This is a genomic window from Deltaproteobacteria bacterium PRO3 (genome assembly GCA_030263375.1).
Lineage (GTDB): Bacteria > UBA10199 > UBA10199 > DSSB01 > DSSB01 > DSSB01.
Genome location: SZOV01000005.1, coordinates 1 through 57671, shown reverse-complemented (window position 1 = coordinate 57671; position 57671 = coordinate 1). Strand labels below are relative to the sequence as shown.

The 57671-nt window shown below is 56.7% G+C and carries 53 protein-coding genes and 3 tRNA genes (1 of these 56 running past the window's edge); 42 read left to right on the top strand and 14 right to left on the bottom strand.

Annotated features, from left to right (window positions below; all coding sequences use genetic code 11):
- From FBR05_01820 to FBR05_01750, 15 genes are all read left to right on the top strand, one after another.
- Positions 1–22 carry the final stretch of a TolC family protein gene (locus FBR05_01820; protein MDL1870924.1) on the top strand. The gene continues 1346 nt to the left of window position 1, outside the view, so only the last 22 of its 1368 coding nucleotides appear in the window; its start codon lies beyond the left edge, outside the window; the stop codon is at positions 20–22.
- On the top strand, positions 19–984 hold the full coding sequence (locus FBR05_01815; protein ID MDL1870923.1) for an HlyD family efflux transporter periplasmic adaptor subunit: 966 nt from the start codon (positions 19–21) through the stop codon (positions 982–984). The genes FBR05_01820 and FBR05_01815 overlap by 4 nt, the downstream gene beginning before the upstream one ends.
- Before the next feature lie 14 nt (positions 985–998).
- Positions 999–2966 carry an ATP-binding cassette domain-containing protein gene (locus FBR05_01810; GenBank protein ID MDL1870922.1) on the top strand — a complete coding sequence of 656 codons (1968 nt, stop codon included), beginning with the start codon at positions 999–1001 and terminating at the stop codon, positions 2964–2966.
- Between the two features lie 64 nt (positions 2967–3030).
- Positions 3031–3116 (top strand) — tRNA-Leu (locus FBR05_01805).
- Positions 3117–3246: 130 nt separating this feature from the next.
- A complete protein-coding gene (tig, locus tag FBR05_01800; GenBank protein ID MDL1870921.1) occupies positions 3247–4578 on the top strand; it encodes a trigger factor in 1332 nt (443 codons plus the stop codon).
- A gap of 14 nt (positions 4579–4592) precedes the next feature.
- Complete coding sequence (clpP, locus tag FBR05_01795) at positions 4593–5204, top strand: ATP-dependent Clp endopeptidase proteolytic subunit ClpP (GenBank protein MDL1870920.1); 612 nt, start codon at positions 4593–4595, stop codon at positions 5202–5204.
- Positions 5205–5333: 129 nt separating this feature from the next.
- Positions 5334–6584 carry an ATP-dependent Clp protease ATP-binding subunit ClpX gene (clpX, locus tag FBR05_01790; protein MDL1870919.1) on the top strand — a complete coding sequence of 417 codons (1251 nt, stop codon included), beginning with the start codon at positions 5334–5336 and terminating at the stop codon, positions 6582–6584.
- A 15-nt stretch (positions 6585–6599) separates the two neighbouring features.
- Positions 6600–9077 carry an endopeptidase La gene (locus FBR05_01785; protein ID MDL1870918.1) on the top strand — a complete coding sequence of 826 codons (2478 nt, stop codon included), beginning with the start codon at positions 6600–6602 and terminating at the stop codon, positions 9075–9077.
- Positions 9078–9193: 116 nt separating this feature from the next.
- Positions 9194–9270 (top strand) — tRNA-Asp (locus tag FBR05_01780).
- Positions 9271–9521: 251 nt separating this feature from the next.
- Complete coding sequence (locus FBR05_01775) at positions 9522–10559, top strand: hypothetical protein (protein ID MDL1870917.1); 1038 nt, start codon at positions 9522–9524, stop codon at positions 10557–10559.
- The gene (locus FBR05_01770; protein ID MDL1870916.1) at positions 10556–11173 is read left to right on the top strand and encodes a hypothetical protein; all 618 of its coding nucleotides are present in this window, start codon (positions 10556–10558) and stop codon (positions 11171–11173) included. Before FBR05_01775 ends, FBR05_01770 begins: the two co-directional genes overlap by 4 nt.
- 222 nt (positions 11174–11395) lie before the next feature.
- The gene (locus FBR05_01765) at positions 11396–11962 is read left to right on the top strand and encodes a hypothetical protein (protein MDL1870915.1); all 567 of its coding nucleotides are present in this window, start codon (positions 11396–11398) and stop codon (positions 11960–11962) included.
- Between the two features lie 595 nt (positions 11963–12557).
- Positions 12558–13325 (top strand): hypothetical protein, encoded by a 768-nt coding sequence (locus FBR05_01760; GenBank protein MDL1870914.1) that lies wholly within the window; start codon positions 12558–12560, stop codon positions 13323–13325.
- Entirely contained in the window at positions 13322–13759 is a 438-nt protein-coding gene (locus FBR05_01755) for a hypothetical protein (GenBank protein MDL1870913.1), read from the top strand. The genes FBR05_01760 and FBR05_01755 overlap by 4 nt, the downstream gene beginning before the upstream one ends.
- Positions 13760–13994: 235 nt before the next feature.
- Positions 13995–14366, top strand: a complete 372-nt coding sequence (locus FBR05_01750; GenBank protein ID MDL1870912.1) for a VOC family protein — start codon at positions 13995–13997, stop codon at positions 14364–14366.
- 19 nt (positions 14367–14385) lie between these two features.
- On the opposite strand, the gene FBR05_01745 is transcribed toward FBR05_01750, so the two are convergent.
- The 5 genes from FBR05_01745 to FBR05_01725 all read right to left on the bottom strand — a co-directional run bounded on the left by FBR05_01745 (position 14386) and on the right by FBR05_01725 (position 20151).
- On the bottom strand, positions 14386–15114 hold the full coding sequence (locus FBR05_01745; GenBank protein ID MDL1870911.1) for a transposase: 729 nt from the start codon (positions 15112–15114) through the stop codon (positions 14386–14388).
- A gap of 114 nt (positions 15115–15228) precedes the next feature.
- The gene (locus FBR05_01740) at positions 15229–16644 is read right to left on the bottom strand and encodes a DUF1254 domain-containing protein (GenBank protein ID MDL1870910.1); all 1416 of its coding nucleotides are present in this window, start codon (positions 16642–16644) and stop codon (positions 15229–15231) included.
- Between the two features lie 346 nt (positions 16645–16990).
- On the bottom strand, positions 16991–18448 hold the full coding sequence (locus FBR05_01735) for a hypothetical protein (protein ID MDL1870909.1): 1458 nt from the start codon (positions 18446–18448) through the stop codon (positions 16991–16993).
- Positions 18449–19102: 654 nt separating this feature from the next.
- Positions 19103–19402, bottom strand: coding sequence for a hypothetical protein (locus FBR05_01730; protein MDL1870908.1), 300 nt, complete (start codon positions 19400–19402; stop codon positions 19103–19105).
- Positions 19403–19743: 341 nt separating this feature from the next.
- The gene (locus tag FBR05_01725; GenBank protein MDL1870907.1) at positions 19744–20151 is read right to left on the bottom strand and encodes a hypothetical protein; all 408 of its coding nucleotides are present in this window, start codon (positions 20149–20151) and stop codon (positions 19744–19746) included.
- 545 nt (positions 20152–20696) lie between these two features.
- Between FBR05_01725 and FBR05_01720 the strand changes: the two genes are divergently transcribed.
- From FBR05_01720 to FBR05_01700, 5 genes are all read left to right on the top strand, one after another.
- Positions 20697–22559, top strand: coding sequence for a hypothetical protein (locus tag FBR05_01720; GenBank protein ID MDL1870906.1), 1863 nt, complete (start codon positions 20697–20699; stop codon positions 22557–22559).
- A gap of 120 nt (positions 22560–22679) precedes the next feature.
- Entirely contained in the window at positions 22680–23072 is a 393-nt protein-coding gene (locus tag FBR05_01715) for a hypothetical protein (GenBank protein MDL1870905.1), read from the top strand.
- Positions 23073–23198: 126 nt separating this feature from the next.
- Positions 23199–24188: a hypothetical protein gene (locus FBR05_01710; protein ID MDL1870904.1), complete on the top strand. Its 990-nt coding sequence runs from the start codon at positions 23199–23201 to the stop codon at positions 24186–24188.
- 46 nt (positions 24189–24234) lie between these two features.
- Positions 24235–25074 carry a hypothetical protein gene (locus FBR05_01705; GenBank protein MDL1870903.1) on the top strand — a complete coding sequence of 280 codons (840 nt, stop codon included), beginning with the start codon at positions 24235–24237 and terminating at the stop codon, positions 25072–25074.
- Positions 25075–25208: 134 nt separating this feature from the next.
- Positions 25209–26162 (top strand): hypothetical protein, encoded by a 954-nt coding sequence (locus tag FBR05_01700; GenBank protein ID MDL1870902.1) that lies wholly within the window; start codon positions 25209–25211, stop codon positions 26160–26162.
- Between the two features lie 57 nt (positions 26163–26219).
- Here FBR05_01700 and FBR05_01695 read toward each other — a convergent pair whose 3' ends face one another.
- Both FBR05_01695 and FBR05_01690 read right to left on the bottom strand, forming a co-directional pair.
- Complete coding sequence (locus FBR05_01695; protein MDL1870901.1) at positions 26220–27062, bottom strand: hypothetical protein; 843 nt, start codon at positions 27060–27062, stop codon at positions 26220–26222.
- Positions 27059–27511, bottom strand: a complete 453-nt coding sequence (locus tag FBR05_01690; protein ID MDL1870900.1) for a hypothetical protein — start codon at positions 27509–27511, stop codon at positions 27059–27061. Before FBR05_01690 ends, FBR05_01695 begins: the two co-directional genes overlap by 4 nt.
- A 337-nt stretch (positions 27512–27848) precedes the next feature.
- Here FBR05_01690 and FBR05_01685 point away from each other — a divergent pair, with 337 nt between their 5' ends.
- From FBR05_01685 to FBR05_01645, 9 genes are all read left to right on the top strand, one after another.
- Positions 27849–28463: a hypothetical protein gene (locus FBR05_01685; protein ID MDL1870899.1), complete on the top strand. Its 615-nt coding sequence runs from the start codon at positions 27849–27851 to the stop codon at positions 28461–28463.
- 148 nt (positions 28464–28611) lie between these two features.
- On the top strand, positions 28612–29970 hold the full coding sequence (locus tag FBR05_01680) for a hypothetical protein (GenBank protein MDL1870898.1): 1359 nt from the start codon (positions 28612–28614) through the stop codon (positions 29968–29970).
- A 67-nt stretch (positions 29971–30037) separates the two neighbouring features.
- A complete protein-coding gene (locus FBR05_01675) occupies positions 30038–30871 on the top strand; it encodes a DUF2306 domain-containing protein (protein MDL1870897.1) in 834 nt (277 codons plus the stop codon).
- Positions 30816–31295 carry a hypothetical protein gene (locus FBR05_01670; GenBank protein MDL1870896.1) on the top strand — a complete coding sequence of 160 codons (480 nt, stop codon included), beginning with the start codon at positions 30816–30818 and terminating at the stop codon, positions 31293–31295. The genes FBR05_01675 and FBR05_01670 overlap by 56 nt, the downstream gene beginning before the upstream one ends.
- Before the next feature lie 73 nt (positions 31296–31368).
- Positions 31369–32196 carry an endo alpha-1,4 polygalactosaminidase gene (locus FBR05_01665; GenBank protein MDL1870895.1) on the top strand — a complete coding sequence of 276 codons (828 nt, stop codon included), beginning with the start codon at positions 31369–31371 and terminating at the stop codon, positions 32194–32196.
- 191 nt (positions 32197–32387) lie between these two features.
- Positions 32388–33626: an HlyD family efflux transporter periplasmic adaptor subunit gene (locus FBR05_01660; GenBank protein MDL1870894.1), complete on the top strand. Its 1239-nt coding sequence runs from the start codon at positions 32388–32390 to the stop codon at positions 33624–33626.
- Positions 33627–33847: 221 nt separating this feature from the next.
- On the top strand, positions 33848–35782 hold the full coding sequence (locus FBR05_01655; GenBank protein MDL1870893.1) for a choice-of-anchor D domain-containing protein: 1935 nt from the start codon (positions 33848–33850) through the stop codon (positions 35780–35782).
- Positions 35783–35843: 61 nt separating this feature from the next.
- Complete coding sequence (locus FBR05_01650; GenBank protein ID MDL1870892.1) at positions 35844–36518, top strand: hypothetical protein; 675 nt, start codon at positions 35844–35846, stop codon at positions 36516–36518.
- Positions 36515–36706 carry a twin-arginine translocation signal domain-containing protein gene (locus FBR05_01645; protein ID MDL1870891.1) on the top strand — a complete coding sequence of 64 codons (192 nt, stop codon included), beginning with the start codon at positions 36515–36517 and terminating at the stop codon, positions 36704–36706. The genes FBR05_01650 and FBR05_01645 overlap by 4 nt, the downstream gene beginning before the upstream one ends.
- A 215-nt stretch (positions 36707–36921) precedes the next feature.
- On the opposite strand, the gene FBR05_01640 is transcribed toward FBR05_01645, so the two are convergent.
- The 3 genes from FBR05_01640 to FBR05_01630 form a co-directional block, all read right to left on the bottom strand.
- Positions 36922–37398 carry a hypothetical protein gene (locus FBR05_01640; protein MDL1870890.1) on the bottom strand — a complete coding sequence of 159 codons (477 nt, stop codon included), beginning with the start codon at positions 37396–37398 and terminating at the stop codon, positions 36922–36924.
- A gap of 207 nt (positions 37399–37605) precedes the next feature.
- Positions 37606–38112, bottom strand: coding sequence for a hypothetical protein (locus tag FBR05_01635; GenBank protein MDL1870889.1), 507 nt, complete (start codon positions 38110–38112; stop codon positions 37606–37608).
- 30 nt (positions 38113–38142) lie between these two features.
- Positions 38143–39876 (bottom strand): phosphoethanolamine transferase, encoded by a 1734-nt coding sequence (locus FBR05_01630; GenBank protein MDL1870888.1) that lies wholly within the window; start codon positions 39874–39876, stop codon positions 38143–38145.
- Between the two features lie 564 nt (positions 39877–40440).
- Between FBR05_01630 and FBR05_01625 the strand changes: the two genes are divergently transcribed.
- Together FBR05_01625 and FBR05_01620 are read left to right on the top strand one after the other, a co-directional pair.
- Entirely contained in the window at positions 40441–44535 is a 4095-nt protein-coding gene (locus tag FBR05_01625) for a hypothetical protein (GenBank protein MDL1870887.1), read from the top strand.
- Between the two features lie 315 nt (positions 44536–44850).
- Positions 44851–45267, top strand: a complete 417-nt coding sequence (locus tag FBR05_01620; GenBank protein ID MDL1870886.1) for a hypothetical protein — start codon at positions 44851–44853, stop codon at positions 45265–45267.
- Between the two features lie 57 nt (positions 45268–45324).
- Here the strand turns inward: FBR05_01620 and FBR05_01615 are convergent, their stop codons facing one another.
- A complete protein-coding gene (locus tag FBR05_01615; protein ID MDL1870885.1) occupies positions 45325–45663 on the bottom strand; it encodes an RNA-binding protein in 339 nt (112 codons plus the stop codon).
- 342 nt (positions 45664–46005) lie between these two features.
- Here FBR05_01615 and FBR05_01610 point away from each other — a divergent pair, with 342 nt between their 5' ends.
- Both FBR05_01610 and FBR05_01605 read left to right on the top strand, forming a co-directional pair.
- Positions 46006–46575, top strand: coding sequence for a hypothetical protein (locus tag FBR05_01610; protein ID MDL1870884.1), 570 nt, complete (start codon positions 46006–46008; stop codon positions 46573–46575).
- Positions 46576–46729: 154 nt separating this feature from the next.
- Complete coding sequence (locus tag FBR05_01605; protein ID MDL1870883.1) at positions 46730–47890, top strand: hypothetical protein; 1161 nt, start codon at positions 46730–46732, stop codon at positions 47888–47890.
- A gap of 46 nt (positions 47891–47936) precedes the next feature.
- On the opposite strand, the gene FBR05_01600 is transcribed toward FBR05_01605, so the two are convergent.
- Positions 47937–48236 (bottom strand): hypothetical protein, encoded by a 300-nt coding sequence (locus tag FBR05_01600; GenBank protein ID MDL1870882.1) that lies wholly within the window; start codon positions 48234–48236, stop codon positions 47937–47939.
- A 103-nt stretch (positions 48237–48339) separates the two neighbouring features.
- Between FBR05_01600 and FBR05_01595 the strand changes: the two genes are divergently transcribed.
- The 4 genes from FBR05_01595 (at position 48340) to FBR05_01580 (ending at position 51325) form a co-directional block, all read left to right on the top strand.
- Entirely contained in the window at positions 48340–48744 is a 405-nt protein-coding gene (locus FBR05_01595) for a CBS domain-containing protein (GenBank protein MDL1870881.1), read from the top strand.
- 60 nt (positions 48745–48804) lie between these two features.
- Positions 48805–49563, top strand: coding sequence for a hypothetical protein (locus tag FBR05_01590; protein MDL1870880.1), 759 nt, complete (start codon positions 48805–48807; stop codon positions 49561–49563).
- Complete coding sequence (locus tag FBR05_01585) at positions 49560–50342, top strand: alpha/beta hydrolase (protein ID MDL1870879.1); 783 nt, start codon at positions 49560–49562, stop codon at positions 50340–50342. The genes FBR05_01590 and FBR05_01585 overlap by 4 nt, the downstream gene beginning before the upstream one ends.
- Positions 50343–50611: 269 nt before the next feature.
- Positions 50612–51325: a hypothetical protein gene (locus FBR05_01580; GenBank protein ID MDL1870878.1), complete on the top strand. Its 714-nt coding sequence runs from the start codon at positions 50612–50614 to the stop codon at positions 51323–51325.
- A 60-nt stretch (positions 51326–51385) separates the two neighbouring features.
- On the opposite strand, the gene FBR05_01575 is transcribed toward FBR05_01580, so the two are convergent.
- On the bottom strand, positions 51386–51973 hold the full coding sequence (locus FBR05_01575; GenBank protein MDL1870877.1) for a hypothetical protein: 588 nt from the start codon (positions 51971–51973) through the stop codon (positions 51386–51388).
- A gap of 133 nt (positions 51974–52106) precedes the next feature.
- Here FBR05_01575 and FBR05_01570 point away from each other — a divergent pair, with 133 nt between their 5' ends.
- Positions 52107–53060: a hypothetical protein gene (locus FBR05_01570; GenBank protein MDL1870876.1), complete on the top strand. Its 954-nt coding sequence runs from the start codon at positions 52107–52109 to the stop codon at positions 53058–53060.
- Here the strand turns inward: FBR05_01570 and FBR05_01565 are convergent.
- Positions 53057–54118: an NAD(P)-dependent alcohol dehydrogenase gene (locus FBR05_01565; protein MDL1870875.1), complete on the bottom strand. Its 1062-nt coding sequence runs from the start codon at positions 54116–54118 to the stop codon at positions 53057–53059. The genes FBR05_01570 and FBR05_01565 overlap by 4 nt on opposite strands.
- Positions 54119–54242: 124 nt before the next feature.
- On the opposite strand from FBR05_01565, the gene FBR05_01560 reads away from it, so the two are divergent.
- From FBR05_01560 to FBR05_01545, 4 genes are all read left to right on the top strand, one after another.
- Positions 54243–54316, top strand: a tRNA-Val gene (locus FBR05_01560).
- Between the two features lie 462 nt (positions 54317–54778).
- Positions 54779–56500, top strand: coding sequence for a hypothetical protein (locus FBR05_01555; GenBank protein MDL1870874.1), 1722 nt, complete (start codon positions 54779–54781; stop codon positions 56498–56500).
- Positions 56501–56654: 154 nt separating this feature from the next.
- A complete protein-coding gene (gene lexA, locus FBR05_01550; protein ID MDL1870873.1) occupies positions 56655–57254 on the top strand; it encodes a transcriptional repressor LexA in 600 nt (199 codons plus the stop codon).
- 145 nt (positions 57255–57399) lie between these two features.
- Positions 57400–57671: hypothetical protein (locus FBR05_01545; protein ID MDL1870872.1), on the top strand; the 272-nt coding region annotated here is incomplete at its 3' end.

Here is a 57671-nt window from a genome sequence, read left to right as displayed (position 1 = left end):
AGGCAGAGGAGCGATCCCATGAAGAAACCGTTCATCCTCGGCGCCGCCCTACTGGCGGCCGGCGCGCTGGCCTGGTGGGGCTGGACCCAATTTCAAAAGCAGGGCGAGGACCCGAGCTACCGCGAGGCGAAGGTGCGGCGCGGCGACCTCGAGGTGAAGGTGCTCGCCACCGGCCTGGTCGAGCCCGAAAACCGCCTCGAGCTCAAGCCGCCCATCGCCGGCCGGGTCGAGTCGATCTTGGTTGAGGAAGGGCAGGCGGTGAAGAAGGGCCAGGTCCTTGCCTGGCTCAGCTCCTCCGAGCGCGCCGCGCTGCTCGACGCCGCCCGCGCCAAGGGCCCCGGCGAGCTGGCCCGCTGGGAGGGCCTGTTCAAGCCGACGCCGCTCCTGGCCCCGCTGGACGGCCTGATCATCGTGAAGAACGTCGTCCCCGGCCAGGTCGTCACGGCCGCGGATTCGGTCTTGGTGATGTCGGACCATCTCATCGTCACCTCGCAGGTCGACGAGACCGACATCGGGCAGGTCAAGCTGGGCCAAAGGGCCTCGATCACCCTCGACGCATACCCGCGCGAGGAAACGCCCGGGCACGTCACACGCATCGCCTTCGAGTCGAAGACGGTCAACAACGTCACCATCTACGAGGTCGAGGTGCTGCCCGACCGCGTGCCCGACTTCATGCGCAGCGGCATGACCGCCAACGTCCGTTTCGCGGTGGAGCGCCGCGAGGGCGTCCTGCTGATGCCGGTCGAGGCACTGCGCCAGGAGGGCGCCGCGACCGCCGTCCTGGTGCCCAATCCGGCGGGGAAGGGGCCGCCGGAGACGCGTGAGATTAAAGTCGGCTTGACCGAGGGCAAAGACGTCGAGGTGACCTCCGGATTGAAGGACGGCGAGACGATTTTGGTGCCGACCTTGGCGAAGGGCAAGGCGGCGGCGCCCGGCAATCCTTTCTCGCCCTTCGGCGGGGGGCGGCCGCGCGGCGCGAGGTAGTTGCAAGGATGGCGATGATCGAGCTGCAAAATCTTTCCAAGACCTACCGCATGGGCCAGGTGGAAGTCCCGGCCCTGAAGGGCGTCGACCTGACGATCGAGCCCGGCGAATTCGTCGCGATCATGGGCCCCTCGGGCTCGGGGAAATCGACCCTGCTGCAGATCCTGGGGCTGCTCGACGTCCCGGACTCCGGCTCCTTCAAGCTCTTCGGCACCGAGATCTCGCAGTTCGACGCCGACTCGCTGGCTGCGCTGCGCGGCCGCGCGATCGGCTTCGTCTTCCAGCAGTTCAACCTGCTCAAGCGCACCACCGCGGTCGAGAACGTCACCCTCCCGCAGCTTTATTCCAGCCACCACCCCGACCCGGAGAAGGCGAGGCGCCTGTTGACCGGGGTCGGCCTGGGCGACCGGCTCGAGCACAAGCCCAACGAGCTCTCGGGCGGCCAGCAGCAGCGCGTTGCGATCGCGCGCGCCCTGGTCAACGACCCGCCGATCATCCTCGCGGACGAGCCCACCGGCAACCTCGACTCGGTGAGCGAGAAGGAGATCCTCAAGATCCTCGAAGATCTCAATCAAAAGGGAATGACGGTGATCGTCGTCACCCACGAGGCCGAGATCGCCGAGCATGCGCGGCGGGTGATTCGCATGTTGGACGGCGAGATCCAGTCCGACGAGCGCAGGGCCCCGCCGGCGGCGGCCCCCGCCGGTGCCGGCCGCGCGGAGGCGCCGGACCTGAAGGTCGGGCGCGGTTGGGCCAGCCTCAACCTCCGCGAGACCCTGCAGCACTTCAAGCAGGCCTTTCGAGCGCTTTTGGCCAACAAGGTGCGCTCGGCGCTTTCGCTGTTGGGCATCTTGATCGGCGTGGCCTCGCTGATCGCGATGCTGGCGCTGGGCCGCGGGGCGAAGCAGTCGATCGAGACGAGCCTCGCCTCCTTGGGCACCAATTTGCTGACGCTCAGGCCCGGCTCGATCCGCCAGATGGGCGTGGCGTTGGAGTCGGGGGCCGTGACGCGTTTCACGCTGCAGGACGCGCGCGCCATCCAGGCGGCGATCCCCACGGTGAAGCGCGCGGCGGGCATGGTGACGGGGCGGGGCCAGGCGGTCTTCGGCGGCAAGAACTGGAACACCCAAATCCAGGGCACGACGGCGGATTACGCCGAAATGCGCGCCTCCAAGCCGACGGTGGGGCGATTTTTCACGGAAGAGGAGGACCAGCGCCGCGAGCGCGTCGCCCTGATCGGCGCGACGGTGGCCCGCGAGCTCTTCGGCGAGGCCAGCCCGATCGGCGAGCAGATCAAGATCAACAAGGTGAACTTCCAGGTGATCGGCCTGCTGCCGGAGAAGGGCGCGACGACCTTCCGCGACGAGGACGACAAGATCGTGATTCCGCTCAATACGGCGATGTTCCGGCTCTTGGGGAAGGACTACGTCGACTCCATCGACATCGAGGTGGTCAGCCCCGAGGCGATGGAGGAGACGCAGACCGCGATCCGCGAGCTGGTGATGCGGCGGCAGCGACTGCAGCCGCACCAGAGCGACAGCTTCCAGATCCGCAACATGGCGGACATCCAGACGGCGCTCTCGTCGACCAGCCAGACCATGTCGGTCCTGCTGGCCTCGATCGCGACGATCTCGCTCTTGGTGGGCGGGATCGGCATCATGAACATCATGCTGGTCTCGGTGACCGAGCGCACCCGCGAGATCGGCCTGCGCAAGGCGGTGGGGGCGCGGCGCAGCGACATCCTGGCCCAGTTTTTGATCGAGGCGGCGACGGTCAGCCTGATCGGCGGCCTGATAGGGATCGCCCTGGGCTGGGGGATCTCGGAGGGCATGTCCCGTTTCGCCGGCTGGGCGACGGCGGTCGCCCCGGACAGCGTCGCCCTGGCCCTGTTGTTTTCGGCGGGGGTGGGGCTGGTCTTCGGCCTCTGGCCCGCCCGCAAGGCCGCCGGCCTGCATCCCATCGAGGCCCTGCGCTACGAATAGCGGCCAAATTCCGATAAAAGATTGGACACCTCGCCGCAGAGAAAATAAGAGGATGATGGCCTGCGCGAGAGTGGTGGAATGGCAGACACGCTAGGCTTAGAACCTAGTGGCCGTAAGGTCGTGGGGGTTCAAGTCCCCCCTCTCGCACCAAATTTTGCTCCGTCTTCCGCCCCTCCTCGGGCTAATATTTTTGCTCCGTCTACACTTTTCGTGACAAGATTGTCCGAAAATGCAAGACTCCAAGGTCCCTATAGGTACTGATTATCATTAGAGGAAAGCCGTGAAAGTCCAGATCGAAGAACTCTCCCCCATCCGCAAAAAGATGCATTTCGAGCTCCCCCCCGAGGCCTACCAGCGCGCCCTCGACCGGGCCTACGACAAGCTCAAAAAAAAGGTACAGATTAAGGGCTTCCGCAAGGGCAAGGTCCCCCGCGCCATCCTCGAGAAGTACTACAAGGCCCAAACCGAGATGGAGACCGTCAGCGACCTGATCGACAAGTCCTACCGCGAGGCCATCCAAGAGCACGCCATCCCGGCCGTCGAGATGCCCAAGATCAGCGACCTGAAGGTCGAGGCCGACAAGCCGATCACCTTCACCGCCGAGATCGAGGTCCAGCCCAAGGTCGAGACGAAAGATTACTTAAAAATCAAGCTCAAGCGGCCCAAGCTTGAAGTAAGCGACGAAGAGCTCGAGGGCGAGCTGAAGGCCCTGCAAAAGGCCCACGCCCAAAAGGTGCCGGCCCCCGAGGGCACCTCGGCCCGCGAGGGCCACCAGGCCACCATCCACTACGCCGGCACGGTCGACGGCCAGGCCTTCGAGGGCGGCTTCGCCCAAAACGTCCTGGTCGACGTGGGCGCAGGCCGCTATCTCCCCGACTTCGAGGCCGGCCTGATCGGCATGAAGAAGGGCGAGAGCCGCGACATCCCGGTCAAGTTCCCCGACGACTACGGCCACGAGCCCCTGCGCGGCAAGCAGGCCCAGTTCAAGATCGACTTGATCGAGCTCAAAGAAGAGTCCCTCCCGGCCTTGGACGACGACTTCGCCAAGGACATCGGCCAGTTCGAGACCATCGCTCAAGTGAAAGAGCAGCTCAAAGACCACATGCTGAAGAACAAAGAGGCCCAATCCCGGGGCGATCTTTTCAACCAGGTCCTCGAGCACCTGATCGCCAAGAACCCCTTCGAGGTCCCCGACGCCATGATCGGCCGCGAGCTCGACTACATGCTGCACACCCTCGAAAACCAGCTCAAGCAGCAGGGCCTGACCCTCGACAAGCTGGGCATCACCCCCCAGGACTACCGCGAGAAAAACCGCGAAGAGGCCGTCCGCCGCATCAAAGGCTTCTTGCTTTTCGATTCGATTGCCTTGCAGAATCACCTCGAAGTGACCGAGGAGGAAATGCAGGCCCGGATGGCCGACCTGGCGCAGCGCTACAAGCAGCCCGTCGAAGCGATCTATCGTTACTACCAAGAGCACAACATGCTTCGGCCCTTGTTCAACCAGATTTTGGAAGAGAAGACCCTCGACTTCCTGCTTTCCCAGGCCGACATCACCGAGGTGAAGCCCGGCGAGGCCGAGAAGTCCGACAAAAAAGATAAGAAGAAAAAATAAACCGGAGGATCCCCATGACTTTGATTCCCATGGTCGTCGAGCAAACCCACCGCGGCGAGCGCGCCTACGACATCTACTCGCGCCTGCTGAAAGACCGCATCGTCTTCCTGGGGACCCCGGTCAACGACGACGTCTCCAACCTGATCATCGCCCAGCTGCTCTTCCTCGAGAGCGAAGACCCCGAGAAGGATATCTATTTGTACATCAACAGCCCGGGCGGCTCGGTGACGGCCGGCATGGCCATTTATGATACCATGCAGTACGTGAAGCCCGACGTCTCCACGATCTGCGTCGGCCAGGCGGCCTCGATGGGCGCGGTTTTGCTGGCGGCGGGGGCCCACGGCAAGCGCTACGCCCTGCCCAACAGCCGCATCCTGATCCACCAGCCGATGGGCGGCTTCCAGGGGCAGGCCACCGACATCGACATCCAGGCCCGCGAGATCCTGCGCTTAAGGGAAATTCTCAACGGCATTCTCAGCAAGCACACCAAGCAAAGCCTGAAGAAGCTCCAGCAGGACACCGAGCGCGACTATTTCATGTCGGGGGAAGAGGCCAAGGAGTACGGGATCATCGACCAGGTCGTGGTCTACCGCGACAAGGGCGATAAAACTAAAAAGGTGTCTTAAAATTGCGCCTTTAGGGCGGCGCGTGCCAACCCAAGCCCGGCGGCTCTCTCCGCGCCGCGTCAAGCCCTCTGCTTCCTTGACACCCCCCGCCAAAGGTATATGATTTTCTTGAGAGTGTAAGGAGCGATTGTGGCCAAAAACTATACCGATGATTCCACCAATCTGAGCTGTTCTTTCTGCGGCAAGTCCCAGCGCGAGGTCAAAAAACTGATCGCCGGTCCCACCGTCTACATCTGCGACGAGTGCATCGAGCTCTGCAACGACATCATCGCCGAAGAGACCAACAAGCAGGAGATGCTGAAGACCAAGGCGGGCGTGCCCAAGCCTTCCGAGATCAAGAAGATCTTGGACGAGTACGTCATCGGCCAAGAGCGCGCCAAGCGCGTGCTGTCGGTCGCGGTGCACAACCACTACAAGCGCATCGAGGCGCGGCCCACCAGCGACGTCGAGCTGCAAAAGAGCAACATCCTCCTGATCGGCCCCACCGGCAGCGGCAAGACGCTGCTGGCGCAGACGCTCGCCAAGATCCTCAACGTGCCCTTCACCATCGCCGACGCCACCACGTTGACCGAGGCCGGCTACGTGGGCGAGGACGTCGAAAACATCATCCTCTACCTGCTGCAGGCCGCCGACTACGACAAGAACAAGGCCGAGAAGGGCATCGTCTACATCGACGAGATCGACAAGATTTCCCGCAAGAGCGAAAACCCCTCTATCACCCGTGACGTATCGGGTGAAGGCGTCCAGCAGGCCCTGCTCAAGATCATTGAGGGCACAGTAGCCAATCTGCCGCCTAAGGGCGGGCGCAAGCACCCTCAACAGGAGTACATCCAGATTGATACCAGTAATATCCTATTCATTTGTGGCGGTGCGTTTGTAGGCCTCGAAGACATCATCGAGCGCCGCATCGGCGAAAAGAAGCTGGGCTTCGGCAGCGAGATCCGCAGCAAGAAAGACCGCAGCGTCGGCGAGCTGTTGGCCGACGTGCAGCCCGAGGACTTGCTTAAGTTCGGCCTGATCCCCGAGTTCATCGGCCGCATCCCGATTTTGGCCACGCTGACCGAGCTGGACGAGGCCGCGCTGATCGAGATCTTGACTAAGCCCAAAAACGCCTTAATTAAGCAGTACCAGCGCCTCTTCGAGTTCGAAAAGGTGAAGCTGAAGTTCACCCAGGGCGCGCTGGTGGCCATCGCCAAAGAGGCGCTGAAGCGCAAGTCGGGCGCCCGCGGGCTGCGCGCGATCCTCGAGCACACGATGCTCGACATCATGTACGAGATTCCTTCTCAGACCAACATTCGCGAGGTCGTCGTCAACGAGGACGTCTTCACGAAGAAAGAACAACCCCTGATCGTCTACGAAAAGAAGGCCGAGTCGGCCTGACCCGGAGATTTTCCCATGAGCGAAGACATCCCTAACGAGTCGAACAAAGTCGGCTCGGGTACCAAGGTCGTCCCTTTGTTGCCGCTGCGCGACATCATCGTGTTTCCCTACATGGTGGTGCCGCTCTTCGTCGGCCGCGAGAAGTCGATCAACGCCCTCGAAGAGGCGATGAACGCCGAAAAAGACATCCTGCTCGCCGCCCAGATCAACGCCAAGACCAACGACCCCAAGGCCGAGGACATCTACAAGGTGGGCACGCTGGGCACCATCATCCAGCTGCTGCGCCTGCCCGACGGCACGGTGAAGGTGCTGGTCGAGGGGCGCAAGCGCGGCCGCATCAACAAGTACCTCAACAACGAAAATTTCTTCCTGGTCGAGGCCGAAGAGATCAACGAAAACCGCGAGGTCACCATCGAGTGCGAGGCTCTGATGCGCTCGGTGAAGGCCACCTTCGAGACCTACGTCAAGCTCAACAAACGCATTCCGCCCGAGATGCTGGCCTCTGTGGCGGTGATCGACGACCCGGCCCGCCTGGCCGACACCATCGTCGCGCACCTGACGCTCAAGCTGCCCGACAAGCAGAAGATACTCGAGCTTGAGTCCCCGGCCGAGCGCCTCGAGAAGCTCTTCGAGCTGATGCAGGGCGAGATCGAGATCCTGCAGGTCGAAAAGAAGATCCGCACCCGCGTCAAGAAGCAGATGGAGAAGACGCAGAAAGAATACTACCTCAACGAGCAGATGCAGGCGATCCAGAAAGAGCTGGGCGAGAGCGACGAGTTCAAGTCCGAGCTGCAAGAGCTGGAAGAGAAGATCAAAAACAAGAAGATGTCCGCCGAGGCGACCAAGAAGATCAAAAAAGAGGTCAAGAAGCTCAAGATGATGTCGCCCATGTCCGCCGAGGCGACGGTGGTGCGCAACTACATCGACTGGATGCTGTCGCTCCCTTGGTACGAGATGACCAAGGACAAGATCGACATCAAAGAGGCCGAGGGCGTGCTGGACGAAGACCACTACGGCCTGAAGCCGGTCAAAGAGCGCATCCTCGAGTACCTGGCCGTGCAGAGCCTGGTCGACAAGCTGAAGGGGCCCATCCTGTGCTTCGTCGGCCCTCCGGGCGTCGGTAAGACCAGCTTGGCGCGCAGCATCGCTCGGGCCACGGGCCGCAAGTTCGTGCGCTGCTCGCTGGGCGGCGTGCGCGACGAGGCCGAGATCCGCGGCCACCGGCGCACCTACATCGGCGCCCTGCCGGGCAAGATCCTGCAGTCGCTTAAAAAAGCCGGCAGCAACAACCCGGTCTTCCTGTTGGACGAGATCGACAAGATGAGCACCGACTTCCGCGGCGACCCCTCGTCGGCCCTGCTGGAGGTGCTGGACCCCGAGCAGAACAACACCTTCAACGACCATTACCTCGACGTGGACTACGACCTCTCGAAGGTCATGTTCATCACGACGGCGAACACGCTGCACTCGATCCCGCTGCCCTTGCAGGACCGCATGGAGGTCATCCGCATCCCCGGCTACACCGAGGAAGAGAAGCTGCACATCGCGCAGCGCTACCTGATGAAGAAAGAGATGGAGGCGCACGGCATCACCAAGGACAACATCGAGCTGCCCGAGCCGGTGCTGCGGCAGGTGATTAGGCGCTACACCAAGGAGTCGGGCGTGCGCAATCTGGAGCGCGAGATAGCGACGATCTGCCGCAAGGTCGCCAAAGAGATTGCCGCGAAGGGCCGCGACAAGAAGATCCGCGTCACGATGAAGGCCCTGGAGTCTTACTTGGGCGTGCCCAAGTACCGCTACGGCCTGGCCGAGGAGAAGGACGAGGTCGGCATGGTGACGGGCCTGGCCTGGACCGAATTCGGCGGCGAGCTGCTGACCACCGAGGTGACGATCATGCCCGGCAAGGGCAAGCTGATCATCACCGGCAAGCTGGGCGACGTCATGCAAGAGTCGGCGCAGGCGGCGATGAGCTACGTGCGCTCGCGGGCGATGCAGTTCGGCTTCGACAAGGATTTCTACCAGCGCATTGACATCCACATCCACGTGCCGGAGGGGGCGATCCCGAAGGACGGTCCCTCGGCGGGCATCACGATGGCGACGGCGCTGACGTCGGCGCTGCTGAAGATCCCCGTGCACAAGGACGTCGCCATGACGGGCGAGATCACCCTGCGCGGCAAGGTCCTGCCGATCGGCGGGCTGAAAGAGAAGATCCTGGCCGCCCACCGCGGCGGGATCAAGCGGATCATCATCCCCAAGGAAAACGAGAAGGACCTGAAGGATATCCCGAAGAAGATCCTGGCGGGGCTGAAGATCTTCCCGGTCTCGCAGATGGACGAGGTGCTGCGGACGGCCCTCATTTATAAGGACATCAAAGAGCTGTACCGCGGGAAGGATGAGGGGATGTCGCTGGAAGACCTGATCTTTCCGAAGCCGGAGGAGGCGAAGCCGATTGCGCCGGCGGCCCCCGGGGGAGGGGAGATCGTTGCGCATTAAGAAAGTCCTTGGCCTTCCTGGGTTTTTTGGCTAGGGAGGGTCCTCGAAAATTTCTGCCTCGGGAACCGCTGGGCCTTCGGCCGGCGCTCCGTAAGTGGCTGAAATAATTTGAAATTGGGGTCGTAGTTCAGTTGGTTAGAACGCCTGCCTGTCACGCAGGAGGTCGCGAGTTCGAGCCTCGTCGACCCCGCCAGTGGTTTTAATAAGGTCGTCCGTAAGGACGGCCTTTTTTTTGGTCTTGTGGGTGGTGGGGGATGGAGAATTTATTGGGAGGGTAAGGATTCGGTTGATGTCTTTCCTTGGGCTTTTTACAATTATTGTCTCTCCGAGGTTCTCGGTGGTTTCCGGGTAGGGAAGCTGCATGAGAAAAACCAGTAAAATAATTTATCGAAAATTCATTAGCTACTTCTTTTAAGCTCAATAGGAAATAGGTGTGCTGTGATTATGAAGCCAAAAGACGTAGAAGTGGCAAATTTTGTTTGCCGATTTGGTGAAAAAAAGATGCTGTCAGAGTTTGAGACGAGGGTATACCCACTTTTTAAAGAAGAGATAGATGAGAGCTATGGGGAAAGAAAAGGTTATTTCTTTTATGAGATAAAATTAGATTATATTTTAAAGCAGCCTACCATATACGGGAGACTTGTACAGCGGTTAACTCTTAAGTCCCATCAAGTATTTAAACGCGGTATAGGATTAACTAGAAGCGACGAAACCCTTCCCTCAGATCCGTCCACGATTTTTGCGTTGCGTCTTTCAGATCACAAATTTTTCATTATTCCAGAACAACCTCGAAGTCCAAGGATGAAAGTATTCGAAAAAATATTCACAAAATTATTGAACGCACAATGGTATGAGAAATATTCGGATGAAAAGAAAAGGTTTTTAAAAGTGAGAGATCGAAAGATAATGAATAAAGATTTGCTGCTGGAATTTAATTCTTACTTTGAAGAGATCTTTCCAGAACCTGATTTTCGTCTATCGCCGATAGGTGATGCTCAAAAAGCAGAAGATCTTTTAGATGCATTCTATATATTAAAAAATGTCAAAATATCGAATTCACAAACTAATAATGAAGATTATGAGTTAGACGAGGAGTTGCTTCAGCAATATAAACTTGCAACAGAAAGAACTCATGCAAAAAATTCTGATCTCAATTTTTCAAATCCAAAAATCGGATTAGAGAAGGAGAATGTAAAACACTTAATTGGTGTTGTTGCTAAATCAGGTGGGAACCTTTCGTTTTCATTAAAGGGAAAGACCCAAGAGGGAACTGATTTGGTCAAGACGGATCATGATAGTAAAGTTAAGTTAAAGATTTTAATAGGCGATAACGACGATGTTCGAACGCTTATTGAAAAGGCATTTACGGCTTTGGATAATGCCATTCGCGAAAAAATAATAATCATAGCTAAGCAAATGGAGTTGATAGAAGATCAAGGTTTTGCTGCGGAAATTGTTGAGAGAATCCGGGGTAATTCATGACAAAGCGTGCGGGCACAAATTCTATCTTTGTCCTCGCCTGTCGGACCTTTCCTCATTTGAAGTTTAGTTATTTAAACTTTATCTCCCCAATACTTATAGGCGCTTTTTTTGGCATAATTTTTTTAAAATATGTGAATGGAACTGGATTAGCGTCGTCGTTAGCCCAAATTTCGAGCATTTTTTTATCATTTAATGGTGCTGTGTTGGGTCTAGTGATCGCTGGGTATGTGATTTATGCAAGCTTCCCAAATGAAGATCTTCTAGTTTTTAGTATTTGTAATAAGCCAAATGATGGAAGGTTTTCTTTTTTAAAATTTAAGCTTTTAATTTTTTTTAAAACGTTTTTTTGGGTGTTTCTCTGTTCGGTTTTGCTTTCTATTTTTTATGTCTTTCTTATTGTTTATCCATCTAGCGAAATTGGAAAAACTTTAGACCTGTATATGACAAGAAGTCTAAGGATATTCCTGGCGGTATTTTTCATAGCTGGTCTTCAAGCAAAGGTCTTTATAGAATTAAAAATATTTATTTTTACGGTGTATAATAGTGCGTTAACGCAGGCTCGATTAATGGCAAAGGCTAATTCTCAAGAACCTTTTGATGAATACAATGATTAAAGATGATGAAGGGGTAAAATTTATTTATAAGCTGAATTTCGGGAATAAAACTATATTTTACGAGGCTTTAAAGATGCGGTGTAGATTTCCGCTAAGAAAAAGATTTAATTTTCAAATGTTTTTTGTCCTGAAAGGTAGTTTTTATTTCCGCGAAAGCCATTTTTTTTTGGAAGACGAAATAGCCTTTAGCTCCTTTCAACTCTAGAAGGCTCTAGCTTTTCCATGCTAATTCGAAAAATCTTCCGGCGTCTTTTATTATTTGTTTATTTAAAAATGCCTATTATTGTGATCGGTGCGATTTTAACTTTTTTTAGTGCTGTCGTTTTTTACAAATGGGATAAAGATACCACGGAAATAACGACCAGGGCATTCGCAATTCTTGCTACATTATCGGCGATATCCTTTTCTGCAGCTAAGATCGATTTGATTCAAGATGATCTTAAGAAAAATATATGGTTTGGTGGTATTTGTTTTTTCTTATCAGCAATACTATGTATCCTTTGTTCAGTTAATAAATATGCTCTTTTCTTGGCGCTGGCCTCAAAGACTATCCAACAAAGAGAAGATTATAAATTTGCATTACAGGCTACTATAGGCAGTTTAACCGGGTCATTATTTACGTTTGCAAATTTCGTGACGATTAAGGGTATTGCCTTCCTTTACGAACCTTTACTATATTACTTCAAAACCAATCTTCAGCATCTTCCAGATCCTCACCTGTTTGATCGAAATCCAAAACAGAGGGAGAAAATAAAGGGAAATACAGACGGAGGAAGTCCCCCGCCCTAAAATAAAGGAGAAAATACAGACGGAGGTATGAATTTCAGTCGATTTACCTTTCTTCTGTTCGAATTTCGAACCTTCGTCTTTAACTCTATAAGGCCTTGTTAAATAAAGGAAAGCAAAACTGCAGACGAAGGTTTGAAAATCGGTCGATTGCTCCAGTTTTAGTTCGAAAATCAAACCTTCGTCTTGACGGTCCATGTACCGGTTAGGCGCCACATTTAAGTAGGTTGACTGAGCATTGGTCCGCTTCATATTTCAGATATTCTTTGTTTATTATCTGCTGGAAAGAGACGACGAAATTATAAGTATGGGTATGGGATTCGGTCGGTTGCTTTCAACTTTGTATAAAAGTCACTTCAATTTTAAACGTCCTGAAAAAATTTTGTGTATTTTGAAAGTTGGACGTTCTCTAGGATCTTTACAAGAAAAGTAAAAATGAAAACTATGCGCAACTAATCTTATTAGAATAGGAATTTTTACCCTTATGATTTATAAAGAACATTGATTGTGGTTTTTAGTGATGATTCAATTTTCATAAGACATTTTTGAAATTCTAATTCAAATGCACCGAATTACTATCAGTGAAAAACCGAAAGATATGAAGGAATATTTGGATTGGTTAAAGGTGGTCCATGAAATTGACCTTGTAGAAGCAGAGAATTATTACAATTTAGTGGTCCCGGTAATCCTTGAGGATTTTAAATGTTCTCCCTCTTGGAAATGGATAATTGACAATTTAAAGATTTTGGATGGTCAGTATCTGATTGCAAAGGGATATGATTTACTCCCCAATAAAAATGTTTATCCTGAGTTGTTAACAAAATCCTTCCAATCTGTTTTATCTAAAACTTTTCGGAAAAATATTCTTGGAAACGAATCATTTCCTGATCCGCCAAAATTAACGGGATGGATATTGCCAGGCAACTGCCTTTCAAAAATTAACGATGTGATTAGGACTACTATTGTTGTCAAATATCTAGATGGGATCGAATTCCTTGCTCATAAGCTGAAGGTGGGATTGGGTTCTGCGTTGTGTGGTGAATCATGGGAAGCAAGAGAGGTGGGTTATTATGCTGCGCATACTTATTTGACGGAGGAATTTGAAATCCCCAATGTGGGTCTTGGGACGACTAAAATTAAATCTTTAATTGAGATCCAGATTACTACTCAAATAAAGGACACCATAAAATCTCTGCTACACCATCACTACGAGGAGAGAAGAATAACAATGGATAAGAATGTGAGGTGGCAATGGGATTACAATAGCGAGGAATTCTCGGCAAATTATCTTGGGCATATTTTGCACTTTGCAGATGGCTTGATTGTAAAGTTGCGAAAAAATAAATGCGATAAGGAGGGGAGATGAGTGTCGAATTTAATAAGTTTACCACATATTTTGAAACAATTGGATTGGCTGAACCTTTAAAGCAGAAAGTATTCGAAATATGGAAAGCTGTAGAGATAATATGTCCGGAACCGTTGTTGGATTTATTTGTTTGTGATTATTTGACGCAGGACAGGGTCAGGAAATATGAAGGATTGTTTATCTTCTCGGAAAAATATCTGATCGAAATTGAAAATTTTATCAGCACTGGAGAAATGGGTATAATAAGAATAGCAGATCAACGCAAAACTTTACAATTTCAATATAAAAACTATGATTTTTCTGCAGCCACTACTGATTCCGAATTATCAATAACATTGTATATTATCTCCGATAGTTGGAGGTCATATTTTAAAAGTTCAGGATTGAATTGTGACAAATTATTGGAGCTTTCAAAAAAATATTTTATTAATTAATTATTTGGTGGTCACCACCAGAAGAATATAAAAGAAATTACAGACGAAGCAAAATCCCCGCCCTAAATTCCCTCACCTAACTCCCTTCCTCCCGCTACCCCCGCCCGATAACCTTCAATTATGTATCTTTCGTAATCTTATAAAATATAATAATATCAATATGTTATTTATATGACCCTGGCAGGCTCAGGCAAAGAGTGCAAGGCTTTGTCTTTAGGAAACACAAGGGGATTTCATGATAAAAGTTGATGGCCTTTATGAAGTCGCGATCCGGGTTAAGGACTTGGCGAGAGCGGAGTCCTTCTATCGAGAGGTGTTGGGGTTCGAAGTAGGGTTACGAGATGCGCGGCGGCCGTGGGTATTCATGCGCGCAGGCAGAAACGGCATGATCGTCTTGCAGGAGGAGTCGGGGGCGTGGCCTCTGCAGCACTTCGCCTTCCATGTCGACGATGCTGCGCTGGACGAAGCCGTGAAAATCCTCCAGCAGAAGGGGATAGCCATAGAGGGCCCCGTATTCCACGAGTGGATTCCCGCGAGGTCCGTTTATTTTAGGGATCCGGACGGGCATGACTTGGAAATCTGTGCCCCAGGATCTCGCGCTGATTAGCCGATGGATGCCAGCCGACTTAAGGCGATAGCCCGAATTTCTCCTTGAACCTTGTCATCCAACTTTTCCTTTGTAGGCTCTGGAATATCTTCAACTGTTCCATGCGTCCGGCCACCCAGTCGGGATTGCCGATGAAGGGAACGGAAGAGTAGGGGCGTTTCTCCTTCCAATCGTTTTCCAGAATATGATGAATCATTTTCAAATAATTCTTCCGCCGCAACCCGCCCGTATTTCCCAAGTTTAGATAGCTGGGCGCCGGGGTGATGAGGGGATCCTCCTTCCCATAGGCGTAATAATGAAATGAAGACCAAGGATATTCCTTGGGATGCCTCACCATATGCGCGCGTTTAGGATTGAGATCGATGTAAAACATCACCTGAAGGTGGTTGAAATCGGTTTGGATAACGGGGGATTTGAAGCGGTCCATCACTACCTGGCCGCGTCTGCGGAATCTTAAATTGTAAGTTCGCGCGAAGACGGCATTCACGACGCGGAAAAAATCGGACAGAAGCTTTTTGTCGACGCAATAGCCCGTCAAATGCGGGTGATTGCTCATGAAGCAATAGGAATAGATCCTGACCTGGTAGCGATCTTTGTACCGAAGCAATAAATTATAGTACAAGCGCTTGGCCCAATCGGTTTTGAGCAGCCAGGTGCGGTTGTGGCACTGCCACGTGACGTGGAAAGTGGAGTGATTGCTTAAAATGGCGTATCGGGGGCGGCTTGGCATGAGTGCAAAAAGAAGCAAATGCGATGCCAGTCGCTAAAGGCCCGGTGTTTGAGCAGAGGATGATAGGGGGATGAAATTCGAACTTAAAAGACTCAGCCCGACCGAAAATCGAAGCTTCGTCCCGTCCGCCTTCTAGTTTGATACCTGAGCAACCGCAGGCGGCTTCCAGCTCCCATCGATAACTTGATCCTTCGGCCAATACATTCGCATCATCAATATAAAATCTCCGGCGGGAGCTGGCAGCCAGTTAGGTTCTTTCTCTTTTCCTGGAGAGTCTTTTTGAATGTAGATATCTAGGGAACCGTCCGGGTTATATTTGAAAGGAAATCGAGAGCTGACCGTATATCGATTAAGCGGATTCGCGACGAAGAAGTAATCGGCATCGTACATCGTAATCGACCAAAAACCTTCCACGGGGGGTGTTTGCCCCTTTTCGAAACGGATAACATATTTGTTGGCACCGCTATAAGACTTACCCGAAGCGTCTACCTTGGAAGTTGGATATATCGCATCTTTGGGTCGGTTAGCACCGAGCCCTATCGCAGTGATAAATGCGCGCTGCAAGTAATCCGTGCCATAAACTCCCGTTTTGGTAGAAAAGGTCCAACCGTTTACGTCCTTCCCGGCATCTTTCATGTGGGCCATGATCTTTTGCTGCGCAACCTTGGGCACCTGGGCCAATGCCTTTACGGTGCCCTTGTCCAACTTGCCCATGTCAAAATCTTGACCCGGCACTAATCCTATTTTTTCCATAGAGGCCACGATCGGTGCATCCTCCGCAGTGGGAGGATTGTTTTTCATCAATTTGGCAAAAAGCTTGAAATAATCTTCAACATTCAAGGCGTTCACTTGTTCTCGAACAGCCGTTTTTGTATCGATGCTTGGATCCACCTTTCCCTCGGGTGGGGTATAGGGCTTGCCGTACGCACTAAGCGGCACTAAAGAATATTCTTTCTGGATTGCATGAACCTTCCGGTAATCCTCGGGAGTGCCGTCGCAGTAAGTTCGACCTAGAATCCAGACAAGATTGGTTGGCGACTTGTATTCCTCAACTCCTGGAGGAAGCTTTCCCGACCACCCGGGGCCGGTGATGGCGTATTTTTGAGGCCCGGTGCCGGTCGTTCGCTTTCCCGGCACCTGAAAAACCGTGGTCCATCCATCCAACATCGGCATCAAATAGTATCGTCCCTTTTCATCAGGAAGGCTTAAAATATAAGGCTCATTGGAAAGATCCAGCCATGCTGTGGAATAGAGGGTATCCGCGTTAGGGGCCGTGACATCCCGAAAATTAGCGTCAGGATAAGTCGCCGAGTGATAAAATTGCCCCATCGGCGCATGATGGTTTTCGGGCTTGGCGACGTTTGTCATCACCCTTCGGGTCATTTCCATGGTCACCAGGGGATAGGCGAAAATATATGTGCCGGTAGCAATATCCATGGCCTCTTTAGGCGTTAGTTTGGATCCCTTGCCCATGGCCAAAACCGGAAACCCGACGGTTAGGGATACCAGACAAAACACCACTGCTTTTCGGCAGATGAATCTATTCATATGTAGTCCCCCAATGAGAAATGGATAAACCCACTTATTATTGGCCCAACAAAGAGAGCCTTCAAGAAAAGAAAAAAATAAAAAAATAAAGACGGAGGTATGAATTCCGGTCGATTCACCTTTCTTCTGTTCGAATTTCGAACCTCTGCCCTGAAAACGAAAAAAAATCAAACCTTCGTCTTGCGGGTCTGTCTTGAGGTCAGCGCGGGGGGCAGCAGAACAGCAGTCTTGAGGTCAGCGCGGGGGGCAGCAGAACAGCAAAATACAGACGAAGGTTTGAAAATCGGTCGATTGCGCTGGATTTAGGTTGAAAATCGAACCTCCGTCTTGTCTTGCTTGTCTTGTTCTAATCACAGCGAGGCACGGCATCGGCCTCGCCGGCTTGCCAGGCCGCGGCGATCGGCAGGGCGGCGGCGACGGGATCCTCGACGTTCGGCCACCGTTCTTGGTTTTGCGGGAAGCCGCAGGGGGCACTCGCCCACCAGTTGTTATTCAGCGTGGTCGATTTCAGGTATGGTAAAACATCGAGGACTTCCTCCCCGTTATCGTCATACACGAGCCTATAGGCGTCGAAACTCTGCTTATTGTCGCCGAAGTCGTTATAGCTGACCTCGAGCCCGGGTTCCTCCACGTCGAAGAGGCTATCGTCCTCAAGGCGCAGTCCGACCTTGTTTTGCAAGACGATATTCCCCTGCACCTTCGTCGAACTTTCTAGCGCATACCCTACAAGGAAGATGCCGACATCGTTTTTTTCAAGGTGGTTATTCTCGAAGACTAGGTCTTTGCTGAGACCAGCGTCGAACCCGTGAAACGCCCCAAAGACCCGGTTGCCTTTGAAGGTCGGGGCCAGCACGCGGCCGCCCCCGGTAACCTTGGTCCCAGGGATACACTCGCCGATGCCGATGAACTCGCACACACCATCGCCGAGGTTGCAGTAAAATTCCGGGTCCTCGCTGCACACGCCCGGCTCGTAGAAAAATCCCCCGTCATCCAAACCGAAGACTCCTAGCCCGATCCCGCCACCGAAAATTGTGTTGCCTTCCGCGAGGGAGTCCTCTGACCGCGTCGCAAATATGATGCCAAACCCGGCGATGGAGCCCGACCGCAGATCGATGGTGTTCTCGCGGACGACCGTCCCGGTAATTCGCGTGTCCCCATAACTGAGGACCTGGATCAAACGATCGTTGATAACGAGGTAAATCACCCCCGGGACCGAAAACACATACACTCCAACCGCTCCGGGCTCGTCGTCGTTTGTGATTCCCGGCCATCCTTCGACGGGGTGACCGCCCAACTGGTAGCTGAGGTGATTGCGATAGAGCACTGTCTCCTTGCTGTCGCCCCTGATCTCAACGTTACGTCCCATCGAGCGCATATTGTTGTGGTCGATCATTGTTTGTTCGCCACCCACCACGTATATAGATCGGCTGGTTGAGCGGATGGTGTTTCCGGAGATGCGATGGCCTTTACCGCCGGTGATGACGATCGGAAAAGTCGCGTCGAGCCTGCAGTTAAGGATCTGAACGTTTTCGACGCCGGCCCCGAGGTGAAGCAAGGTGTCCGGCTCGGAAACGCCGCGATTCGCCGCCGCAAGCTTGCGGGGGAGAATCCAGCCGCCGCGACAGTCGATGATCTGGCCCGACTTCGGCTCCCACGTCTTGTCGAGGACGATATGTACCGGCCCGGCGCCGGACGCGCTAGCCCCCATGCCATATCCACTGCCCGGCAGATTAAGACAGATCGCGGCAGCCGCGAGGATAGGAGCAATGACATAACGTCCCGAGTTTTGACGGAAAACTTCCATACCCACCCCCTCTTAATAGTACATTGTACAAACCGGGGATGGGGGGAGCAAGGGGGGCAATCAAATAATCAAATAAAGGACGGGGAGAACGGACGGGCAGACGGAGGTTTGAAATTCGCTGCAACATTTCGCCTTCCGTAGAGGGCCCCATATTCCACGAGTGGATTCCCGCATGGTCCGTTTATTTTTGGGATCCGGACGGGCATGACTCGGAACTCTGTGCCCCAGGATCTGGCGCCGATTAGCTGACGGATGTCGGCCGAGATCTTCAGCTGCTCCATGCGTCCAGCCACCCAGTTATAAATGATAATAATAAATGCAGACGGAGGTTTGATTTTCAATCGACGCGGCGCAATACCGACTGAAAGTCAAACCTCCGTCTTCCTTCCGCTACCGACTGAAAGTCAAACCTCCGTCTTCCTTCCGCTAGCGCTAGTAGTAGTAGTAGTAGAGAGGACTGTCACTCTTTGGTGTCACAAAAGAGGACAAGAAGAGACGCGATCAAAACTGTACATATTCGAAAAATTCTTATTTTCCTGAGGGATAGAAGCTCTCCGTTTTGGCCCATTCATTGCATTTTCGAAGAGGGTACTTATTTGCTCAATGACACCCTTAAAGTAAGGAAACGAAAATGAATCGCAATTCTTCACGTTTTCAGACCTCTTCGCGCAAACCTACATTATTTTTGATTCTGGCTCTTTTAGCGTGCTTGACCGCTTGCGGAAGCGGATCCTCAGGCCTGCAGCCCCTGTCCTGCAGCGGCTCCAGCTGCAACTGCCCCAGCGGAGCGGCTTGCGACATCGCCGGGAGCGATTGCGCCAACGCCAGCTGTTCTTTAGATTGCACCGACAACAACGACTGCACCGGTAGCTGCGGGGCCTCCTGCAGCATCGACTGTGCCCAGGGATCGACTTGCGACGTTACGGTGGGCGAGAGCGGCAGCGTTAGCTGCACCGAGGGTTCCGTATGCCGCGTGGCTTGCGCTGGGAATTGCTCCCTGACCTGTTCCGCCGATTCGACCTGTGAGCTGACGTGTCCTGGTGACAGCGCCTCTCATGCTCTCAGCGGTAGCGGCCAGTGCGCTATTTGAGGATCAGAGAAGAATACAGACGGAGGTTTGAAATTCTGATTTTAATGAATTCACGTCGATATATCATTATATCATTTGAGCTGAATGGTGGTGGGAGAGGGGATATCCGTAAAAAATGGAGAAGCACCATTGCCCTCCTGGGCGTCGACAGGAAGGGTGTGGGTGAGTGGGAAAAATTTTAGCGAGCAATGAATCCGCGAGCGGACTACGGCGGAATCCCAAATTTCAACTTAAACCTAGACAACCAACTCTTTCGCTGCAGGCTGGTGCATATCTTCAGTTGTTCCATCCTTGCTGTAATCCAATCCGGGTTCCCGATGAATGGCGTAGAGGAGTAGGGGCGCTTTTCCTTCCAGTCATTCTGTAGAATGTGATGAATCATCTTTAGGTAATTCTTTCTTCGAAGGGCGTCGGTGTCGCCGAGTTTAAGATAAGCTGGCGCCGGCATGATAGGAGGATCGTCATTGCCATAGGCGTAATAATGAAATGAAGACCAAGGATATTCCTTGGGATGCTTCACCATATGCGCGCGTTTGGGATTGAGATCGATGTAAAACATCACCTGAAGGTGGTTGAAATCGGTTTGGATAACGGGGGACTTGAAGCGGTCCATCACTACCTGGCCGCGTCTGCGGAATCTTAAATTGTAACTTCTCGCGAAGACAGCATTCACGACGCGGAAAAAATCGGACAGTAGCTTTTTGTCGACGCAATAGCCCGTCAAATGGGGATGATTGCTCATGAAGCAATAGGAATAGATCCTGACCTGGTAGCGATCTTTGTTCCGAAGCAATAAATTATAGTACAAGCGCTTTGCCTAATCGGTTTTGAGCAGCCAGGTGCGGTTGTGGCATTGCCACGTGACGTGGAAAGTGGAGTGATTGCTTAAGATGGCGTATCGGGGGCGGCTTGGCATGTGCTTTAGGCAAGCAATGTAGATGCCAACATGAGGTAAAGATTAATTGTAGATGAGTGGAGTTAGAGTCCGAAAATCGGACGGTGGCGTCCGAAAATCGGAGCTTCGTCTGTAAATTTCGTAAATTTCGTCTGTAAATTTCTCTGTAAATTTCGTAAATTTGGGAATTTTAGGGTTTTACCTTGCTGGAGCTTTAACTCCTCGGTTACGATAAAATCTATTATCCAATCCGAGGGGTTAAGATGAGAATCAAATTATTTTTGCTTACCGCTGTGTTGTTAATCGCCGCCTGCGGATCCAGCGGGCCAAACAAGAAAACCGTAGCCGTAATTGGCTCGCTTGATACCAAGCTAAGTGACCGCATCGATAAAAATTTTAAGCTCATGCCTTACGAGGGCGGAAGCGACAAGTCCATTTTCGTGCAGGCCGACAATGTGCCGGCCCTCACCAACGATCAAAAACAAGGACTCATCAATACTTATGAAGCCGGCCTAGCCGTCGTCCTTTTCGACGCCACTAAAGAGGCCAGCCACGCGATTCTTGATATCATCGATCCCCACAAAGCGCTGGTCCGAAGTTATCACAAAAATAATATACCGCGAATGACTCACATTATTCGCAAACAAAATGGTCGCCATAATCCCGTCGCCATCATGGATCCAGTTGGGCTCACCAATTACGAAGGCGCCTTGGACACAGCGGTCGAATTGATAAATGAGAAGATCGATCAAGATGGGGCGGCGTTGAATGGTTCCGTGAGCCTGCAGACATCACCTGTCCCTCCTTCGACGCTCGTGGCGCAGGAGGAAATAAATATCCCTCAAGGATCGGGTGGCAGTTATACCAGCAACAACAGCCTTTACGCTTTTCATGACTGCTGCGGCAATCAAGATATTTACATCGTCGAATCCACACTGAATACCGATCCCGGATCCACCTACTACAGCGCTTACGGATCCGGCGTCACAAAGTCAGGCCAATATCTTACCGAGGTGTCTTCGTGGCAGCCTAATGTTGTCGTACCGTCTTGCGGCGTTGGCAATACCACGGAACTCGATCAGTTAAATGATCAGTTTAGCGGGGTGCTGCGTTACCAGTCTGAAAAGCACAGCGGCAGCGCCTGCAAACTGGCCGACTATCCCCTCTACTTCTATTTCGCCATTGACCCCCCTCCCAGTTTGCAAACTTCGCAGGTGGTCAGCTATTGCGGCTCTTCGCCCAGCGCTTATCAAGGATCGGATACTGACTATAGCCGTGGGTGGAGCTTCTCTATCGATGGCAGCCTCAGCTATTGGGGCGAAGGCACGAGTCCGGTCGGCATCGATGCAGGTGCGACCTATGAGTCCGATACAAGCACCACCATTCCGGCGGCAGCCGTTTTTTCCGGCCACACTCAAAGCGGACAGGGTCAATACTGGCAGTTCCAATTCTGCGGAACGGATTCGACATCAGCCTGCGCCGCCACCATCGGTACGCAACATGGCGATCCCTCATGTACCAACGCGTTGACCTTTCCTCAGAATGAACAGTCTCCCGCCGGCGCAAATTCCACCAGCATCATGGCCTTTTGGACAGCCGGGGCCGAAAGTCGAGTTCCAGGCAGCACTTTCGACATTACCGTGACATACGCGGTCTATCTGGCGGATACGCAAATATTGGACTGGCCCGCCGTCACTAATATTGAGGATCCTAAATGTCCTGATTGCACCACGTCGGCGGGAGGTACTTGCTGCGACACTACCATTGAAAACTGCGGTTGCCAGACCGACAACTCCTATTTCGGAGCGTCGCTGGCCAATGCCGCCAACGAAGACATCTGCCAGGGAACTCCTCCCGCTCCACCCCAGCCGGTCTTTAATGATCCATCGACACTCGCCAACGGCACGAACTCGGATGGTCAACCTAACAATCCTGCCTATAGCGATCTGGTTTTCCCCATCAGATACCCGGCCGCGCCTTCTGATTCCGCGTCAAATCCAAGTATCTGCCCCGCGGGATGCAGTGAATCGACTTCGACCTGCACCTGCCTATGCCCGACCGGAACTTGCCCGGCAATCTACCAAGGTTGTCCAAACGGAAATTTAATCAGTGCTATTGGTTCGTGATCAATCAGCAGAATTCAGACGGAGGTTTGATTTTCGGTCGGTTATTTCCTATTGGGTTCGGATTTCGAACCCTTCTATTATAAGTGCCAGGCCGGATCCCGTACATAGGGAGGAAAAGATATGAAAAGGATATTTTTCATTCTTTCCGCGATTTATGTCTCGACTTGTTTGTTGACCGACCCGCTCTCCGCTCAATCGTATCATCGCATCAGTGAAAATACTCTTAAGTTGGAACAAGGAAAAACCAGGGTTGTTCAAGGTTATGTGCGTGACGGGGAAGAAGTTCTGTATCGCTTCAAAGCGCGTGCCGGGCAAAGCGTTACCGTCAAGATCGTCGGACAGGACGCAGACTTTTCGGTGTATTTAAATCACGGACTGGATGCCGAGCGCGTTGCCCAAGAAACAAAATCATGGTCTGGAAAAATGCCGCCTGAATTTGACGGTGACTGCGAAATCGCGGTTCATTCGAACTACAAAGTCGCCGCCTACAGTCTGGATATTCTTCTGAAATGAAAATCGAACCTCCGTCTTGGCCCCGTCTTCTTTTTGACTTAAATCTTAAAAGTATCTAGAATGGCGGGGTTCTGATTACTGCCTTCGGAATGGTCGTTGGTCTACGTATCATCCAAGGAGTTAATCTTGTTCAAGAATTTCAGAGTCCCGTCCACTCGCTCACACGGCGGCATTTTAATCAGGCTTTGTCTTCCTCTGGGCATGCTCGCATTGTCGCAGGCTTCTGCCCTCATGGTAATCCCGTCCGCCTCCGCAGCTCAGGCCGAATGTGATTGCAAAGACATCAAGGCGCTGCAGGCCGAACTTCGCAATGCCACGCGCCTGCAACAGGCATTTCGCAATAAGATCACCGAATTACGCAAGATGGGAAAGGCCGAATCGACCATTGCGCTGAAGCAGTTCGCCGAAGGGGAGGCGCGCCGTGGTCTCGAGCCGGTACCGGGTTATAAGGGCCCTAGCGAGGTCGATTATCATCCCTGGGGTCGGGATCTTTACGACCCAACGGGTACCAAGCATAGCGCCCAAAAACTTTGCAGCATGTCGAGTTCCGCAGCAGTCACACTCGACGCTGCCGTAGCCGCATCGGCTTGCCCCGGCATTGGTAGGGCCCTGCGCGCCCACGAAGCTGTACATCTCATTTTTTGTGTGACTATTGGCTTTTTTCCCTATGAGGAGATGCATGCCGCCGACCGGGCTCAGGAAGAGGTCGAGGCCTATGCCGCGCAGATCAAGGTGCTGCGTGAGATTTTAGATAGTTTAAAGCCGAAATGCAAAAGCTACCAGGCGACCGGCCAATACCTGAGACTGGCGATCTCGGGCGTGATTTGTGATCTTGAAAAGCCTTTCACCCTAAAAGGCAAGTCGATGTTGGATTTCACATTTCGGTTCACTCCCACGTCCTCGAACGCAGGCAGCGTTGCCATCAGCATGTCCGGGTACGGCGGCACCGGAGAAGGGAGCGGAACCTATACGATTGCAGGAATCGAGACCGACAATCCAAGGATGACGGTAACCGCAACGTACACAGGCAGATTTCCCCCCGGCTCGGCCATGGGCAGCGGGCCGCTTCAAATTGATCTCGCCCCCCTGGAGACAAGTGAATGCGATCAACAATGAGAAAATAAAAGCGGTCGAATTCATTTTAATAATAGGAGATCCTGCTATGAATCATTCCCCCAAATTCCGTGGCGGTGCTATTTGTTTCCTGATGATTTCGATTTTCGGCGCCTTGCCGGCTGCGGCGCAAAATACCTGGATGAATCCGTTTACCGGAAACAGCTTCAACAATCCCATGTCCAGCACCCTCGACACCACGATTATGCACAGCATGCAGCGGAGGCTTACGCAAAGCCAGTTGCTGGGGACGTTACCTTCCCAGCAGGGCGGCCGCGCCTCTCCGCCTCTTTATGAGCAGTATCAGCACGGCATGCCGGATCGACCAATGAACGCCCAGCCTTCCTGGTCCAGCTACCCTCAGTATTCTAACTTGCCGCCCCCCGCCGGAGCGCCTCCTCCGCCCCCGCTTCCCACTTCCGCCACAGCGCCTAATCCGGCCTCCCCTCCCCAACATTTCCCGATAAGTGCCAGCGATTTTTCTTCCGGACAGCGAGTGCTGCCCGCGGCCTATGCCGCCAAGGGACCGAAAGAAAATCAGGCCCAATTGCTGCAAACCTTCAACGGGATGATGGATGCCTTCGAGAAGGAAGGGCGGAAGAATAACGTCGCCTACGCGATCGGATTTCTCATCGGCGCCTCGGCACAGGTACACACCGGAAAAGAGATTTCGGATACGGTGTTGGAGAAATTCGTCTACGACGTCAACGATATTCTGGCGGGCTCGCCCAGCTTCCGGGCCTTGCCGGTCGCTAAAAAGCAGGAGCTTTACGAGAGCAGCGTATTGATCGGCGCCATGATTGCCGGTATGGCCACCGACCCGGAGACAAAAGCGGACAGCAAAGTGCTGGCAAGGCAGGTGCTGCAATCGGTTGGGGCGATTAATTAAGGGGTTGATGGCGTTTGGGATTCAACGACCAGGTTGACCGAGCAGTGCCTGTCCTTGCTTAAGTAAGAGTTGTTCTGTGGTGCATACTATAAAACCTACGTCTGATTTTTTTATTTAAACTTATGTTCGCGAAAATGTCTTCGAAAATAGCGCTTTATCTTCTTCTGGGCATGCTCGCATTGTCGCGGGCTTCTGCCTTCATGGCAATCCCGTCCGCCGCCGCAGCTCAGGCTGAATGTGATTGCAAAGACATCAAGGCGCTGCAGGCCGAACTACGTAATGCCGCGCGCCTGCAACAGGCATTTCGCAATAAGATTCCCGAATTGCGCAAGATGGGGAAGGCCGAATCGACCATTGCGCTGAAGCAGTTCGCCGAAGGCGAAGCGCGCCGCGGTCTCGAGCCAGTACCGGGCTATAAGGGCCCTAGCGAGGTCGATTATCATCCCTGGGGTCGCGATCTTTACGACCCAACGGGTACCAAGCATAGCGCCCAAAAACTTTGCAGCATGTCGAGTTCCGCAGCAGCCACACTCGACGCTGCCGTAGCCGCATCGGCTTGCCCCGGCATTGGTAGGGCCCTGCGCGCCCACGAAGCTGTGCATCTCATTTTTTGTGTGACTATTGGCTTTTTCCCCTATGAGGAGATGCATGCCGCCGACCGGGCCCAGGAAGAGGTCGAGGCCTATGCCGCGCAGATCAAGGTGCTGCGTGAGATTTTAGATAGTCTAAAGCCGAAATGCAAAAGTTACCGGGCAAGCGGGCGGACCGCGGACTTGGTTTACTCCGGCGTGATTTGCTCTCTCGAGCAGCCCTTCACCGTTTCCGGTTCGATCATTAATTACAAGTTCAATTTTACTCCCTCGTCCGCTACTTCCGGAACGGTTAACATTTCCGCCGCCGGAATGATGGTGACGGGGGCAGGAGGCGGTACTTACAACATCGAAGGCGTCGATACCGACAAACCAAGAATCGCAATCACGGCAAGCGTTGTGGGTCACTCTCCCGTCGGTTCCCGGACAGGCAGCGGAACCGTTTATATTGACCTCACGCCTCTTGAAACAAGTGAATGCGATCAAAATAATGAGTAGAATAATAAGAATTCAGACGGTAATAAGAATTCAGACGGAGGTTCGATTTTCGGTCGGTTACTTCATATTGGGTTCGGATTTCGAACTCTTATATTCTCCTTCATTCGCCTGCGGAGCCCGCTCGGCGCATATTTCCAGCAAAACGTGCGCGTTGTGCAGCGTGCCGTAATTCATCTGAAATTCTGTCTGTGGGTCGCGGATGTAAAAATATAAAAAACGCGCAAGACGGCCTTCGCCAGGTCGCACGCCGTATTCCACCACGTCTTCCCAGCGGATGTGGCCGCCGTCTGCGGCCGTTCTGATGCCCTTGGCGTCGACGATAAATCCGTCACCCTTCAGCAGGGTATTGTTTACGGCCTTGCTTAGCGGCGTCGTTCCTCCCAATTTCATCCCTTGAAAGGTGACGGAGCCGCCGTCGTCGATCATTTGCCGCATCCGCGGCAAAATCCGCCGAAGCGTTTCATCATGAATGACGTCAGCGATTTCAGAAAACCCTTCGACATTTTCTCCGATATCGAAGCCGAGGCCGTTGTTCAATTCGATACGGCATGCCGTAGACTCCGCGACCGAGGCGATATCCTCCCAGCGGACAGCGAATTCCTTCTTGCCATAACGATAGGTGAAACCGTTCTCATAGATGCCAAGCGAGGAGGCGCGGCGAGTGACCAGCATGTAGATTCCCGCAAAAGTGGGAAGCAAGAACAAGGCTCCGACGACCGACAGGACGATTTTTCCGGCCAGATCGATGCCCCTTGCCGTGAACGCACCATAGAAGATTAAGGCCGCGATGCCTCCGCTAAACAGGCTGAGCAGGGCTATTTTTAAAAAGGCCTTTCCCGACCTACGGTATTCTCCGAGGGGGCGGCCCAGTTGGCGGGCGATGACATGGGGGGCGTTCATGTTTTCCTGATCGCGTTGACCGCGTCGCAAATTTTTGAAATCGCCATTATTTGAACGACCCAGTTGACCACGGGGATCGAGATGAGGATGAAGATCGCCATTGCCGTCAACAAACCTTGGCTCAAGGGTCGCGCCTGAATGCCTTTTTCTTGAATGTACCGGTTATAATCGGTCGCAAATCCGGGGTAGACCTGGAAAAGCCAATAGACGTTGAAAAACGGGATAAACAGAAACCCGACCGCCTTCCCCGGAGTCATTCGCGGCCGGCCGTCTTGGATGCTTTTCCAAAATTTATAGACAAACACGAGATGAACAATCATGGCGATCAGGATCGGAACTGGAACCGCGGCCGCCATTTCGGTGGTCTTTGGATCCATGGCGAGGACCGTGAATAGAAGAGCCAAGATTCCGCTGCCGACGAGGCCTAGAATATATAGAAATTTACTCATGCTTCCCCCATTTACTTTCCATTAAACTGCAACCGTTCGAAATCCGGACGTACCGTTCGAAAATCGAACCTCCGTCTTACTTCTCTTTACAAGACTCTTGCTGGGCGGAGGCGGGAGGCGGGTTTCCCAATCCGAGGGAAAAGACTAGTGATAAGGCCCAGATAGCAGGAAAAGCCTTGACCATTTGGATCCTCCCAATGTTTCAATATAAGGCCGGGTAAGGGTTCTGCCAAATGAATAAAATACAAATCGGAGTTCCGTCTGCTCCTTCCTTGGAAAAAAATGACCACATCCATGATAATGGTGACATGGCTCCCTAGGAGCGCCGCTCCCTAAGATGAACAGTACTGGAAAAAAAATATTGTTCGCGATCGTCGGGGGTCTGTTGGGTGGCATGGTCGGCGTTGTTGTCTTTGTCGGTGCTGGCTATGCGCTGGCCGAATTATTTGGGGTCCAAAACCGTGAGACCCAAGCCTATTTCAGCGCCTTCATCGCCATGCCGCTGGGGGCTCTCATCGGAGTCTTGACCGGAGCGACCGGCCTGGCGGCGATTCCGGCAAGGTCCAAGGTGGCGCTGATCTCCGTCGCCTTGACCGGGACGATCGTCTTGTCGGCGGTCACGGCGCTTGGGGTGTATTGGGGGATGCCGAAGCGCGCAGCCCAGTTCCGCGTGCGGAACGAGACCACCGCGCCGCTCCAGCGGACTTACCTGGGGCACGACTTTCGGCGCGCGACCTCGCTGGACAGTATCCCGCCCGGTGCCGTCAGCGATTACCACACCGTCGATCTTGACCAGCGAGGTTCCTTCAACGCGGTTCGGGCTATGCACCGGGGCCATCAAATTCAGCTAACGCTCGATTTAGCCCGCCAGACTTCGCTTGCGCCGGGACGCTACACTTATGTGGTGCGCGAGCAAGCGAACAACATCACACTCGAACTCCGGGTGGATTGATTTCGACTGTTCCAATCCTTCTCGAATTGAGAAAATTGAGACTGTCCTCCCTTCCGAGCTATTTAGAATACTAAATAAAAACAAGCTATTACCTATGTGATGTTTCGGCATGTAACTTGCTGTGCTTACTATTGGGGAGGAGGAATCTGTGAATAATGTGTTCTCACTCATCAACGATTTCGTAGATCGGGCTTGGGACATTGGGCAGTCTATTCTTCAAGATGACCAAGTGAAGACTGTCGCGCCCCGGCCGGCGGACTTGGAATGGAAATCCGTCAAACGAGACTTATTTGAGAAGCAAACCTGCGTGTTCCGGAAGTGGGAGGGGGGTATTTCCAACAACTCTTCGGAAGCGCCCAAGATTTCTTACGGGGACGCAGACAGCTCCGAATATATCGCGGGCCTGCTTGCGCGGACGAAATTGCTCTATGGAAAAGAAGAGCCGACCTTCGTGCAAGAATATCAAGAATACCTCGAGCTGACGGTCCAGACCCTCGCTTCCGAAAACAAGCCGCAAAATATCGCAACCTTGCAACAGCACCTTCGGTCTCCGGAGGATTATCATGCAAGGGGTTTTCTCAACCTGCCGAAAAGGCCCGAGAACGCCCTCGCCGGAAGCCAATTTATGGAAAAGGTGCTCGGTGTCGACCTGGAGAAGTTCAAGAAAAATCCGAGACAGCTGGGATCGCTCTCCAAAATCGAAAGAGAGAACGCCATTCTCGAGCAGATCGAGCTCGGCAATATCCCGGAATTTTTAAGGCGCCCCAAAGCGGTGATCATCAAGGGGCCGAACGGCGGAGAGGTGAAAACCTACGTCATGCCCGACTATATTGCCATTGGCTCGAACGAAGATTTCGTCCGCGTGCCGCTGTCTCCGATCATCGCCCAGGCGCTGGCCCAAAAGTACGGCTTCAGCCTGCCGACCAAAACCATCGTCGAGGAAACCTATCAGCAGGCGGGAAAGCGGGTCGTCGGCCCTTCTTACAGTCATCCCGAGGAGTTTCAGATCAATTCGCCTTTTTTGGATTCTGCGGGATTTTACCTCCGCAGCGACCAAGACATAAAAGCTCAGTTGCACGGTGTTCCCCTCGGCACCCTGGTGGCGGGCGGGAAGAAAGAGCTCGTCGTCTCGCCTTCTGTCTCGGGAAGGCAGGCCAGCGAGGCCATCGATTTCTATGGGCTCTACGGTGCCGACGGAATTCCTATTCAGCGAACGCCGGGCCACGGGAGAGAATGCGGTTACCGGCATACGGAGTACGCCCTCGGGGTGCGCTTTGTCAGCCCGGTCGTCGTGGTCACGAAGAGTTCTGGAGAAAGGAAAGTCCTGCGAATGGACGAGGCCTTGCGCGATCCGGAGATCGCAAAGATGATTAGCCGCGTGGAGCGGACGGAAGAACAGAAAAGTATTCGATCCACCGGGCTCGACGGTCCCTTCGACCCCACGACCGCCTACCGCCATAAGCCGCCCAAAGGACAGAACCTGCCAAAAGGGCCGGATATTTCGTAACGGGGAAATAAGACGGAAAGAAATTACACAGAAAAAACACACACACACAGAAAATACAGACGGAGGTATGAATTTCGGTCGATTCCTTCCAGGTGAGTTTGAAATTCGAACCTCCGTCTTCCCCCGCTTCTTCTTCCCCCGTCTTCTTCCCCCCGTCCTTACCCCCAATTTATTAGACACATTTATCTTCAGCCCGCGTACCGGCCCTTTAATGAAAAGAGCCTCCCAAACCCTTCTTTGGCTGGTCCTGGCGCTGGGTTCCTTGGTCATCACCTATGCCAGCGCGGTTTATTTCGAGCCCGGCCAACGGCCTCCCTTCCTGATCGAGAAACTCCCTTTGTCCAACGAATCCTTGTATTTATGGGTGCTGCGGGTGCACGTCGTGGCGGCCGCCTTGGCCTTGCCCGGCTGCTTGATACTCGTCTCCGGGTTCGTCCTGAAACGTTGGCCCCGCTTTCATCGGTGGTGCGGACGCATCGTCGGTCTCGACGTGCTGGTCGCGCTGGCGCCCACCGGGTTCTATCTCGCTTTTTTCGCCAGAGGAGGGATCGGGTCTACGCTCGGTTTCCTGCTGACGGGCGGCATCGCGGTCTGGGCGATGCTCCAGGCCATTCGTTGGGCTCGAGGGAGGCGATTCGCCCGTCATCGTTTGTATGCCTTCCACGTCCTCGGTCAGCTCAGCGTCGCGGTGACCTCGCGCGCCATGCTCTTTGCCCTCGAGTCTTCCAACCTTAACCCCGATTTGGCCTATCTCTTGAGCCTATGGATCCCGGTCGTGGGCACCTTTGCCCTCGTCCAATACCTCGGCTCGCCGGCACAACCGCAACCCGGCCCAAGGACCTCTTATGAGCCCGTTCTTCATCCTATTAGCGCTGCTGGCAGCGACGCCAGCGTTGCTTAACCTCGATCGCCCGCTCCAGGCGCGGGAAAACCCTGTCTCCGGAAAACCGTCCTCGGCTCAGGCGCTCGTCGAAGCCGAGTTGGTGGCGCCGCTTCAAAAGAAAGAGGCTAAGCGTCCGCTCCTCTCGAGAGCCCCCAAGCCGCCCAGCGCCCGAAGGGTCCGAATCCTCGACAAGGCGCGGCATACCGATGCCAAAGGCCAGGGCTTCCTATCCTTTGAGGTCGACGAGACCCGCTCTTTCTTGAGGGAGGAGGAAAGAGAGGTCCCTGAAGAGGCCTGGCGCCAGGCGGCCATCATCGGTTGCGTGTATCCGGATAGCGGGAAAGTCCTCGTGAAGCTGGGCGAGACCTATTATCCCGCTTCGGTCCTGTGGGGAAACCAGGCAGAAAAGGCCCCCCCGGAGGCCTGTCGCGGCTTGGACTAGACGCACCACAAGCGCCCCGCCGTTTCTTAAAATTTGTCTTTTATCGTTGACGGCCTGGGACTAAACTTGATTTATGCCTCGAATCCGTCATGCATGGCTGACGGGCATCATGTTGGCGGCGCTGGGTTGTTCTTCCTCCACGCCCTCCCAAGCCCCGGCGCCGGGGCCCGATAAACCCGCCGACGGCGCGACCGGCTCTTGGTGGCGTCCCAGCCCTGGAACTTCCTGGCAAATCCAGTACGCGGGCGCAATCGATACCACGCTCCCAGTGCAGGTTTTCAACCTCGACTTAGTCGAAACCGATCCAAAACTCATCGCCGACCTGCACGCGGCGGGAAAAAAGGTTGTCTGCTATTTCAGCGCCGGCAGTTATGAAGAATGGCGCGGCGATGCCGCTCAATTTCCCAAGGAAGTTTTGGGCAAACCCCTGGAGGGCTGGCCGGGAGAACGCTGGATCGACGTGCGGCAAATCGCTTCCTTGGCACCGGTCATGGGAGCCCGGCTCGATTTGGCGGCGCAGAAGAAATGCGACGCGGTGGATCCCGATAACCTGGACGGCTACGTCAACGACAGCGGTTTCCCTCTCACTTCTCAGGATCAGCTCAATTATAATCGCTGGCTCGCGGCGGAGGCCCACAAACGAGGCATGGCCGTGGGGCTGAAAAACAATCTCGACCAAATTCCCGAACTGGTCGGAGACTTCGACTTCACGGTCAACGAAGAATGCTTTCAATTCAAGGAATGCGACAAGCTGCTGCCCTTCGTGCACGCCGGGAAACCGGTATGGAGCATCGAATACCAAGGCGATACCCAATCGTTCTGCCCGCAGGCCAATCAGAATAACTTCGATACCCTCAAGAAGAAGCTGGAGCTGGACGCCTGGCGCGAAGCATGCCGTTAGATCAGGGGAATAAAGAAAATTAAGAAATATATGAGTACGAAATCCGGTCGAATGGACTTTCCTCCGTTCGAATTTCGAACCTTCGTCTTCAGAAGCTCCCGTTCGAATTTCGAACCTTCGTCTTCAGAAGCTCGTCTTGGGCTCCTCGATTAAATCTTTCCCTAACTCCCTATTTTTTATAAAATTTCATAATGAGCAAGTTTCGGCTCGGCTTGGGGGTATGTCTAATGCTTCTGCCCTTGCTGCCCTTGGCGGCGTGGTGTGAAGATTTAGGCCAAAGAAATGGACGTTCTGATCAAAGGGATGCGGATTTTAATCCGCGGGCGGCCAAGGCTTCCTCCGGGCGTATACCAGACTCCATCAAAATCGAGGGGGTTTTCGTCCCCAGCAAGCGCCTCAAAATAAAAAGCGAATTCAGCGGTCGATTGGAAAACCTGTCCATCGCGAAAGGACAAGTCGTATCCAGGGAAAATCGGCTGTTTAGGATAGAGGACGACCAACTCTCCGAGGAGTTGGGCCTCCTACGAGCCCAATTGCAGGCCGCCGAGACCCAACTCGAACAAACCAAGGCTTTGGCCGAAACCGAGGAACCGGCGGAAGAAATCCAGGAAGAAGCAGTGCTTCAGCCGCCGGCCGAGGAGCCCGCCTACGAAGAGCCCTCGTATCGGGTGCCGACGTTTTCCAAATTGGCTTCGGAAATCCGATTCACTTCGGTGGACGCCGGAGGCGTATGGCCGGGAATCGACCCAAGAGTCATCGCACGGTCTAACGACCCTCCCGACGCCGGGGGGATCTGGCCGTCTTATGGGGACGGAGAGATGGTGACCGGATACGGAGTGCTCTCGGCTTGGGAAGATTTCTCCCTCACAGCCTATTTGCCCGTGCCCAGCGGCGGCACGGAATTCGGTTTGATCCAAAGCGCATCGCCTCCTCAGGTGTCCCGGCCCGCGGTGATCCCGAGCGAGGTGGAGCCGCAGGAGATACCGGAACCCTCGGAGGCGGACAGCCGTATCGCCTTGTATCAGGCCCGGATGGATAGGATACGGGCCGAGATCTCCGTCTTGGAAAATGAATTCGCGAGCCGGGATGTTTTCTCTCCGCTGGACGGGCGAATCCACGAGCTGGCGGTCACCGAAGGCAGTGAGGTTCAGGTCGGCGATTTTCTTGTCGAAATTTACCAAGTAAATCCGATCGAGTTTAGCTTCCAAATTCCTAAGGATCAGGTGGGGCTATTGGAGCCGGGGATGCAAGTCAAAGGGCGGGTGTTGGATCCGGCCGGAATCGACTTTGAAGGCGAAATTTCTTACATTGGAGCGGAGCTTAATCCCGACAAGGAAACCGTGGAAGTTCGCGCCTGGACGGATAATGCCGACGATGCCCTGAAGGTTGGTCTGAAAGGCGCAGCTGAGATTATCGTTCCATCTTTCTGAATCAACGGCCAGTCATCCAACCGAGATTTCCGATGAATGGGATGGAAGAGTGGGAGGTACCCGTCCCGCCGGGTCGCGAATTGTTAGCCCGAGACATCGTCGCTTGGAGTGGAAAAGCCTGGAGAGGAGTCTTCTAGACTTTCTTGCGAATTGATGGTTTTCTACTCAGTGCCTTTTCAGCATCCGTAAGGAATTTATTAAAATCTTAGCAAGAGGTTCTCATGGAACGACTCTGTACAATCCTTCTCGCCATTTCCTCTTTTCTCTTCCCCAGCCTCGGTCGTGCCGTCGTGACGATCAACGTTCCCGCGGACATGGCCTTGCAAGCGGCCCTTACGTCCGCGCAAAGCGACGGGGACGATACGGTGATTAATATCGCCGCGGGGAACTACGACGCTTCCGGCGCCACCTTTACCTATGTCGCCGCGGAAAATTTTTCACTTACCCTGACCGGGGCGGGCACCGGCGCGACCATCCTGGACGGCGGGGGGCTGCAGCAGGTGATGAATCTCCAGACTGGAAGCCCCGACGACTTGGCCAATATCTCTGTCCAAGGGATGGCCTTTCAAAACGGCGATGCAAGCGTCGGAGGGGGGCTTAATATTCTGACCTCCGATGCCAACGTTACCCTCGACAATGTCCTCTTTTTTCAAAACGGCGCCGCCATTGGAGGCGGGTTGGAGATCGTCACCGATACCGGGGACATCAACCTGACCAATAATATCTTTGACCAAAATTCCCAAGCATTCATTGGGGCCGGCATGGATGCCAGCTCCGATTCCGGAACGATCACGCTCCAAGGAAACCAGTTCACCGGCAATTTAAGCGGCGCCATCTCCGGAGGAGCGAATATTTTCAATGATTCGGGTTCCATCAATCTTACCGAAAACATCTTCGACGGAAATACCGTTTCGGGTGCCGCCATTGCGGGCGGGGCCGATATTGTGACCGTCTCCGGCGATATCACTCTTCAGCGGAACCGGTTCTTGGGAAATTCCAGCAATGTCATTACCGGAGGATTCGAGGCCGTAAGCACGGGCGGGGGAGCCATCACCGTCGACAGTAACCTTGTCGTCGGCAACTCGAGCAATAATATCGTTGGAGGCTGCCAAGTCGGATCCGCGGGGCCCATCGTCTTCACCAACAACATTGTCAGCGGAAATTCCGCGGTGAGCACCGGGGGAGGGGCGCGGATCTTCCTACTGGCGGGCGGCCCAAGCGCGGATATCATCAATAACACCATCACCGAAAACACGGCGGGCACCGAAAGGGGCGGCCTCGAGCTTTCGCTGTCGGACAATGCGGCGGTGGGGAATATTTACAATAACATTATTTGGGCGAATACGTCTCCGGGCAACGGAACGGATATTTTCGTCGTGGACGATGGAGATTCGGATAATGTTGGATCCGCGGTCAATCTTTTCAACAATGATTTTACGTCCCTCTTTTTTGCGTGCGTTGCTCCGGGTTGCACGCCGAACGTGAATCAGGGAGCCAATCTGAACGATCAGGACCCGCTTTTTGTGGATCCGGCGATGCTGGATTTTCATTTGGGAATGGGGTCTCCTGTGATCGACAAGGGATTGGCCTCGGCGCCTTCTCTGCCCGCGACGGATTTTGATGGGAATCCCAGGGTGCTCGGCGCCGAACCGGACATGGGGGCGCTGGAAGCCCTCCCGAATATCTCCCTTTCACCCACGGCCAATGACTATGGGAGCCTGACGGTAGGGACGAGCGCCTCGGCGGTCTTTACGATCACCAACAACGGCGCGGGAGGCCTGTCGGTGACGGATATCGCGCTTTCGGATACGACCCATTTTTCCTTGGACGTGAACGGAGGACCCGAGCCTTGCGGAAGTCTCACCCCGACGCTTGCGAGCGGAGAAAGCTGTACGGTGGTCGTGATTTTCAGCCCTCAAGCGAATGGGTCTTTCAGCGCCGCCTTGATTTTCAGCTCCGATGATCCGGCCGCCCCGACCGTACAGGCGGTACTGACGGGCGTCGGACTCCTTAATCCTTTCATCAGCGGGGGCGGGTGCGCCTTGGGGGGCGGGACGTCTTCCGCGCAGTTCCCGATGGCGGTGTTTTTTGGAATCCCGTTCTTGTTATTGGCGCGGCAGAAATTAGGACGGCGGTACGATATTCGGCGTTTTTAGAAAGCCGTGAGTATGATCGCAAGCCTACTGCCCTGAAAAATTGCATATTATGGGAGGGATTATGCGAAACCGAGCCGTGGTTTTGACGCTTCTTTTCGTTGCAATGCCCCCGCTTGACGCCCATGCCGACATGATCTGGCACGCCGCCTACCAGAACCCGATGTCGAACTGGAGCGCTTACATGTACGACCAGAACGTCAAGCGTCACCTGCGTAATCGCACGTCTCAGGGGACGGGAACCGCTTCCACTGCCACCCCTGCCAATACGACAACGGCCGCCGCCTCCGCACCTCCAAAGGCCCCGATTACCGCCACCGATTTTACGCGCGATCCGAATGGCAAAGATGTCGTCGCCCAATTTATCGCGGCGACCAATATTCCGCCGGCGGATGGGACAAAGCTTGCGACCGCGTTGCGGGCTACGATGGCGCAGCTTGGCTCCGAGCTTCGTAAGGATAACGTCGCAAACGCCATGACGCTGCTGATAGGGTTATGCTACGGCGTGCTTGAGAAACCCGGCTTCGATCCCAGCCGTGCCGACGACTTGATCCCGGCCGTCAACGACGCCTTGGCGGCCTCGCCTCAATTCAGGGCCCTCGCTGCGGCGGATCGTCAGAACATGTACGATTCGATGTTGCTTTCAACCGCCATCATCGCGATGGTCCATCAGAGCGACAAGCAGGCCAGTAAGAACATCGCCAGGCAGTCGCTGCAGCAGCTTGGCTTGCCGGAATAAGAGGGAAAATCAGGCGATGGTCTTGCCCGAGCGTTTCTGCAATTCCGCCAGCAATTCCTCGGTCCGTTCAAAGGCGCCGACGGGAAGGCCGAATTTCACGGTCGAGACGGGATTTTTTGCGACGATGCGGAGCGGGCGCATTTGTCTCTGTAAAAAACCCATGGCCGGGAGCCAAGAGAGCTCGGTAATTTCATTCCAGGGAACCGCCTTCTTGCCGACCCATCTTCTTTCAAACATATCGTGAGTCATGCGCACTTCCGCCTTGAAGGCGATATAGAGAAGCAAGATGCCCATGGGGATCAAGAAGACGAGCAGGAAGCAAAAGATGGAGAAAATCCATAAGAAGATTTTGAATCCGGGGCTGACTTTATAGATTTTCTCCATTTGACGGCTCCATCCTTGACTATTTCCCTTTCCCGCAGGTTTTGGGATCGATCGGTTTTGCCTTCCAGTCGTGGGAATAGGTAGCGCATTTGCCCATGATGCAACCCGTGCCGCTTACCAGCATTTTCCCGTCGCTATAGATTTCGTAGGGACCGGAGCCCGTGGCGTTGAAGGGGCCGGAGTAGGTGTATGTCCCCTTGGTCGCGCTGGTGGGGGTGAATTCAAATTTCAAGGTGCCGGGTACCGAAAAGGGCACGGTAACGTCGCAGACGTCGCCTTCCTGAGCCGCGTCGTCGATATTTCCGGAAATATGGAAGGCCTTGCCGATTCCCGAAACACTCGGGACGGGCATCGGAGTAGGGGAGGGTGAGGGTTTTGCCGTGCCGCTCGAGGTGGCCTTGCTGCCTTCAGCGGGCGTCGGCCCCTTGGGTGAAGAGCATGAGACCGGTATGACGATAAACAGGAGAGAGAGGAGGGGTAGTTGGAAATTTTTCATAGGCCTACCTTTTGCGGATTTTGGGACAATATAATAGTAAACTGATTCCATGGAAAGGAAATGAAGGAGAATTGAAGAGGAATTAAACAGAAGTGAAGGAGGAGATGAAGACGGCAGGAGATGAAGGAGATGAAGACGGAGGTTCGATTTTCGGTCGGTTCATGAGAAGTCCGACCGAAAATCGAACCTCCGTCTTCATCTCTGTCTTCATCTCTCTTTCTTCCGAAAAAACAACTTCCAAATCCTGCCTTCCCCCAAGGTCTGCCCCAATTCCTGAAACGCGAAGAAGGGGATGAACGAGAAGAATAGGATCAAGCAGCGGGCGATCAGCTCCTCCCGGCCTTCGCTCAAGATCTTGTGAAACCCATAACCCAGTCCCTTGCCGTGCAGGAATCCTCCGAGGGTATGCTCGAGCACCACGAAGGCCCCCGCGAAGAGGCTGAAGACTGTCGCCTTGTAAAGCGTCGAAAAAATCAAAGGCAGCCTCTCAAGCCTTCGGCCCAGATGCAGGGCGTTCCCCACGAGGACGACCTTCGCCAGCACCAAGGCCTCGACCAGCGCGAATCCGAAATTGTAAGAGGATAGGTGATATTCGACGAGGATCAGCTTGCGATACCACGTGAAGGCGCTGAAGAAGGCCGCCAGGTAGACGAAATTCACCCAATACTCGAAGGCCTCGTGGGCGAGTTTGCGCTTCAAGGGAGTCTTTTCCATGGAGGCCTCCGAGTGCCTGCGCCGCCCCCGCTACTCGGGCAGCGAGGCGTAAGTATGAATCCCGCGATTGACGTCGATGATCTGCGGGTGCCAGACCGGCCGATATTTCGGGCTGAGGACGTCGCTCTTCGGGTCGTATTCCGCCATCTTCAGCGCCAGCAGGTTGGCCAAGGTGTGAAAGAGATTTTCGGTGTTGAAGGCCACGCCGCGGTTTCGCGCATGGATGCGTTTCAAGGCCCGCGGGCACTCTCCCTGACACCAAAGAAAATAAGGGATGTCGAACTCGCTGCGCATGGGCTCGGGAAAACCGTGCCCGCAGGTGTTCACGTCCTTCTCGTAGAGACGCTCGCCGTGATCGCTCACGTAAAGCAGCATGCTCCCCGGCCGGGACTCCAACTTGCGCAATACCCCGTCCAGCACCTCGTCGGTATAACGAACGCTGCTGTCGTACTCCGCCAGGATGCTGGCCTGCTCCTCGTCGAGCACCTCTCCGACATAGTCCTGCGCGCGAAAGACCGCCTTCTCCGGCGGATAACGGTTCCGGTAGCTCTGGTGCGAGCCCAAGGTGTGCAGCACGATCAGCTTGTGGGGGTACGGCTCGCTCAAGGCCGCCTCGAGGGGGCGCAGCAAGGCTTCGTCGTAGACCGTCCCGTAAAATTCGGTATTGGTGAATATCGTCGTCTCGGCATCGTGTGCGATCAGCGAGATCAGCGAGTCGAACTGCCCGACCCGCCCCTGGTTCGACAGCCAATAGGTGCGGTAGCCCGCCTTCTTCGCGGCGGCCAAGATCGAGGGCTCGGTCAAGAAGCGGTCCGGCTCTTGAATCGTGGCGGGCGTCAGCATCTTCGTCACGCTGGGCACCGTCTGGTTGGAAGGCGAGATGGCGCCGTCGAAGGCCAAGATCTGCTTGCGTCGTGCGTCCAGGCGGGGCGTCGTGGGCCGAGTATAGCCGTAGAGGCTCATGCGGTCGCGGCGCAGCGATTCGCCGATTACCAACACCAGCGTGCGGGGCCGCGAGGCGTCGCCCAACACCGCGCCAAAGTCGTGCCCCGCCCGCACCTGCTGCGTCTCCTCCAGCCACTGCCGGTAGGCCAGCCAGTTGCCGACGTCGTGCAGGATGCGGATGCTCGGCAGCTGGCGGTTGAGCTCGGCGGCCCGTGACCAAAGGGGGCGCTGCTCGAAGGACTTGAGGTTGTAGGCGGCGATGGCGGGAAAACGGTACGCCGACAAGGCCAATGCCGCCAGCGCCGACCACGCCAGGACGTGCGCCGCTGCCCGCGGTCGCCCTGGGCTGAGGCCCCGCCAGGCCCAGAAGACCGCGGCGATATAAAGCGCGCCATAGCCCGCCAATGAAAGCGTCATCCCCCTGTTCCAATGGAAACTTAAGTACTCCTTCGCCTCGTGCAGGTCGGTGCCCAGCAGCGCGTCCACCGCGCCCACGGAGATCGGGGCGTCGTAGAGCGCCACGTGGACCAGTGCCAAGGTCCCCAGGAAGGTCAAGGGCAGTAGCAGGAGGGCGAAGACGAACCGTTGCAAGTGCCCCGCATGCATCGTCACCCAGGCCAGGCCCAAGCTGAACAGGGACGCGATCAGGAGGGTGTTGAGGATGTAGGGATTCCGGCTGTCGTACAAATAATAGACGCCGGAGTAGCCCTTCCAGAGCTCGACGAGGAAAGGGGGGAGGAGGGCCAAGGCATAACACAGGGCCAGCAAACCGAACTCACGCCACTTCGAAGCATGGATTGTCGAGGAATCCAAAGACATCCCGGAAAGACCTTAATTTCACACCGCGATTACCCCATCTTGCAAATTTTGCCAGAGAAAGCCGGGGTGTTTAAATAGCTTTTTAATTTTCAAATAGTTACGAGTGCGTCCCCCTTGTCCCCCTTGCTTTCCCGAGCGGCATCCCCTTGAGGGGTTGGCGGAGCCGAGGCGAATATCTCGCCGGGCGAACCGGACAACCCTTGGGCTTCAATATATATTATAAAGAGAGACTTTCATGTTGGGTCTTTCTTTCCGCGGCATTCTCACAGACGCAAAATCCGTCTACTTCGGAGAGGAAGTCGGAGCAATAGGCAACCTGAAGGTGATGTGCAGGATCTGAGGGCGGAACCCAGCGGCGCCCACGTCGTCCGGACTGGATGCCATCTAAGGACCGCCTTGCCAGGAGATTTTTCTTCCCTTGTCGGGAAAAAAATAATCTGGGACAATTTCATTTCATAAAATTTAAAAACATGGCATGAGCATTGTTCGGGTTAAGCCTTGAGCGGCTGAATTCACCCCACCATCCGGGGAGGGCTACGGAACATCCTGAGGAGGTTTCATCATATGCGGACTCGTCTGTCTCGCGCGGCCCACACGTCTATCTTCAAATACACACTCTTGTTGCTGGTCGGCCTCGCGCCGGTGGCCGTGCAGGCCGTCGGGGTGCGAATGGTCAGCGTCGACGCGGCCGGTTCGAACGCCGGTCAGGCCACTACGGGGGGCGGCCTGGAACATAAAAACGCCTCGATGAGCGCCGACGCGGGCAAGGTGTTGTATTCGAGCCTCGCGGACAACCTGACGAGTCCCCTGGCCGACAACGATGACGAGTTGGGCGATTCCAACAACGTCTTCGACGTCTTCATCTGGGAGCGCAGCAGCGGCGCCAATTCCGTAGTCGCCCTCAATCTCGGCGGGACCTCCTCCGGCGACGGCGCCGGCATTCTGGGACACATCTCCGCGGACGGGAGCCAGGTCGCCTTCATCAACGACTCGACCAATTTGGCGGTGGATGAGCCCAATCCTATCCCCACGCCGACGCCCGACGGCGACGACCATGTTTATCTCCTGTCCGGCGGGGATTTGACCTTCCTTACCTTGAATTTCGACGCGAGTTCCCCGGCCGGCGGTAGCCCCGGCGCGCAGGAGGTTCAGGTCGGGAATAATGGGAAGGTGTTTTTTACTTGGTTCCCCTCGAATAGCAGCGCCGAGGGCTTGATAGACGACAAACAGATTTGTGACCGTAACGGCGATTACGATCTTTATGTTTACGATCCGGCAAGCAGCGCCGATAACAAGGTTGAATTGCTTTCAATCAGCACCAACCCGGATTTTCCTGATGCGGGTTGTGATCCCGCGGCCACAGACAAAACCGCCAATGACGGAGTCTCCGACATCATGGTCAATGCCTCCGGCGACAAGGTGGTTTTCGTCAGCGCGGCCAACGACCTGATCAGCCCGCAGATCGAGGCCGACTTTGACGACGACGTCTTCCTTTGGGACAACGGCACGATCAAGATGGTCAGCAAGAACGCCGCCGGTGACGACGGCGGCAATGGGCAATCGATCAATCCTATTATCAGTGCCGACGGGTCGACGGTCGTCTTTGAAAGCAACGCCACCGACCTTGTGGCGGGGATTTCCGACGGAAACGGGTCTCGCGACGTCTTCGTCTGGACCGAGGCCTTGGGCGTCCGCCTGGTCAGCGTCAACGAGACCGGTTTGGCCACCGGCAACGCCGGCGCTTTCAATCCCTCGGTCTCCGGAAACGGTAATTTGGTGGTCTTTGACAGCGACGCCTCGGATCTTACCGCGACGGACAACCAGACTTCGACGCAGATCTACCTGCGCAATGTCCTGAATAACACGACCGAGATGGTCAGCCTGAAGGCCAACCCCACCGATCCGATGGTTCCGGAGGGAAGCAGCGGCGGCGCCTCTAACCCCTTGATCAGCGAGGACGGATCTACCGTGGCCTTCAAGAGCGTGGCGTCCGACCTCACGGGTGGCACGGTCTCGGGCTCCTTGACCCAAATTTACGTCCGGGATCTGGCTCTTGGAGTCAACCAATTGCTGACCCCAGGCACCACGACGGGCGAAGGGGCCAACGGGGCCTCCCACCCGATCCAGATCAGCGCCGACGGGCGCTACGTGTTGTTGAGCAGCGCCGCGACGGACATGGCTGAAAACGTCGACGACATGGAGATCCCCGCCGACGACCTCTTCCTCGCCGAGCAGCTGGGCTTCGTCGAATTCGACGCCGCCGAGTACGAGGTCACCGAGGGCGACTCGGGCAACGTGCAGGTCACGGTGACGGTCAATCGCCTGAAGGCGGGGGATTCCGAGGCCAGCGTAGACTATAAGACCGACGACGCCGACGCCGAGACGACGGCCACCACCGGCGTCGATTACACCTCGGCCTCCGGAACCTTGACTTGGTCCGCCGGCGAGACCGGGCCGAAGCAGTTCACCGTCGATGTGGCGGGCGACGCCGGGGCCGAGGCCGACGAGTTCATCCGGATCGTTCTGGAAAATCCGACGGGAACGAGCATTGGCAACCAGGGTAGCGCCAAGGTCAAGATCGTCAACGACGACGAGGATTGCGGCAATAGCGTCAACGACGATCCCGATGAAGACAGCGACGTCGATTGCGCGGACTCGGATTGCGATTCGGATCCCAATTGCCAAGAAAGCGGCAATTGCGGCGACGGGCTCGACAACGACCAGGACACCGACGTCGACTGTGACGATTCCGACTGCACCGGCGATCCCGCCTGCAGCGAGATCTGTGATGACGGCAGCGACAACGACAACGATACCCTGGCGGACTGCGACGATCCTGATTGCTCCTCCGCGCCGAATTGCCTGAACCCCGAGGTCTGCAACAACGGGCTGGACGACGACAACGATACGCTGGCCGACTGCCTCGACTCCGACTGCGCGGCCGATCCGGCTTGCACCGACCCGAGCGGCGACGGGGACGGCGACGGATTCATCAACAGCTCCGATAATTGTCCGGGTGTCTCCAATCCCGGCCAGGAGGACACCGACGCCGACGGCGTGGGCAATGCCTGCGATACGACGGAAGACGACTGCGGAAACAACCAAAACGACGACGGCGACGGATTGAGCGACTGCGGCGATCCGGATTGCGCCGCCAGCAACGAGTGCGTCGACAGCGACAGCGACGCGATCGTCAACGCCGACGACAATTGCCCCAACGCCAATAACCCGGGCCAGGAAGACACCGACGGCGACGGCGCGGGCAACGCCTGTGATACGGCGGAAGGGGCCTGCGCCAACGGCGTCAGCGACGACACCGACGGCGACGTCGACTGCGCCGACGCGGATTGCGCGGCCGATCCGGCCTGCGCCGCCCCGGCCGACGATGACGACGGGGACGGGGTGCTCAACGCGACGGACAATTGTCCCTCGGTTGCCAACCCGGGCCAGGAGAACACCGACGGCGACGGCCTCGGCAATGCCTGCGACAACAGCGAGGGCGATTGCGACAATGGCGTGACCGACGATACCGACGCCTTGGTCGACTGCGCCGACTCCAATTGCGCCGCGGCCCCCAACTGCCTCGACAGCGACAGCGACGGGGTTCCCAACATCACCGACAACTGCGACAACGTCGCCAACCCCGGCCAGGAGGACACCGACGCCGACGGGACCGGCAACGCCTGCGACGGCTCGGAGGGACTGTGCAACAACGGCGCCTCCGACGACAGCGACGCGGACGTCGACTGCGCCGATGCGGACTGTACCGCCGATCCCGTCTGCGCCAATCCCGGCGGCGACGACGATAGCGACGGCGTTCTCAACGCCTCGGACAACTGTCCCGCCGATGCCAACCCCGGCCAGGAGAACGGCGACGGCGATGGCTTCGGCGACGCCTGCGACAACAGCGAGGGCGACTGCGGCAACGGCGTCAACGACGACGTCGACGGCGACGTCGACTGTGCCGATTCCGAGTGCGCGGCGACGCCCAATTGCGTCGACGACGACGGCGACGGTGTTCCCAACGTCTTCGACAATTGCCCCGCGGATTTCAACGACACCCAGGACGATTCCGACTTCGACGGCGTCGGCGACGTCTGCGACGCGCTTCCCTTCGACTTCGACAATGACGGCGTGGACGACTTCTCCGACAACTGCTTCGATGTTCCCAATCCGGGCCAGGAGGAGACTGACGGGGACTTCATCGGAAACGCCTGCGACTTCGAAGAGGGAAATTGCGTCAATGGCGACGACGACGACAACGATGCCTTGGTCGACTGTCAGGACAGCGATTGCTCCTCAGCCCAGGCCTGCGCGGCCTTGCCGGATGACGACGGCGACGGCATCCCCAACGTCGCGGACAATTGCCCGAGCGACGCCAACGCCGACCAGGCCGACACGGATGGCGACGGCGCGGGCAATGCTTGCGATGCCAATCCGGATGTGCCGGAAGATGACGACGAGGACGGCCCCGGCGTGCCGACGATTCCTCCCGGCAGCCAGCCCGCCGGCGGGGGAGGTCTGGGTTGCAGCTTAAACGGTGCCGCCGCCGCGACTCCCGCGATTCCATTGCTCTACGCCGCAATGGGAGCCTTCGCGGTTGGGTCCTGGCGATGGCGGCGCGGGAAGGCGGCTTCCACGCCTGCTTCCGGGCGCTGAATCTACCAGTCCATTCCAGGGGAGGCCGATTTCAAGGCCGGAAAGGGCTCGGGCCAGAAAGAAACGAAAAGACGGAGGTTCGATTTTCGGACGATTTGCAGCTCCACGGTCCGAAAATCGAACCTCCGTCTTCATTTTCTATTTGTCCGAAAATCGAACCTCCGTCTTCATTTTCTTCATTTTCGCTGCTCCGCCTGCCTTGGTTTTTCCGAGGAAAATCAGGTCAATCTTCCTTTTCGTCGCTTCGGCGCGCGGTTTATGCCGTATCTTTAGCCGTCGGCCCGTGGTAGACAGGAAAGAAAAAGGAGAACGGCCTTGGAAGAAACTTCATACAAGATGCTCGACGAGTTGATTCACTGGTGCACCCGCTGCAAGCTGGACCTCAATCACCGCGTGATCCGCGTGGATAACGGCGTGCCCAAGCGGGTGCTCTGCCTGACCTGCCAAAGCGACCGGGTTTATCGGCCCAAATCCCTTTCCACCCGCAAAGCGGCCTTCGGCAAGGCCGCCGCACTGAAATTGGCGAAGGAAAACGCCCTGCGAGAAAAGCTGCGGGGCAGCCAGCGCACTCCCAAGGCCTATTCGATGGAGGGGGGTTACAAGGTCGACGACGTGATCGATCACGCGATTTTCGGACGGGGTCTCGCCACGGAATTCGTTTCCCCGGACAAAATGCAGATCTTCTTCGACGACGGTATGAAACTGCTCAAGTGCGGCCGCATGGAGCGATAAAAAAATGGCGGCCCCCTCAGGGACCGCCATTGAAGTAACGCGAAATTCATTCGCCGCTTAATAGCGACGTCCACCTCCGCCGCCCCGGCCGCCGCCGAAGCCGCCGCGTCCACCGCCACCCCCGCCGCCGAAGCCGCCTTCGCGCTTGGCTTGAGGTCGGGCCTCGTTCACGGTGAGGCTGCGGCCTCCCATGTCCTTGCCGTTGACCTGGGCGATGGCCTGATCGGCCGCCGCCGAATCCTCGAACTCGACGAAGCCGAAGCCCTTGGACTGGCCGGAAAATTTATCGTTGATCACCGCGACGGAAAGCAGGGTTCCGAAGGGTTCGAACAGTTCGCGCAGCGCGGACTCGTCGGCGCTGTAGGGAAGGCTTCCCACGTATAGTTTTTTCGCCATTGGGCGTCTCCTTGAGATTTCGGAAATGAATGTCACCGAGCGCTCTAGGAGTTCCAGGGACGGATCGTTTCCTTGATTTGTTTATAAAAGGTAGTGAGTTGAGTCTAGGCAGGGGATCCGAGGTTTTCAGCCGTCGGGGCTTACTTAGAAACGAGACACTGCTTGTACCTTCGTCTTATCGGGGCGATTTGTCCAGAGTTGTTTCGGGTCCGGGGAAGAAGCGGTTCGTCCCAGGGGACGGCCTCCCGTTTCTCCCGCCATTTTTTGGTGGTAAGTACCCGGGATTCCAATCATATTCGTCTCCGTGCCGCCCTGCGGAGGCGGTAAGAAAGGGGATCCCAGATGAGCACGAAACAATTGGTCGTCCTTTGGTACGGCGGCATCCTGATGTTTCTTCTGTTGTTGGTGAAGGTCTCCTCGACGGTCACCCTCGGCATCGGGGCCGGCCTGCTAGCCTTGCTTCTGATCTACACCCTCAGCCGGCATCATCGCGCCAACAAGGGACAGGTGCTGCTTGCCATCGGTTTCCCCATGATGTTGCTGGGCATTGTGTCCTTCGTGGCGGGCGATTCGGTGGATGACCCCACGATGTATTGGCAGGCGGGCCCGGCTCGTCTCATTTCTCCCGACCAGGTTCAAGTCCTCGACTTGAAGGTGCGTCGTTCTTTCTTTTCCGACGTCCTCAGCGGAAAGATCCAGAACAATTCTACGGAAACCGTGCGGGCCGTGACTTTGAAGGTCTTGTCCGGCGGAGATGCCAAAACGGCGGAAACCTGGCAGGTGAGGGTTGGAGGATTGAATCTCGCCCCCGGCGCCGGCGCCCCTTTCGCGGAGCGGATTGGAGATTTCCACTTGAAGTGGAACCGGCAAATCCCCTGGTCCTTTCAAGTCCTGGCGGCCGAGGCACAATAATGCCTTTTTCGCATTTTTTTTTGGGCGCCTTGCGGTATGCCAAGAAAAATCTCACAATAAAATAATTCATTCCTTTCAATTTCATGTTGACCTCGGTCATGGGCGAATTAAAATCTAGAGTTTATCAATCATAGGGGATTGATAAGGAGTGAACATGGGGAATGTGGGTACTAGGGCCTCCGCCCGAAAGGGCGAGGTGGGCGCTGCTGCGCGTCAAAACGAAATCTGGGACGAAAATCGCTTCAAAAAATTCGCCGAAGAAATCGACAAGCTCCGGCTCGAGCTCGAATCCTCCCTGGGCGAAGAAGACGTCCGCTACGCGAAAAAATTACGCAAGGTCTCGAGGCAGATGGAAGCCCTGGGCCGCTTTCTGATCTTTGTCAGCCTCGACCCGGTGACCTGGTTTGTCGGTGTCACGGCGTTATGGATCCACCGTCAAATCGAGACCACCGAGATCGGGCACTACGCCCTGCACGGCTGCTGGGACCGCTTTCCCGAGCTTCCCGAGCTTCATTCCAAAAGCTTCCAATGGCTCTCCCCCGCCGAGGAAGAGTCCTGGAAGCACGGCCACAACGGCCTGCATCACCAGTACACGAACGTCGTCGGCAAGGACCCGGACGTCAACTACGGCACCTTGCGCACCAGCAAGTACACGCCTTGGGGCCTTTACCACGCGATCCAGGTCGTCCAGTTCTTCGTGACGGCCCCCTTTTTCATGGAGGTCATCGGCGTCTACAACACAGGTCTCACCGACCTGCTCCGCAAGCCCAAGACGCCGGGTTACGTCGACATCCTGCCCGACCGTAAGCTGGCCACCGTGGCTAGAGCGGCCTATCGTTCCTTCAAGAAGATCCTGCCTTTTTACGCCTATCATTTCGTGCTGTGGCCGGCGCTCGCGGGCCCGCTGTGGTGGAAGGTGCTCTCGGGCAACCTCTTGGCGCATTTCATGAATAACATTTATACCGCGGCGAGCGTTTACGCCGGTCACTTTGGTGACGACACCGAGTTCTATCCGCCGGAGTTTCGTACCAGGAGCCGCGGTGAATTCTACAAAGCCCAAGTTCGAGCGGCGCATAATTTCACCGCCCCCTTGGCCTTACAAATTCTCTCGGGGACTCTCAATGCCCAGATCGAGCATCATCTTTTCCCGAAGCTCCCGCCCAACCGGCTTCGCCAGGTAAAATCCAAGGTCCAGGAGGTTTGTCGTCGGCACGGCGTCGAGTACGGGGAGGACAGTTGGTGGAACACCTGGAGGCGGGCGATCGCCTATCTCTGGAAAATGGGGGCGCCGAAGTCCCGCATCGCGACCGGCTAATCGGCCTCATGCGGCACGGCGCTTACGGCGATGCGGCGGTGCTCGTTCAATTATCGATGCAGCCACAGACCTCGTCCGCCGCGACGGAGGGATTGGGGTCCTGTTCTTTCGAGCCGCCGCTCTGGCAGTAATAATCCGGCGATCCGTCGATGGGATCCGTGAAGCAATTGACGGGATTGCCGTTCTGACAGGTGCCTGAGGCGGTATAGGCCTTCGTCGAGCTGTTGTAGATCGGACCGTAGATATTCGAGCAACGGCCGTACATATTGCCCGGCGGGACCTGCCCTAGGGCGGGGGAAATAGGAAAGCAGGATAGTGCAAACATTCCGAAGAGGAGCAGCTTCACAATCACCTCCCTTTTAGAAGATTTTAAGTCGGAGCGGGGCGGAGGGCAAAGTTAAAAAAAAACCGGCTTGGCGCCGACAGGCCTTTGGGTTTAAAGAAGTCCCATGAATCCCGCCGGCTTGCCCGTGAAAAAATACATGAGTCCGACCCCTCAAACCATCGGCCGCGAGGCACCCCTCGCGACGGCCAAGGAGATCATGGCCGGCCTGGCCATCCGGCACTTGCCGGTGATCCAAGGGGAAAAGGTCGTCGGGGTCCTTTCCGACCGCGACATCCAAGTCCTGGAATTCCTCGCCAAGGACCACGCCGAGGCGCTGCGCGTCGACGACGCCATGACCCGCGACGTCTATGTCGCGGCGCCGGAGACGCCCTTGCAAGACGTCGTCGCGGCCATGGCCGCGGGAAAGTTCGGCTCGACCGTGGTCGTCGAGGCCGGAAAGGTCCGCGGGATTTTCACCACCATCGACGCCCTGCGGGCCCTGGCCGACCTGCTGGGCCGGAAGCCCTAAATTCGCCTGCCGCGGGCCCCCGCCGCGTGTTATCCTGAAAACAAGCGAGGGAGCCTTTTTATGCCGTCCAAGCCCTATCAGCGGTGGAGGTTTCGCGCCGTCTTGCGCGTGCTATGGTGCCTGCTCTCCAGCTTCGTGCTGGAAAGCTTCGTCTTCGGCCTCTCGGTCCTGCCCGCCGTCCTGTTTTGGGAGTGGCACCTGCATTGGGATCTCCCGGGGCCCTTTTGGCTGCGCATGGTATTGCTCAGCATGGCCTTTGTCCCCGCCTATTTGATCTTCGCCTTCTCGCTGACGATCCTCTCCGCCGTCTCGACGAGGCTGCTCGGCTGGCGCGCGGTGCCCGATTTGGAGATGCGCATCAGCGACCCGGACTGGCCGCTGTTGGATTGGGTTCGCTATACGATCTCGATCCACATGGTTCGGATCTTCTCGGGCTTGGTGTTTAGAGCGACGCCGCTCTGGACGCTCTACATGCGACTGAACGGGGCCAAGCTCGGCCGGCGCGTCTTCGTCAACAGCCTCTGGGTCACCGATCACAACCTGCTGGAGTTCGGCGACGACGTGGTGATCGGCAGCGAGGTGCATCTCTCCGGACACACCGTCGAGCGCGGCCTGGTCAAGACTGCCAAAGTCAGATTGGGCGCCGGCGTGACGGTGGGGGTGTCGAGCATCGTCGGGATCGGCGTGGAGGCGGGGCCCGGCTGCACCATCGGCGCCTTGAGTTTCGTGCCGAAATTTTCCAAGCTCGAGGCGGGACAGAGCTACGCGGGGATCCCCGCGCATCGGATTGAGTCGCATCGTCCCGTGGAAACGCTATGAGCCAGGGCCCCTATCTTCCCGACATTGTCGGCTCTCCCTTGATGTACCAAGAAAGGGGGGAGGGGCCAACGCTGATCTTGGTGCCGGGGCTGGACGGCACGGCCCTGCTTTTTTACCGGCAGGTGCCCCTCTTGAGCCGGCGCTTCCATGTCTTGACCTTCCCGCTGCCCAACGATCCCAAGTGCACGATGGAATCCCTCGTGGAGGAACTGCGGGAGCTGGTTGACAAGGTCGCGGCGGAGCGCGGGGACGAGAAGGTTTTGCTCTGCGGCGAATCCTTCGGCGGGGCGCTCAGCCTGAGCTTCGCGTTCGCGCACCCGCATCGCTTGCGCGGGCTGGTGATCCTGAATTCCTTCCCCAAGATCCGCAAACCCTTCCAGCTGCGCGTGGCGCCGACCCTGCTGCGCTGGATGCCCTGGGGGGCGATGCCGCTGGTGCGTCGCTTCACGGAGTCGCGGATCCATTCCCCGCACGCCCTGCCGGAGGACTTGGCCGAGTTCCACCAGCGCCTGCGCTGGGTGGGGAAGCAGGGCTATATCCGGCGCCTCGAGATCCTGCGGAGCTACGACATCTCGGAACGGCTGCCGGAGATCGCGACCCCCACCTTGTTCCTGGCCGGGGAGCTGGATCGCCTGGTCCCTTCCGTCCGGGAGGCCGAGTTCATGTCGCAAAAGATGCCGAACGCCAAGATGATTACTTTGCAGGGTTACGGTCATGTTTGCATGATCAATCATGACTTTAACCTGCTCGACTACATCCTGCCTTGGCTCGGAGAGTGAAGGATGCGCGAAAAGGAGAATGAAAGGCTCTCCTCTCCTGGAGAATGAAGACGGAGCAAAGGGAGAATGAAGACGGAGCAAATCCCGGAACCCTGTTCCGGCGGCTGCAAACCCCGATTTTGCGGACTCCTCCCCTCGAAATACGGCTTAAAGGCCACCGTGCCCGACCAAGCTATTTTCATCTATCTTATTAGAATTATTGTGTAATTTATAGTTATCGGAATTTTGGCACCTAGCTTGCTCCGTCTTGAGCCCCTGGAGGGCACGCTATGACCAAACCTGCCACGATTCCTGCGAGCGGGATCATTCCCGGTCCCAGTCTTTCCGATCTCTTCGCCAGTCCCGCTTTTCAAAAGGCCAAACGCAAAGCCCTGGCCCACGATCCCCTCAAGGGGATGCGTCACATCCCCAAGGCCCCGCCGTCGCCCAATTGCGGTGGCAAGGCCGCCGAGGCGGTCTGCAAAAAGGCCCGCTTCTTCGCCGACAAGACCAAGGAGCTGAAACACCCGCCCAAGCTCGCGACCGCCGCGAAGCCGAAGCCAAGCCACGGCGCTCGGCCGGCCAACAGCGCCGTCGCCTCCGAGGGTGGCGACTCCACGAACGTCTTCAACAGCCCCGGCTTCCAAAAGCTGCGGCGCAAGGCCCTGTCCTACGATCCCTTAAAGGGGGCCCGGCATATCCCCAAGGCGCCGCCTCCCCTGGTGGCGCGGGACGGTACGCCGACCCGACCCGCGAAGGTGACGAAGGCCCCGGCGAAGAAGCCCCGAATCAAGGCCGAACCGGGCCTGACGGCCTCCTACGTCTACACACCCGGGGTGGGACCGCAGTTCCAGCCCGCCAAGGTGGTCAAGGACCGCGCCCAGGTGAGCGCCATGCTGCGCGAAGGCCAAGTCGGGTTGTTCAGCCCGATCGCCTATTGCGACCCGAAGGGCCGCACCCACACGGGGACGGTGGTCGAAATCTTTTCTCTCTTGCCCGCCTGAGCGGGGCGAAAAAAAAGGCCACTGTAAAGCGGCCTTTTTTTTTAAGCTAAATCCGAAAGCTTACTTCGCGGCCTCGACCGAGACCGCCACGGCGACGGTGTAGGTCGCGGTGACCATGTCGCCCTTCTTCAGGCCTTCCAGGTTCTTCGGGTCCTTCGCCTTCAAGGCCACGACGTTGCCGGCAGGGCCTTTGAGCTCGACCACGGATTTCGCCGTGTCGACCTTGACGATTTCGGCGGAGATTTCCGCGATCTTCACTTGCTCCATGCCGGGCTTCTGGCCGGCCGGCGCCGTCTCCTTGGCGGTGACGACCTCGGCGGAGGGCTTTTCGCCCTTTTGCTTCTTGCTTAAAGTCAGGGCCCAGGATTGCTCTTGTTGCACCTTCACCAGATCGCCCTTTTTGACGTTCTTGAAGTTCTTGACCTTGTTGGGGTCGACCACGAGCTCGAGGCGGCTGCCGCCTTCGCCTTCCAGGACCAAGGTATTCTTCGCGTGGTCGACTTCGATCACCTTGCCGACTTTAGTGTCGTATTCCGTCGAGACGGCGGTGGCGCTTTGCGGGGCCTCGGACTTTTTGTCGTAGGCCTGCAGGCTCAGCGGGACAATGAGGGCCAAAACGGCCGTGAGTGCCAAGAGAGAGCGGCTCATGGATGCCTCCTTAGATAGGTTGGATGAGTCCAGAATAGCTGAAGAGGATAAGCCTTTTGTACGAATTGGCAACAAATATTAAAGGGAAGGGCTGGACAGCGGTCGGGGTCTTAAGTATTTCCAGGGATTTTGCATGCCCTCCACCCTCGGCCGCGCGGCCGCCATCACCTTGAAAACCATGCCCTTCGTTCTGCTGCGGATGGGCCTCTACTTCGCCTTCGGCTTTCTGTTCTGCCTCTATTGGGTCCTGGTCTTCCTTATCGGCCAGGGCGCAGCCGCCCTTCACGAGTACGCCCGCCTCGCCGTCTGGATCGTCGCCCTCTTGCTGCCCTTTCCCTTCGTGAAGCTGTTCCGCGAGTATTTCCTCTACGTCCTGAAGACCGCCCACGTCGCGGTCGTCGTGCGTCTGGCCCGGCACGGCTCCCTGCCCGAAGGCAAGAGTCAGGTGGAGTGGGGGAAGGAAAAAGTCATGGCGCGCTTCAAGGAGACCAGCGTGCTCTTCCTAGCCGACCGCCTCGTGACGGGGACGATCGGCGCGATCAACGGGCTCATGCAATCGATGGCGAACCTCTTCCAGGGCGTTCCCAGCCTGCAAAGCCTGGTCAGCGCGGCCAAGGTGGTCTTGCGCTTCAGCCTTACCTACATCGACGAGGCGGTGATGGCCCGCAATTTCCTGAAGGAAGGGGAGACGGTCTGGGAATCGGCGAAAACCGGCTTGGTGCTCTACGCTCAAAGCTGGAAGCAGGTCCTGAAGACGGCCGTCTTCCTCGGGATCGCGGCGCTCTTGAGCTATGCGGTGTTGGCGATCCTGTATCTGATTCCCTTCTTGGGCTTGGCCGGCCTCTATCCCAAGTGGAAGCTGCTCTTCGTCGCCTTCGCCCTGATCTGCGCCGCGGTCACCAAATTCGCCCTCTTCGATCCCTGGGCCATGACCTCGATGATCCTCGCCTACCTCGACGCGACCGAGGACGCCGCTCCCGATCGCGGCTGGGAGGAGAAGATCGCGGGGGTCTCCAAGCCCTTCCGCCAAATCCAGGAAAAGGCCGCAGCCGCCGCGTCTCTGCCCGCCTCGCCTCCCGCGACCTAGCCTCCGGCGCCGCGCAGCGAGGCGAGGTCGATCACGAAGCGGTAGCGCACGTCACCGCGGATCATCCGCTCGTAGGCCTCGTTGATCGCCTGCATCGGGATGAGCTCGATGTCCGAGACGATGCCGTGCTTCCCGCAAAAATCCAGCATCTCCTGCGTCTCGGGGATGCCGCCGATCAGCGAGCCGCTCAAGGCGCGGCGTTTGCCGATCAGGCGGAAGGCCTCCACCGGCGGGGCCTTCGGCGGGATGCCCAAGAGTACCATCGCGCCGTCGCGGGCGACGAGGTCGAGGTAGAGATTCCAATCCAAGTCCACCGAGACCGTGTTTAGTATCAGGTCGAAGCGGCCGGCCAGCTTCTTGAAGGTCTCGGGATCCGCGCCCGAGAAGAATTCCTGCGCCCCGAGCCGGGCGGCGTCCTCGCGCTTCTTTTCCGAATGGCTGAGCACCGTCACCTCCGCGCCCATCGCGCGCGCGAGCTTGATCGCCATGTGGCCGAGTCCGCCCAGTCCCAGCACCGCGACCCGCTTGCCGGGTCCCGCGCCCCAGTGGCGCAGCGGGGAGTAGGTGGTGATGCCCGCGCAGAGCAGGGGCGCCGCCTTGTCCAGGGGGAGGCCCTCCGGCAGCCGCAGGACAAAATACTCGTCGACGGTGATGCAGGTCGAGTAGCCGCCGTAGGTGGGCGTCTTTCCGTCCGCCTCGCGGGAGTTGTAGGTGAAGGAGATCGTGCGCTCGCAGTATTGCTCGAGGCCCTTGCGGCAGGCGGCGCAGTCGCGGCAGGAACCGACCATGCAGCCGACGCCGACGCGGTCGCCGGCCTTGAAGCGCGTCACCTGGGCGCCGACCCGCGCGACCGTGCCGACGATCTCGTGGCCCGGCACCATGGGGAAGATCGCCCCGCCCCATTCGTCGCGGGCCTGGTGGATGTCGGAATGGCAGACCCCGCAGAAATGGATGTCGATCAGGACGTCGCGGGGACCGGGCTCGCGGCGTTCGATTTGGAAGGGGGCGAGGGCTTGGGTGGGGGAGGGGGCGGCATAGGCCGGAGTGGGCAGTGCCATGGGCTTCTCCTTTCGCTTGTTCAGGGCGATGATAGCGGAAGGCGGGGGTCGGGTCACGGAGAGGGGATTTTTTCTTTGACCCGGGCCTTTCGATGCCGTTAGGCCTTGGCTTGCGCAAGCGATCGGGCGAATAGCTCAGCTGGTTAGAGCGCTGCCCTTACAAGGCAGAGGTCACAGGTTCGATCCCTGTTTCGCCCATATTATTGTAGATAAATTTCTTTTGGGGATCGAACCCGGCTTTGGCTCAGCCGGATTCACTCCGGCTGAGCGAATCGTTTCAATCCCTGTTTCGCCCAATAATAAGGAGTTCGAAACCTACGACGCGTTCTTGAACGGGACCTGTCCGGGCTGCACCCCCACCGTCCTCGCAAGCTGCGGGCGGCGGGGGGCCCCCGCCCGGCCACCCGTTCAAGAACGCGTCGTAGGTTTCGAAATGATTAATATAGATTAATTCGTGGAGGTCTGGGCTACTCAGCCGAAGGCCTTCCGGGGAGATCAGACCACAGATTTCGGCTTCGTGTGGGACGCCGCTCCGCAGTCTGTTTTAGTAATTATCCGAAATTAAAAGGTTTTTTATCTAAGGTCCCACGAGGTTCCTGGCACGCGTGTTGCTTTAAGATAATCCGGCGGAGGCACCTTGCACGAAGACAAGGAAGCCCCGTGACCCCTCTCCACGAAATTCCCTTAAGCCGACGTATCTTGGAGCTCCGCGAGACCTGCGTGGAGACGGAGGATTTTGCCGCGCGCCTGCGCGAGGATCTGCGCATTTCCTCCGCGGAGTCCCAGGCCTTGGCGACGGCCTTGGAAGACCGCTTCCTCTCCTCCGAAGAGCAGCTGGACCTGCTCGGTTGCCTGGAGCTGCGGGGCGTCCTCCTGCGGGGCTCGGCGCCCGGCGCCCTGATCGCACGCCTGGCCGGCTCGGACGGCCGCGAGGCCTGGCGGCACCACGCGCGCCACTTGACGGCGCGCTTGGCCTCGGACCCGCGCGTGCCCGGGGAGACGCCCGTCTCCGCCGAGACCTTGGGCGAACTCGCCGCGCTGCTGCCGCGCGGCCTCGGCGCCTCCGGTCTCGTCGCGATGCCCTTCGGCTCCCCCACTTTCGGCGTCTATCATTACCTGCGTCCCGAGGACTCCTTCCTGCGCGCCCTCGTCGCGGAACTGCGCGGCAATCTCGCGGCCGCGGAGCCCGTCCTGCGTATGCGCAGCGCGCGGGTCTTGGCCGAGGCGGGCGATCGGGACGCGACGGAATTCTTGCGCGAAAGCGAGGCGGCGGTCGCCCCTCGTTACGCCGGGGCGCTTTCCCTCGACGAGCGAATCGCCCGCGCCTGCGGCCTGGCCGCCGACGGGCATCCCGCGGCGATCCGCTTTTTGCAAAACCTCGCGATGGACCCTCGCGCCGCGACCGAGCGCCGCGCCCGCGCCTTGAGCTATCTTCCCGCCGACAGCCTCGACAACGGCTCCGACGCGGGTGAGGTCTTCCGCTCCCTGGCGGAAGACCCGGAGGAGCCGGTGGCGACGCGCTATCTCATGCTGCGCCTCTTGGCCCGCGCGCCGCACCCGCCCGAGGCGGCTTGGTGGCGCGGGCTCTTGAGCGACGTCTCCATGATCGTGGAAGACCGCGGTTCCCGGGCAGGCGAGGGTTCCGAGGCCGCGGCCGACTTTTCGCAATGGAACCTCGTCCTCGCCGCGCTGGGCGATTCGCCCGCGCCCTGGTCGGCGGAGCTGCTCTTCGAGGCGATGGAAAACGGCGCTCTGCCCGCGGCCCAGCGCCGCGAGGCGCTGATGGCCTACCTCCGCCACGAGGGCCGCGGCACCCTCCCGTGGGATAGCCTGCGCGGCGTGCTGCTCGCGCAGAGCGGTTGGGGCGCGTCGCTCGCGGGCGTCGAGGGATGCGAAGGGGCGGAGCTCCGCCTGCGTTTTCCGGAACGCCCCGAGACCGAGCCCGGCGCGGTCTTCGACATTCGCGGCTTGAATTCCATCGGCAAGGAGGTCGTCTTGCACCTCCGCGAGGGAACGACGGGCGCTTGGATGGTCGATTTCCGCCCCTTGGATCCGCAGCGCGACGCGCTCTCCTCGCGCCCCGTCCTGCCGGAGGCGGAGTTGAGGTTTCCCCTCAACCGCCGCGTCTTCGTCGACGCGATGGGGTTGGAACTGGAGCCGGGCGAGACCTTGCCCGCGGCGGCGGTCGCCGTCGTCGAGGACGCCCCCTACGACCCCGAGCCCGGCGCCGCCACGCCCAGCAGCTCACCGCCGCTGCGCCTGGCCGCCAACGAGCCCCAGCGCCCGCTGCCGGAGGGCCCCAACCACGCCCAACAGAACAGCAACGGCGGCGCGGGCGCCGCCTCCGCGGGCGAAGCGACCCCGCCCTCGCTGGGCATTTGAGCCGATTCGAAATAAAAAAATAAACGATATCGGGCATTTGCTCCGAGCCCTCAGATAGGGCTTGAACTACGTAAAAAGTACGTATTAAGCTGGAACTCCGGTCGGCTAGCCGGTTTTGCCAAACTCATTCGACGCAGCGACGGAGTGCCCAGAAATGACGCTTACCCCAAAACAAAAGCGGATTCTCGATTTCGTCCAAAGTTACGCCGAGGCGAAGGGCTACCCGCCCACGCAGCGCGAGATCGCGGCGCGCTTCCGCCTCAAGTCGCTCGGCTCGGTGCAGGATTATCTCCAGGCGCTTCAGAGTAAGGGTTACCTCGTCAAAGACGCCTACGGACGCCGCGCCCTTCGGCTCAACGAGGTCGGCGCCGAGTCCGTGCGACTGCCCTTGCTGGGCACCGTCGCGGCGGGCCTGCCCCTCGAGGCGGTCGAGGTGCAAGAGCGCGTCGATGTGCCCAAGTCGCTGCTCGGCGGCGGCGAAAACTTCGCGCTGCGCGTGCGCGGCGACTCGATGATCGAAGACGGCATCCACGACGGCGACCTGGTCATCGTCCGCCGCCAGCCCACCGCGCGGCGCGGGCAGACCGTCGTCGCGATGATCGACGGCGAGGCCACCGTGAAGAAATTTTTCACGCAGGGGCAGAAGGTCGAGCTGCGGCCGGCCAACCAGGCGATGCAGTCGATCTGGGTCGAGCCGGGGCAGGCCTTTCACATCTTGGGGGTGGTGGTGGGGTTGATGCGGCGTTACTCGTAGGGGCGAACCTTGTGTTCGCCTTCCCCAATGCTGCAGAGGAGTGAACAGGACCGCAGGGTCCCGAGCAAGGTTGACCCCTGTTATGATTTTCAATGCGGTCCATGACGTCTCCTTCGTCCAAGGTGGCTGAACATGTTCAGCCCCTATGGGCATGGCGGCGAAGCGAAGCCCTCCCATAGATAAACCCTCCCCAGGGAGGGCGAACACAAGGTTCGCCCCTACATTTTTTTACGTTCCTTTTCCGGGTATGCAGGTCGTTCACGTCAATATTCCCGCCTTTGCGGTCGCGGTCGAGCGCCGCGTCGACGCGCGGCTGCGCGGCCGGCCGACGGCGATCGCGGCCAGCAGCGCGCCGCGGGCGCCGCTGGTCGCGGTCTCCGCCGAGGCCTTCGCCGCCGGGATCCGCGCCGGCGACCG

Bases quoted from the DNA above. Each gene is read 5' to 3' on its own strand.
- FBR05_01595 (MDL1870881.1), top strand. From the start codon at position 48,340: ATGAATCCCGCCGGCTTGCCCGTGAAAAAATACATGAGTCCGACCCCT.
- FBR05_01610 (MDL1870884.1), top strand. From the start codon at position 46,006: ATGAGCACGAAACAATTGGTCGTCCTTTGGTACGGCGGCATCCTGATG.
- FBR05_01570 (MDL1870876.1), top strand. From the start codon at position 52,107: ATGCCCTCCACCCTCGGCCGCGCGGCCGCCATCACCTTGAAAACCATG.
- FBR05_01590 (MDL1870880.1), top strand. From the start codon at position 48,805: ATGCCGTCCAAGCCCTATCAGCGGTGGAGGTTTCGCGCCGTCTTGCGC.
- FBR05_01725 (MDL1870907.1), bottom strand. From the start codon at position 20,151: ATGGACCGCTTCAAGTCCCCCGTTATCCAAACCGATTTCAACCACCTT.
- FBR05_01785 (MDL1870918.1), top strand. From the start codon at position 6,600: ATGAGCGAAGACATCCCTAACGAGTCGAACAAAGTCGGCTCGGGTACC.
- FBR05_01675 (MDL1870897.1), top strand. From the start codon at position 30,038: ATGAATTTCGGTCGATTCCTTCCAGGTGAGTTTGAAATTCGAACCTCC.
- FBR05_01685 (MDL1870899.1), top strand. From the start codon at position 27,849: ATGAACAGTACTGGAAAAAAAATATTGTTCGCGATCGTCGGGGGTCTG.
- FBR05_01640 (MDL1870890.1), bottom strand. From the start codon at position 37,398: ATGAAAAATTTCCAACTACCCCTCCTCTCTCTCCTGTTTATCGTCATA.
- FBR05_01810 (MDL1870922.1), top strand. From the start codon at position 999: ATGATCGAGCTGCAAAATCTTTCCAAGACCTACCGCATGGGCCAGGTG.
- FBR05_01625 (MDL1870887.1), top strand. From the start codon at position 40,441: ATGCGGACTCGTCTGTCTCGCGCGGCCCACACGTCTATCTTCAAATAC.
- FBR05_01775 (MDL1870917.1), top strand. From the start codon at position 9,522: ATGAAGCCAAAAGACGTAGAAGTGGCAAATTTTGTTTGCCGATTTGGT.
- FBR05_01755 (MDL1870913.1), top strand. From the start codon at position 13,322: ATGAGTGTCGAATTTAATAAGTTTACCACATATTTTGAAACAATTGGA.
- FBR05_01760 (MDL1870914.1), top strand. From the start codon at position 12,558: ATGAAGGAATATTTGGATTGGTTAAAGGTGGTCCATGAAATTGACCTT.
- clpP (MDL1870920.1), top strand. From the start codon at position 4,593: ATGACTTTGATTCCCATGGTCGTCGAGCAAACCCACCGCGGCGAGCGC.
- FBR05_01575 (MDL1870877.1), bottom strand. From the start codon at position 51,973: ATGAGCCGCTCTCTCTTGGCACTCACGGCCGTTTTGGCCCTCATTGTC.
- lexA (MDL1870873.1), top strand. From the start codon at position 56,655: ATGACGCTTACCCCAAAACAAAAGCGGATTCTCGATTTCGTCCAAAGT.
- FBR05_01615 (MDL1870885.1), bottom strand. From the start codon at position 45,663: ATGGCGAAAAAACTATACGTGGGAAGCCTTCCCTACAGCGCCGACGAG.
- FBR05_01660 (MDL1870894.1), top strand. From the start codon at position 32,388: ATGAGCAAGTTTCGGCTCGGCTTGGGGGTATGTCTAATGCTTCTGCCC.
- FBR05_01690 (MDL1870900.1), bottom strand. From the start codon at position 27,511: ATGAGTAAATTTCTATATATTCTAGGCCTCGTCGGCAGCGGAATCTTG.
- FBR05_01670 (MDL1870896.1), top strand. From the start codon at position 30,816: ATGAGCCCGTTCTTCATCCTATTAGCGCTGCTGGCAGCGACGCCAGCG.
- FBR05_01630 (MDL1870888.1), bottom strand. From the start codon at position 39,876: ATGTCTTTGGATTCCTCGACAATCCATGCTTCGAAGTGGCGTGAGTTC.
- FBR05_01735 (MDL1870909.1), bottom strand. From the start codon at position 18,448: ATGGAAGTTTTCCGTCAAAACTCGGGACGTTATGTCATTGCTCCTATC.
- FBR05_01815 (MDL1870923.1), top strand. From the start codon at position 19: ATGAAGAAACCGTTCATCCTCGGCGCCGCCCTACTGGCGGCCGGCGCG.
- FBR05_01565 (MDL1870875.1), bottom strand. From the start codon at position 54,118: ATGGCACTGCCCACTCCGGCCTATGCCGCCCCCTCCCCCACCCAAGCC.
- FBR05_01695 (MDL1870901.1), bottom strand. From the start codon at position 27,062: ATGAACGCCCCCCATGTCATCGCCCGCCAACTGGGCCGCCCCCTCGGA.
- FBR05_01770 (MDL1870916.1), top strand. From the start codon at position 10,556: ATGACAAAGCGTGCGGGCACAAATTCTATCTTTGTCCTCGCCTGTCGG.
- FBR05_01700 (MDL1870902.1), top strand. From the start codon at position 25,209: ATGTCTTCGAAAATAGCGCTTTATCTTCTTCTGGGCATGCTCGCATTG.
- FBR05_01585 (MDL1870879.1), top strand. From the start codon at position 49,560: ATGAGCCAGGGCCCCTATCTTCCCGACATTGTCGGCTCTCCCTTGATG.
- FBR05_01665 (MDL1870895.1), top strand. From the start codon at position 31,369: ATGCCTCGAATCCGTCATGCATGGCTGACGGGCATCATGTTGGCGGCG.
- FBR05_01750 (MDL1870912.1), top strand. From the start codon at position 13,995: ATGATAAAAGTTGATGGCCTTTATGAAGTCGCGATCCGGGTTAAGGAC.
- FBR05_01650 (MDL1870892.1), top strand. From the start codon at position 35,844: ATGCGAAACCGAGCCGTGGTTTTGACGCTTCTTTTCGTTGCAATGCCC.
- FBR05_01605 (MDL1870883.1), top strand. From the start codon at position 46,730: ATGGGGAATGTGGGTACTAGGGCCTCCGCCCGAAAGGGCGAGGTGGGC.
- FBR05_01580 (MDL1870878.1), top strand. From the start codon at position 50,612: ATGACCAAACCTGCCACGATTCCTGCGAGCGGGATCATTCCCGGTCCC.
- FBR05_01635 (MDL1870889.1), bottom strand. From the start codon at position 38,112: ATGGAAAAGACTCCCTTGAAGCGCAAACTCGCCCACGAGGCCTTCGAG.
- FBR05_01765 (MDL1870915.1), top strand. From the start codon at position 11,396: ATGCTAATTCGAAAAATCTTCCGGCGTCTTTTATTATTTGTTTATTTA.
- FBR05_01720 (MDL1870906.1), top strand. From the start codon at position 20,697: ATGAGAATCAAATTATTTTTGCTTACCGCTGTGTTGTTAATCGCCGCC.
- FBR05_01740 (MDL1870910.1), bottom strand. From the start codon at position 16,644: ATGAATAGATTCATCTGCCGAAAAGCAGTGGTGTTTTGTCTGGTATCC.
- FBR05_01715 (MDL1870905.1), top strand. From the start codon at position 22,680: ATGAAAAGGATATTTTTCATTCTTTCCGCGATTTATGTCTCGACTTGT.
- FBR05_01705 (MDL1870903.1), top strand. From the start codon at position 24,235: ATGAATCATTCCCCCAAATTCCGTGGCGGTGCTATTTGTTTCCTGATG.
- FBR05_01655 (MDL1870893.1), top strand. From the start codon at position 33,848: ATGGAACGACTCTGTACAATCCTTCTCGCCATTTCCTCTTTTCTCTTC.